Source organism: Pseudomonas sp. TH10 (genome assembly GCF_016651255.1).
Classification (GTDB): Bacteria; Pseudomonadota; Gammaproteobacteria; order Pseudomonadales; family Pseudomonadaceae; genus Aquipseudomonas.
On sequence record NZ_JAEKEG010000128.1, the window covers coordinates 1 to 47,602 of the forward strand.

34 protein-coding genes and 5 pseudogenes are annotated in these 47,602 nt (G+C 60.0%); 21 read left to right on the forward strand and 18 right to left on the reverse strand.

What is annotated here, in order from left to right; all coding sequences use genetic code 11:
- From JFT80_RS25650 to JFT80_RS18810, 5 genes and pseudogenes are all read right to left on the reverse strand, one after another.
- Nucleotides 1-708 (reverse strand): annotated as a pseudogene (locus tag JFT80_RS25650) (PrpF domain-containing protein); the annotation flags it as partial.
- A gap of 33 nt (nucleotides 709-741) precedes the next feature.
- The gene (gene acnD, locus JFT80_RS18795; protein WP_201148883.1) at nucleotides 742-3,336 is read right to left on the reverse strand and encodes a Fe/S-dependent 2-methylisocitrate dehydratase AcnD; all 2,595 of its coding nucleotides are present in this window, start codon (nucleotides 3,334-3,336) and stop codon (nucleotides 742-744) included.
- 208 nt (nucleotides 3,337-3,544) lie between these two features.
- Complete coding sequence (gene prpC, locus JFT80_RS18800) at nucleotides 3,545-4,672, reverse strand: 2-methylcitrate synthase (RefSeq protein ID WP_201148884.1); 1,128 nt, start codon at nucleotides 4,670-4,672, stop codon at nucleotides 3,545-3,547.
- Nucleotides 4,673-4,819: 147 nt separating this feature from the next.
- On the reverse strand, nucleotides 4,820-5,710 hold the full coding sequence (gene prpB, locus JFT80_RS18805) for a methylisocitrate lyase (protein ID WP_007916432.1): 891 nt from the start codon (nucleotides 5,708-5,710) through the stop codon (nucleotides 4,820-4,822).
- The gene (locus JFT80_RS18810; protein ID WP_201148907.1) at nucleotides 5,707-6,429 is read right to left on the reverse strand and encodes a GntR family transcriptional regulator; all 723 of its coding nucleotides are present in this window, start codon (nucleotides 6,427-6,429) and stop codon (nucleotides 5,707-5,709) included. The genes prpB and JFT80_RS18810 overlap by 4 nt, the downstream gene beginning before the upstream one ends.
- A gap of 301 nt (nucleotides 6,430-6,730) precedes the next feature.
- Between JFT80_RS18810 and JFT80_RS18815 the strand changes: the two genes are divergently transcribed.
- The 5 genes from JFT80_RS18815 (at nucleotide 6,731) to JFT80_RS18835 (ending at nucleotide 12,289) form a co-directional block, all read left to right on the forward strand.
- Nucleotides 6,731-7,267, forward strand: coding sequence for an ATP-dependent zinc protease (locus JFT80_RS18815; RefSeq protein ID WP_201148908.1), 537 nt, complete (start codon nucleotides 6,731-6,733; stop codon nucleotides 7,265-7,267).
- 5 nt (nucleotides 7,268-7,272) lie between these two features.
- Nucleotides 7,273-8,808: an inactive transglutaminase family protein gene (locus JFT80_RS18820; RefSeq protein WP_201148885.1), complete on the forward strand. Its 1,536-nt coding sequence runs from the start codon at nucleotides 7,273-7,275 to the stop codon at nucleotides 8,806-8,808.
- On the forward strand, nucleotides 8,808-9,794 hold the full coding sequence (locus tag JFT80_RS18825) for an alpha-L-glutamate ligase-like protein (protein WP_201148886.1): 987 nt from the start codon (nucleotides 8,808-8,810) through the stop codon (nucleotides 9,792-9,794). The genes JFT80_RS18820 and JFT80_RS18825 overlap by 1 nt, the downstream gene beginning before the upstream one ends.
- A 6-nt stretch (nucleotides 9,795-9,800) precedes the next feature.
- Nucleotides 9,801-11,138, forward strand: a complete 1,338-nt coding sequence (gene pabB, locus JFT80_RS18830; RefSeq protein ID WP_201148887.1) for an aminodeoxychorismate synthase component I — start codon at nucleotides 9,801-9,803, stop codon at nucleotides 11,136-11,138.
- A 233-nt stretch (nucleotides 11,139-11,371) separates the two neighbouring features.
- Nucleotides 11,372-12,289: a transposase gene (locus tag JFT80_RS18835; RefSeq protein WP_201148888.1), complete on the forward strand. Its 918-nt coding sequence runs from the start codon at nucleotides 11,372-11,374 to the stop codon at nucleotides 12,287-12,289.
- Nucleotides 12,290-12,368: 79 nt separating this feature from the next.
- On the opposite strand, the gene JFT80_RS18840 is transcribed toward JFT80_RS18835, so the two are convergent.
- From JFT80_RS18840 to JFT80_RS18890, 11 genes and pseudogenes are all read right to left on the reverse strand, one after another.
- Nucleotides 12,369-13,598: a multifunctional CCA addition/repair protein gene (locus JFT80_RS18840; RefSeq protein ID WP_201148889.1), complete on the reverse strand. Its 1,230-nt coding sequence runs from the start codon at nucleotides 13,596-13,598 to the stop codon at nucleotides 12,369-12,371.
- A 63-nt stretch (nucleotides 13,599-13,661) separates the two neighbouring features.
- The gene (locus JFT80_RS18845) at nucleotides 13,662-15,224 is read right to left on the reverse strand and encodes a SpoVR family protein (protein ID WP_201148890.1); all 1,563 of its coding nucleotides are present in this window, start codon (nucleotides 15,222-15,224) and stop codon (nucleotides 13,662-13,664) included.
- Nucleotides 15,221-16,492 carry a YeaH/YhbH family protein gene (locus JFT80_RS18850; RefSeq protein ID WP_008085192.1) on the reverse strand — a complete coding sequence of 424 codons (1,272 nt, stop codon included), beginning with the start codon at nucleotides 16,490-16,492 and terminating at the stop codon, nucleotides 15,221-15,223. Before JFT80_RS18850 ends, JFT80_RS18845 begins: the two co-directional genes overlap by 4 nt.
- A 142-nt stretch (nucleotides 16,493-16,634) precedes the next feature.
- Nucleotides 16,635-18,557 (reverse strand): PrkA family serine protein kinase, encoded by a 1,923-nt coding sequence (locus JFT80_RS18855; RefSeq protein WP_007910115.1) that lies wholly within the window; start codon nucleotides 18,555-18,557, stop codon nucleotides 16,635-16,637.
- 294 nt (nucleotides 18,558-18,851) lie between these two features.
- Nucleotides 18,852-19,180, reverse strand: a pseudogene (gene glpE / locus JFT80_RS18860) (thiosulfate sulfurtransferase GlpE).
- A gap of 33 nt (nucleotides 19,181-19,213) precedes the next feature.
- A complete protein-coding gene (locus tag JFT80_RS18865; protein WP_201148891.1) occupies nucleotides 19,214-20,098 on the reverse strand; it encodes a symmetrical bis(5'-nucleosyl)-tetraphosphatase in 885 nt (294 codons plus the stop codon).
- On the reverse strand, nucleotides 20,098-20,478 hold the full coding sequence (gene apaG / locus JFT80_RS18870) for a Co2+/Mg2+ efflux protein ApaG (protein WP_008085199.1): 381 nt from the start codon (nucleotides 20,476-20,478) through the stop codon (nucleotides 20,098-20,100). The genes JFT80_RS18865 and apaG overlap by 1 nt, the downstream gene beginning before the upstream one ends.
- Nucleotides 20,479-20,592: 114 nt before the next feature.
- Nucleotides 20,593-21,410: pseudogene (gene rsmA / locus JFT80_RS18875) on the reverse strand (16S rRNA (adenine(1518)-N(6)/adenine(1519)-N(6))-dimethyltransferase RsmA).
- Nucleotides 21,407-22,396 (reverse strand): 4-hydroxythreonine-4-phosphate dehydrogenase PdxA, encoded by a 990-nt coding sequence (gene pdxA, locus JFT80_RS18880; protein WP_201148892.1) that lies wholly within the window; start codon nucleotides 22,394-22,396, stop codon nucleotides 21,407-21,409. The pseudogene rsmA and the gene pdxA overlap by 4 nt, the downstream one beginning before the upstream one ends.
- Complete coding sequence (gene surA / locus JFT80_RS18885; RefSeq protein ID WP_201148893.1) at nucleotides 22,393-23,709, reverse strand: peptidylprolyl isomerase SurA; 1,317 nt, start codon at nucleotides 23,707-23,709, stop codon at nucleotides 22,393-22,395. The genes pdxA and surA overlap by 4 nt, the downstream gene beginning before the upstream one ends.
- Nucleotides 23,690-26,491 (reverse strand): LPS-assembly protein LptD, encoded by a 2,802-nt coding sequence (locus JFT80_RS18890; protein WP_201148894.1) that lies wholly within the window; start codon nucleotides 26,489-26,491, stop codon nucleotides 23,690-23,692. The genes surA and JFT80_RS18890 overlap by 20 nt, the downstream gene beginning before the upstream one ends.
- Nucleotides 26,492-26,621: 130 nt before the next feature.
- Between JFT80_RS18890 and JFT80_RS18895 the strand changes: the two are divergent.
- The 3 genes and pseudogenes from JFT80_RS18895 to JFT80_RS18905 all read left to right on the forward strand — a co-directional run bounded on the left by JFT80_RS18895 (nucleotide 26,622) and on the right by JFT80_RS18905 (nucleotide 29,077).
- Nucleotides 26,622-27,640 (forward strand): annotated as a pseudogene (locus JFT80_RS18895) (aminoglycoside phosphotransferase family protein).
- Nucleotides 27,637-28,308, forward strand: coding sequence for an N-acetylmuramate alpha-1-phosphate uridylyltransferase MurU (gene murU, locus JFT80_RS18900; RefSeq protein WP_201148895.1), 672 nt, complete (start codon nucleotides 27,637-27,639; stop codon nucleotides 28,306-28,308). Before JFT80_RS18895 ends, murU begins: the two are co-directional and overlap by 4 nt.
- 1 nt (nucleotide 28,309) lies before the next feature.
- Nucleotides 28,310-29,077, forward strand: coding sequence for a DnaJ domain-containing protein (locus JFT80_RS18905; protein WP_122841260.1), 768 nt, complete (start codon nucleotides 28,310-28,312; stop codon nucleotides 29,075-29,077).
- A 5-nt stretch (nucleotides 29,078-29,082) separates the two neighbouring features.
- Here the strand turns inward: JFT80_RS18905 and JFT80_RS18910 are convergent, their stop codons facing one another.
- On the reverse strand, nucleotides 29,083-30,069 hold the full coding sequence (locus JFT80_RS18910) for an alpha/beta hydrolase family protein (protein ID WP_201148896.1): 987 nt from the start codon (nucleotides 30,067-30,069) through the stop codon (nucleotides 29,083-29,085).
- A gap of 73 nt (nucleotides 30,070-30,142) precedes the next feature.
- On the opposite strand from JFT80_RS18910, the gene JFT80_RS18915 reads away from it, so the two are divergent.
- From JFT80_RS18915 to trpE, 10 genes are all read left to right on the forward strand, one after another.
- A complete protein-coding gene (locus JFT80_RS18915; RefSeq protein WP_201148897.1) occupies nucleotides 30,143-32,539 on the forward strand; it encodes a PAS domain S-box protein in 2,397 nt (798 codons plus the stop codon).
- A gap of 142 nt (nucleotides 32,540-32,681) precedes the next feature.
- Nucleotides 32,682-33,323 carry a response regulator transcription factor gene (locus JFT80_RS18920; protein ID WP_172680165.1) on the forward strand — a complete coding sequence of 214 codons (642 nt, stop codon included), beginning with the start codon at nucleotides 32,682-32,684 and terminating at the stop codon, nucleotides 33,321-33,323.
- Between the two features lie 257 nt (nucleotides 33,324-33,580).
- The gene (locus JFT80_RS18925) at nucleotides 33,581-34,705 is read left to right on the forward strand and encodes an ABC transporter ATP-binding protein (RefSeq protein ID WP_201148898.1); all 1,125 of its coding nucleotides are present in this window, start codon (nucleotides 33,581-33,583) and stop codon (nucleotides 34,703-34,705) included.
- A gap of 48 nt (nucleotides 34,706-34,753) precedes the next feature.
- Entirely contained in the window at nucleotides 34,754-35,797 is a 1,044-nt protein-coding gene (locus JFT80_RS18930) for an ABC transporter substrate-binding protein (RefSeq protein WP_201148899.1), read from the forward strand.
- Between the two features lie 169 nt (nucleotides 35,798-35,966).
- Nucleotides 35,967-37,214, forward strand: a complete 1,248-nt coding sequence (locus JFT80_RS18935) for an ABC transporter permease (protein WP_201148900.1) — start codon at nucleotides 35,967-35,969, stop codon at nucleotides 37,212-37,214.
- Nucleotides 37,215-37,226: 12 nt separating this feature from the next.
- Nucleotides 37,227-38,051, forward strand: a complete 825-nt coding sequence (locus JFT80_RS18940) for an ABC transporter permease (protein WP_095137404.1) — start codon at nucleotides 37,227-37,229, stop codon at nucleotides 38,049-38,051.
- A 203-nt stretch (nucleotides 38,052-38,254) separates the two neighbouring features.
- Complete coding sequence (locus JFT80_RS18945; RefSeq protein ID WP_201148901.1) at nucleotides 38,255-39,403, forward strand: iron-containing alcohol dehydrogenase; 1,149 nt, start codon at nucleotides 38,255-38,257, stop codon at nucleotides 39,401-39,403.
- 114 nt (nucleotides 39,404-39,517) lie between these two features.
- Entirely contained in the window at nucleotides 39,518-40,192 is a 675-nt protein-coding gene (rpe, locus tag JFT80_RS18950; RefSeq protein WP_201148902.1) for a ribulose-phosphate 3-epimerase, read from the forward strand.
- Nucleotides 40,189-41,007, forward strand: coding sequence for a phosphoglycolate phosphatase (locus JFT80_RS18955; protein ID WP_201148903.1), 819 nt, complete (start codon nucleotides 40,189-40,191; stop codon nucleotides 41,005-41,007). The genes rpe and JFT80_RS18955 overlap by 4 nt, the downstream gene beginning before the upstream one ends.
- A 70-nt stretch (nucleotides 41,008-41,077) precedes the next feature.
- On the forward strand, nucleotides 41,078-42,559 hold the full coding sequence (gene trpE / locus JFT80_RS18960) for an anthranilate synthase component I (protein ID WP_201148904.1): 1,482 nt from the start codon (nucleotides 41,078-41,080) through the stop codon (nucleotides 42,557-42,559).
- Nucleotides 42,560-42,633: 74 nt separating this feature from the next.
- On the opposite strand, the gene estP is transcribed toward trpE, so the two are convergent.
- The gene (gene estP / locus JFT80_RS18965) at nucleotides 42,634-44,541 is read right to left on the reverse strand and encodes an esterase EstP (RefSeq protein WP_201148905.1); all 1,908 of its coding nucleotides are present in this window, start codon (nucleotides 44,539-44,541) and stop codon (nucleotides 42,634-42,636) included.
- Between the two features lie 407 nt (nucleotides 44,542-44,948).
- Between estP and JFT80_RS18970 the strand changes: the two genes are divergently transcribed.
- The 3 genes and pseudogenes from JFT80_RS18970 to trpC all read left to right on the forward strand — a co-directional run bounded on the left by JFT80_RS18970 (nucleotide 44,949) and on the right by trpC (nucleotide 47,433).
- Complete coding sequence (locus tag JFT80_RS18970) at nucleotides 44,949-45,542, forward strand: aminodeoxychorismate/anthranilate synthase component II (RefSeq protein WP_201148906.1); 594 nt, start codon at nucleotides 44,949-44,951, stop codon at nucleotides 45,540-45,542.
- 9 nt (nucleotides 45,543-45,551) lie between these two features.
- Nucleotides 45,552-46,601, forward strand: a complete 1,050-nt coding sequence (trpD, locus tag JFT80_RS18975; RefSeq protein ID WP_007918805.1) for an anthranilate phosphoribosyltransferase — start codon at nucleotides 45,552-45,554, stop codon at nucleotides 46,599-46,601.
- Nucleotides 46,598-47,433: pseudogene (trpC, locus tag JFT80_RS18980) on the forward strand (indole-3-glycerol phosphate synthase TrpC). The gene trpD and the pseudogene trpC overlap by 4 nt, the downstream one beginning before the upstream one ends.
- Nucleotides 47,434-47,602: the final 169 nt, after the last annotated feature.

A 47,602-nucleotide genomic window follows, 5' to 3' on the forward strand; every position in this document is an offset into this window, starting at 1 on the left:
CGTTGACGAAGATAGTCGGGATGCCGGCATTGATCATGGTCGCCTTGAAGGTCCCCACGCCCGGCACTTCCAGGTCATCGACGAGGTTGCCGGTGGGGAACATCGAACCACCGCCCCCTCTTCTTCCGCAGCCGGGTCGAGAAATTCGACCTGGACTTCGGCCGCGGGAAAAGGTCACGCCATCGAGTTCAAAATCGCCGGTTTCCTGCACCTCGCCGTGGGTGATCGGCACGCGGGCGATGATGGTCTTGCCGATGTTGGCCTGCCACACGCGAACCACGGCCACGCCGTTGTGCGGGACACGGCTGGCGTCCACCAGGCCATTGCTGATGGCAAACGAACCGACCGCCGCCGACAGGTTGCCGCAGTTGCCGCTCCAGTCGACAAAGGCTTGTCGATAGACACCTGGCCGAACAGGTAATCGACGTCGTGATCAGCCTTGAGGCTTTTCGACAGGATCACGGTTTTGCTCGTGCTTGAAGTGGCGCCGCCCATGCCGTCGATCTGCTTGTCGTACGGGTCGGGACTGCCGATTACTCGCAGCAACAAGGCGTCGCGGATCGGGCCGGGAACCTGAGCTGCTTCGGGCAGATCCTTGAGGCTGAAAAACACGCCTTTGCTGGTGCCGCCACGCATATAGGTGGCGGGGATTTTGATCTGCGGTGCGAAATGAGTTGCGTGAGCCATGGTGCTCCTTAACGAAGGCATGGGACTTCAAGTCCCATGCCCACATCAGTTGATTTAAACGGCAACCGCCGACTCTTCAAGGAAGTCCTGAGCGAAGCGCTGCAACACGCCACCGGCCTCGTAGATCGATACTTCTTCAGCGGTATCGAGACGGCAAGTCACCGGCACGTCAACGCGCTCGCCATTCTTGCGATGGATCACCAGCGTCAGTTCGGCACGCGGCGTACGCTCGCCAATCACGTCGTAGGTTTCGCTGCCGTCGATGGCCAGGGTGTGGCGGTCGGTGCCCGCTTTGAACTCCAGCGGCAACACGCCCATGCCCACCAGGTTGGTGCGGTGAATACGCTCGAAACCTTCGGCGGCGATCGCTTCGACACCCGCCAATCGCACGCCTTTGGCCGCCCAGTCACGGGACGAACCCTGACCGTAATCGGCGCCGGCAATGATGATCAGCGGCTGCTTGCGTTCCATGTAGGTTTCGATGGCCTCCCACATGCGCATGACCTTGCCTTCCGGCTCGACCCGCGCCAGCGAACCCTGCTTGACCTTGCCGTTTTCCACGACCATTTCGTTGAACAGTTTCGGGTTGGCGAAGGTTGCGCGCTGCGCGGTCAAGTGGTCGCCACGGTGGGTGGCGTACGAGTTGAAGTCCTCTTCCGGCAGGCCCATTTTCGCCAGGTATTCGCCGGCGGCGCTGTCGAGCATGATCGCGTTGGAAGGCGACAGGTGATCGGTGGTGATGTTGTCCGGCAGCACTGCCAGCGGGCGCATGCCCTTCAGCGGACGCGCGCCGGCCAGTGCGCCTTCCCAGTACGGCGGACGGCGAATGTAGGTGCTCATCTCGCGCCAGTCGTACAGCGGCGTGACTTTCGGGCCGGTGTCTTCGTGGACGGCGAACATCGGAATGTAGACCTGACGGAACTGCTCAGGCTTGACCGAAGATTTCACCACAGCGTCGATTTCTTCGTCGCTCGGCCAGATGTCTTTCAGGCGAATTTCCTTGCCGTCGACCACGCCCAAGACATCCTTCTCGATGTCGAAACGGATGGTCCCGGCGATGGCGTAAGCGACTACCAGCGGCGGCGAAGCAAGGAACGCTTGCTTGGCGTATGGGTGAATGCGCCCGTCGAAGTTGCGGTTGCCCGAGAGCACCGCGGTGGCGTACAGATCGCGGTCGATGATCTCTTGCTGGATCAGCGGATCGAGCGCGCCGGACATGCCGTTACAGGTCGTGCAGGCGAAGGCGACGACGCCAAAACCGAGCTGCTCCAGCTCAGTGGTCAGCCCCGCTTCGTCGAGGTACAGCGCGACGGTTTTCGAACCCGGCGCCAGCGACGATTTGACCCACGGTTTGCGGGTCAGACCGAGCTTGTTGGCGTTGCGCGCGATCAGGCCGGCGGCGATCACGTTGCGCGGGTTGCTGGTGTTGGTGCAACTGGTGATGGCGGCGATGATCACTGCGCCGTCCGGCATTTGCCCAGGGACTTCTTCCCACTGACCGGAGATGCCTTTGGCCGCCAGATCCGAAGTCGCGACGCGAGCGTGCGGGTTGCTCGGGCCAGCCATGTTGCGCACCACCGAGGACAGGTCGAAGCTCAGACCGCGCTCGTATTGCGCACCTTTCAGGCTGTCCGCCCACAGGCCGGTCAGCTTGGCGTACTGCTCCACGAGCTGCACTTGCTGGTCTTCACGGCCGGTCAGTTTCAGGTAATCGATAGTCTGTTGATCGATGTAGAACATCGCTGCGGTGGCGCCGTATTCCGGGGCCATGTTGGAGATCGTCGCGCGGTCGCCGAGGGTCAGCGCCGCCGCGCCTTCGCCGAAGAACTCCAGCCACGCGCCAACGACTTTCTGTTTGCGCAGGTATTCGGTCAGCGCCAGCACCATGTCGGTGGCGGTGATGCCCGGTTGCAGCTTGCCCGTCAGTTCGACGCCGACGCTTTCCGGCAGACGCATCCACGACGCACGGCCGAGCATCACGCTTTCAGCTTCCAGACCACCGACGCCGATGGCAATCACGCCCAGCGCATCGACGTGCGGGGTGTGGCTGTCGGTGCCGACGCAAGTGTCGGGAAACGCCACGCCGTCGCGCACCTGGATCACCGGAGACATTTTCTCCAGGTTGATCTGGTGCATGATGCCGTTGCCTGGCGGGATCACATCAACGTTCTTGAAGGCCTTTTTGGTCCAGTTGATGAAGTGGAAACGGTCTTCGTTGCGCCGGTCTTCGATGGCGCGATTTTTCTCGAACGCTTGCGCATCGAAACCGCCCGCCTCGACGGCCAGCGAGTGGTCGACGATCAGCTGCGTCGGCACCACCGGGTTGACTTGCGCCGGGTCACCGCCCTGCAACGCAATGGCGTCGCGCAGGCCAGCGAGGTCGACCAGCGCGGTCTGGCCAAGGATGTCGTGGCAGACCACACGCGCCGGGAACCATGGGAAGTCGAGGTCGCGTTTGCGCTCGATCAATTGCTTGAGGGAAGCGGTGAGCGTGGCCGGATCGCAGCGACGCACGAGGTTTTCCGCCAGCACGCGAGAGGTGTACGGCAGGGTGGCGTAGCTGCCGGGCTGGATCGCCTCGACAGCCGCATGGGCGTCGAAATAATCCAGAGGACTGCCGGGCAGGGTTTTGCGGAATTCTGTGTTCATCGGGTCAGGACTCGGGTCACGGTAATTTCAAAGGGTGATGCCTGGCACTGACTTCGAAATTCACACTTAACCCTGTGGGAGCTGGCTTGCCAGCGATAGCGGTGGGTCAGTCAGCATCATTGTTGGATGTGACGCCGTCATCGCTGGCAAGCCAGCTCCCACAGGGGGTTTCGGTGAATTTCGTGATCAGTGTCCGGCACTCACCATTTCAGCGACGTTCGATTGGCACGAACTTGCGCTGTTCGACGCCGATGTACTCGGCGCTTGGGCGGATGATGCGGTTGTTGGCACGTTGTTCGAACACGTGCGCGGCCCAGCCGGTCAGGCGCGAGCAGACGAAGATCGGCGTGAACAGCTTGGTCGGGATGCCCATGAAGTGGTACGCCGAGGCATGGTAGAAGTCGGCGTTGGGGAACAGCTTCTTCTGCTCCCACATGGTCTTGTCGATGGCTTCGGAAACCGCGAACAACACCTTGTCGCCGACTTCATCAGCAAGCTTCTTCGCCCAGCCCTTGATCACCTCGTTGCGCGGATCGCTGTCCTTATAGATCGCGTGGCCGAAGCCCATGATCTTGTCCTTGCGCTCGAGCATGCCGAGGGTGCCTTTGATCGCCTCTTCCGGCGACGAGAAGCGTTCGATCATTTCCATCGCCGCTTCGTTGGCGCCGCCGTGCAATGGGCCGCGCAGTGAACCGATGGCTGCGGTGACGCAGGAATACAGATCGGACAGGGTCGAGGCGCAAACGCGGGCGGTGAACGTCGAGGCGTTGAATTCGTGCTCGGCGTACAGAATCAGCGAAACGTTCATCACTTTGACGTGCAGTTCGCTCGGCTTCTTGTCGTGCAGCAGGTGCAGGAAGTGGCCGCCGATGGTCGGCTCATCGCTCACGCAGTCGATGCGTTTGCCGTCGTGGCTGAAGCGGTACCAGTAGCACATGATCGCCGGGAAAGCGGCCAACAGGCGATCGGTCTTGTCATGCTGCTCGGAGAAGTCTTTCTCCGGCTCGAGGTTGCCAAGGAACGAGCAACCGGTGCGCATCACGTCCATCGGGTGGGCGTCGGCAGGGATGCGTTCCAGCACTTCTTTCAGCGCTTGCGGCAGGTCGCGCAACTTGCTCAGTTTGCCTTGGTAAGCGGCGAGTTGTGCCTGGGTCGGCAGCTCGCCGTACAGCAGCAGGTACGCCACTTCTTCAAATTGTGCGTCGGCTGCCAGTTCGCGAACGTCGTAGCCGCGATAGGTCAGCCCGGCACCGGCCTGGCCCACGGTGGACAGTGCGGTTTGCCCGGCAACCTGGCCACGGAGCCCGGCGCCACTGAGTACTTTTGCTTCGGCCATTGTGTTCTCCATTTTTCTTGAATTTGTAGGGGAATCTGCAATTTCTGGTGATGCTGAAAAGATCGCAGCCTCCGGCAGCTCCTACAGGACCGCGTTCGACGCCCCGGTAGGAGCTGTCGAGTGAAACGAGGCTGCGATCTTCATCGGTCATTTCTTGGCGGCAAACAACGCATCGAGCTTCTGCTCGAACGTGTGGTAATCGATGCGATCGTAAAGCTCCATGCGAGTCTGCATGGTGTCGATGACGTTCTGTTGCGTGCCGTCGCGGCGGATCGCGGTGTAAACGTTTTCGGCAGCCTTGTTCATCGCGCGAAACGCCGACAGAGGGTAGAGCACCAGCGACACGTCGGCGCCGGCCAGTTGCTCGGTGGTGTACAGCGGCGTCGAGCCGAACTCGGTGATGTTGGCCAGGATCGGCGCTTTCACGCGGTTGGCGAACAGCTTGTACATTTCCAGCTCGGTAATGGCTTCCGGGAAGATCATGTCGGCGCCAGCCTCGATGCACGCCGCCGCGCGATCCAGTGCCGATTCCAGACCTTCCACCGCCAGCGCATCGGTACGCGCCATGATCACGAAACTGTCATCGGTGCGCGCATCGACCGCAGCCTTGATGCGGTCGACCATTTCCTGCTGGCTGACGATTTCTTTATTAGGACGGTGGCCGCAGCGCTTGGCGCCCACCTGATCTTCAATGTGAATCGCCGCCGCGCCGAACTTGATCATCGACTTGACCGTGCGCGCCACATTGAACGCCGACGAACCGAACCCGGTATCCACGTCCACCAGCAGCGGCAGGTCGCAAACGTCAGTGATGCGCCGTACGTCGGTCAGCACGTCATCCAGACCGGTGATGCCCAGATCCGGCACGCCGAGCGAACCGGCGGCCACACCGCCACCGGACAGGTAAATCGCCTTGAAACCGGCGCGCTTGGCCAGCAGCGCGTGGTTGGCGTTGATCGCGCCAACTACCTGCAATGGATGCTCGCTGGCGACCGCATCGCGGAAACGCTGGCCTGGAGTGCTGTGCTTGGAACTCATGACTCACCTCGTTCAGTGGCTGTCTTATTGTGGGCGCCGTCCTGGTAATGACGGGCGATGTTGCGTTTCGAGGCGCCGATGTGACGGCGCATCAACAATTCCGCGAGCTCGCCGTCACGGTCAGCAATGGCATCGAGAATCCGGTGGTGTTCGGCAAAGGCCTGGCGCGGGCGGTTTGGCGTGGTGGAAAACTGGATGCGGTACATGCGCACCAGTTGGTACAACTCGCCGCAGAGCATCTGGGTCAGGGTGCGGTTGCCGCTGCCCTGGATGATCCGGTAATGGAAATCGAAGTCGCCTTCCTGCTGGTAATAACCGATGCCGGCCTGGAACGCCTCATCGCGCTCATGGGTTTCGAGCACCCGGCGCAGTTCGTCGATTTCTTCCAGGGTCATGCGCTCGGCCGCCAGGCGGCAGGCCATGCCCTCGAGGGACTCGCGAATTTCGTAGAGTTCCAGCAGTTCGGCGTGATTGAGCGATACCACACGCGCCCCGACATGCGGTACGCGCACCAACAGGCGCTGGCCTTCCAGGCGATGGATGGCCTCGCGCAGCGGCCCGCGGCTAATACCATAGGTGCGCGCCAGCTCCGGCTCGGAGATCTTGCTGCCCGGAGCGATCTCGCCTTTGACAATGGCCGCCTGAATGCGTCGGAAGACGTTTTCCGAGAGCGTCTCGGAATCGTCGCCGTTGATGACCGGGGGATCGAGTTGATCCAGCATGATTGTCGACACCTTGAAAGCTGATACCGGGAAAACTAGCGAAAACGGTACGTACAGTCAAAGGAAATATGGATATTGTCGACAATCGTCTAATAAGCCTATGAAACCTACCGGCTCGGCATTAGAGGGTATAGCCCCCTGCCAGCGCTGGCGCCATAAACCCACCGTGCTAGAATGCCGCCCGCATTTGCTGGCCATTTGTACGGCTTGTCATAAAAAGCTGATAGGCACACGAAGGGCCTTGCGCAAGTTTTGCCAGGGACCTGAACCGACAACGGAACGCTGCGCACCAGGATTTATGAGACTCAAGCCTTTTCCCACATTCTTTGCTCTGTTTTGCCTGCCCGGCCTTGCCGCCGCGGGGGAAAAAACTGTGTACGGCCTCAACGAGTACGCCTCGCTTGACGGCATCAATCTCGAAGTTGCGGCCAAACTCGACACCGGCGCGAAAACCGCCTCGCTGAGTGCCCGCGACATCAAACGCTTTAAACGCAACGGCGAGTCCTGGGTACGTTTCTACCTGGCGATCGATGCTGCGCATTCGCACCCGATCGAACGGCCGTTGGCGCGGGTCAGCAAGATCAAGCGCCGCGCCGGCGACTACGACCCGGAAGAAGGCAAGAAGTACACCGCTCGTCCGGTGATCGAGCTGGATATCTGCATGGGTTCGGCTTTACGCAGCATCGAAGTGAACCTAACCGACCGCAGCGCTTTCCAATTCCCGCTCCTGATCGGCTCCGAAGCACTCAAACGCTTCGACGCGCTGGTCGATCCAAGTCTTAAATACGCTGCTGGCAAACCCGCCTGCGCCACCGACGCACATACCGCAGAGTAATTCCAATGCGCGCTCTTACACTCCATCTGAGAATCCTGATCACCATTCTGGTGCTGCTGGGCGTTTCGGTTACGGCCTATCAGATTTTCGTGCTCGGCATCCCGGTGACCGAAGACGCCACCGACGACTTGTGGAACATCGACGCCAAGGTCGAGTTCGTCGCCAGCACCAAGGATCCGGTAAAGATCCAGATGTTCGTGCCGCCATTGAGCCGCGATTACGTCAGCCTCAACGAAAGCTTCATCTCTAACAACTACGGCGTGGCGGTCAACCGTGTCGACGGCAACCGCAAGGTCACCTGGTCTGCGCGACGGGCCAAGGGCAACCAGACGCTGTACTACCGCCTGGTGCTGACCAAGCGCTACACCGGCGAGAAGGCCAAGATCAAGGGCCCCACCTTCCGCGACAGCATCGTGGTCGAAGGTCCGGAGAAAATCGCCGCCGAAGCCCTGCTCGCGCCCATCCGCCAGCATTCGGCCGACGTCGAGACCTTTATTGGCGAGGCCATCAAGCGGGTCAACAACCTCAACGACGACAACGTGAAGCTGCTGCTGGGCGGTGATCCGTCCACCGTGCACAAGGCGCGGATCGTCGAGCTGCTGCTGTCGATCGCCCACGTGCCGATCGAGAAAGTCCACACCATCCGCCTGGTGGCCGACCAGCCGCAAGTGCCCGAACTGTGGCTGCGCAGCTTCAACGGCACCGACTGGCTGTACTTCAACCCGGAAACCGGCGAGCAGGGCCTGCCGACCGACCGCCTGCTGTGGTGGACCGGCGATGAAAACCTGATCACCGTCGATGGTGGCAAGAAAGCCAATGTGACCTTCAGCCTGAACAACAGCGAAATGAACGCCATTCGCCTGGCCAAGCTGACGGATGAAAACACCGACGCCAACTTCCTCGAATATTCGCTGTATGGCCTGCCCCTGCAGACCCAGCAGACCTTCATGATCATGGTGATGATCCCGATCGGCGTGCTGGTGATCCTGATCCTGCGCAACCTGATCGGCCTCCAGACCCTCGGGACCTTTACCCCGGTACTGATCGCCCTCGCCTTCCGTGAAACACAACTTGGCTTCGGTATTCTGCTGTTTACCGTGATCACGGCGCTGGGTCTGTCATTACGCTCCTATCTGGAACACTTGAAGCTGCAAATGCTGCCGCGACTGTCGGTGGTGCTGACCTTCGTTGTGGTGCTGATCGCAGCGATCAGCCTGTTCAGCCATAAACTCGGCCTGGAACGTGGCTTGTCGGTCGCGCTGTTCCCGATGGTGATTCTGACCATGACCATCGAACGCCTGTCGATCACCTGGGAAGAACGCGGCGCCAGCCATGCGATGAAAGTCGCGATCGGCACGCTGTTCGCCGCCTCGCTGGCGCACTTGATCATGACCGTGCCTGAGCTGGTCTACTTCGTGTTCACCTTCCCGGCGATCCTGCTGATCCTGGTCGGCTTCATGCTGGCAATGGGTCGCTATCGCGGTTATCGCCTGACTGAACTGGTGCGTTTCAAGGCTTTCCTGAAGAAGGCTGACGCCTGATGTTCGGTTTCTGGAAGACCTGGAAGGCTCTGGAGGCGCGGGGCATCATGGGTATCAATCGGCGTAACGCCGACTATGTGCTCAAGTACAACAAGCGCAGCCTGTACCCGATTGTCGATGACAAGATCATCACCAAGGAGCGCGCCATCGAGGCCGGCATTCATGTGCCGGAGCTGTATGGCGTGATCTCCACCGAGAAGGAAATCGACAAGCTCGGCGAGATCATCGGCGGGCGCAGCGACTTCGTGATCAAACCGGCCCAGGGCGCCGGCGGTGACGGCATCATCGTCGTCGCCGACCGTTTCGAAGGCCGCTATCGCACGGTGTCGGGCAAGATCATTGACCACGAAGAGCTTGAGCATCACATCTCGAGCATCCTCACCGGCCTGTATTCCCTGGGCGGTCATCGCGACCGCGCGCTGATCGAATACCGAGTGATCCCGGACCATATCTTCAAAAGCATCAGCTACGAAGGCGTGCCGGACATCCGCATCATCGTGCTGATGGGCTACCCGGTGATGGCCATGCTGCGCCTGCCCACTCGCCAGTCCGGCGGCAAGGCCAACCTGCACCAGGGCGCCATCGGCGTAGGTGTCGACCTTGCCACCGGCCTGACGCTGCGCGGCACCTGGCTGAACAACATCATCACCAAGCACCCGGACACCACCAACGCGGTGGACGGCGTGCAACTGCCCTACTGGGACGGTTTCATGAAACTCGCCGCCGGTTGCTATGAGCTGTGCGGGCTGGGCTACATTGGCGTGGACATGGTGCTCGACCAGGAAAAAGGCCCGTTGATTCTCGAGCTCAATGCCCGGCCCGGCCTGAACATCCAGATTGCCAACGATTGCGGGCTGACACTGCGCACCCATGCCGTCGAGGCGCGACTGGAAGATTTGAAGGCCCGCGGTGTGACCGAGACGGTTGAGGAACGCGTGGCGTTCGTGCAGGAAATGTTCGGGCATATTCCACCGGTTGAAGGCTGACCGTCCATGCTGACCTGCTCGGTACACCCGCTGCCCTATCGCGCCAATCCTGCCGACTATTTCGCGATCATTCGCCATGCCCCGGGCGCCGTGCTGCTCGACAGCGGCCGTCCGACCGCCGACCGAGGTCGCCATGACCTGCTCAGCGCCTGGCCGCTGGAGCAATTGGCGGTGCGGCCTGACGAAAGTGGCAGCGATTTCCTGCAACGCCTGCGGGACAACCTGACGCGCCTGGGTGAAGCCTCGCTACCGCTCGACCTGCCTTTCGCCGGCGGGCTGATCGGCTACCTGAGCTATGACTTCGGCCGCCACCTTGAGCACCTGCCGAGCGTGGCCAGGGACGATCTGCACCTGCCGGACGCTCGCTTCGGGCTGTATGCCTGGGCCCTGATCAGCGACCACCAACTGGCCACCAGCCAACTGGTATTTCACCCGACGCTGGCCGATAGCGAACGCCAGCGCCTGATCGAACTGTTCAGTGGAACGACCAGCGATGAAATCGAGCCGTTCCGGCTGACTGCGCCGATGAGACCCGACCTGAGCGCCGACGAGTATCGCCAGGCGCTGGAGCGTATCCAGCAGTACATCCAGGCCGGCGATTGCTACCAGGTCAACTTCGCCCAGCGTTTCCGCGCCGAGTGCCAGGGCGATCCCTGGGCGGCCTATTGCGCCCTGCGAGCGGCCTGCCCGACGCCTTTTTCCGGTTTCCAGAGCCTGCCTGATGGCGGTGCGGTGCTGAGCCTTTCACCCGAGCGTTTCGTCAAAGTCAGCCAAGGCCTGGTCGAAACCCGCCCGATCAAAGGCACGCGGCCCCGTGGCCAGACCGCAGCTGAAGACGCAGCCAACGCCGCTGAACTGCTGGCCAGCCCCAAGGATCGCGCCGAGAACCTGATGATCGTCGACCTGCTGCGCAACGACCTCGGCCGCACCTGCCGCATCGGTTCGGTGCGGGTGCCGGAGCTGTTCAGCCTGGAAAGCTACCCCAACGTGCACCATCTGGTGAGCAGCGTCACCGGTGAACTGGCCGCCGACCGCGACGCCCTGGACCTGATTGCCGGCAGCTTCCCCGGAGGCTCGATTACCGGCGCACCGAAAATCCGCGCGATGCAGATCATTGACGAACTGGAACCGACGCGACGGGGCCTGTATTGCGGCTCGCTGTTGTATCTGGACGTGCGCGGCGAGATGGACAGCTCCATCGCCATTCGCAGTTTGCTGGTCAAGGACGGGCAGGTGTGTTGCTGGGGCGGCGGCGGGATCGTCGCGGACTCGCAGTGGCAGGCCGAGTATGCGGAGTCGATCACCAAGGTGAAGGTGCTGCTCGATACCCTGCAGAACCTCTAGAAGCATCGCGGGCAAGCCCGCTTGTGTCTAGCTTTGGGGATAAGCTCTAGGGTGAGGAGGGGTGGACGGCAAGCTGTGAGTCCGCGGTGCTAAAAGCACGTGTGGGAGCCAAGCTGCCATCCACCTTTCCACTCTGGCCCACAAGCCCGAACAGTTGGACGAGCAGCCACTCGAAGTCACAAGCGTGGGCAAAGCCAGAGCACTCTCACTCCTGAGTGTAAGAGGGTTTTGCCATGATTTCCTGGATCGGCATCGATATCTCCAAATCAAACCTGGTTGTATGGGTTCAACCTCAGGGTGAAGGTTTTGACCTTCCCAATACGTCAGAAGGCTTTGTTGAGCTAATTGAGCGCTTGAGCCGGTACGAGGTTGGTCGGGTCCTGCTAGAGGCTACCGGTGGTTATGAGAGCAAGGTCATGGCAGCGCTGCAAGGCGCGAACTTCAAAGTGCTCAGAATCAATCCCCGCCGGGCCAGAGCCTTCGCCGTGGCCATGGGCAAGAATGCCAAGACCGACCCCATCGACGCGGCCGTGCTGGCGGACTTCGCTGAAGTGCTGCATGCATCCTGCGACAAGATCATTTCGCCTGAGCGTGAAGCGCTGCGCGAGCTAATCCAGTTGCGCGAGCAGTTTGTTCAGCATCGAGACGACAACAAGCGCCGGCTTCAGCAAGTTCAGCTACCCGCTGTTACCGAGGCGATCAGAGGTCTTGTTCACTACCTGCAAGTGCAGATCAAGCAGCTCGATAAAACCATCCATCAGAGCATGCATGAGCTGGACGCCGAAAAAGCCGAGCGACTCATTTCCGTTAAAGGCATCGGTACGGTTGCCACAGCCAGCTTGCTGGTTTATCTGCCCGAATTGGGCGAGCTTGATCGTCGTGAAGTTGCGGCCTTGGCGGGAATTGCGCCGTACAACGACGACAGCGGCAATCACAGCGGAAAACGTCAAATCTATGGAGGCAGAGCCCGCGTCAGACGTGCGCTTTACATGTCTTGCTGGGTCGTGATCCGTCATCAGCCAGACTTCAAGGCACGCTATGACGCACTGCGGGAGCGAGGCAAGAGCGCGAAAGTCGCGCTCATCGCCTGCATGCGGATCCTACTGATCAGGCTGAATGCCATGTTGCGAGATGGCACTGAATGGCGGTGACGAATGGCAGGGGAAGACAGTTGCTCCCACAGGTACGCTGCAATTCCTGTGGGAGCGGGCTTGCCCGCGATGGCGTCAATCAGATCGACGCAGTCTCTTTGTACGCTTTCAAGGCCTTGAGCCGTTCACGCTTCAACGCTTCGCCCAGCTCAGGCCCCTTGAATCCTTTCTCCAGCAACGGCTGCACCGCGACTTCCCGCGCAGCCTTCGCCGCACCGCGCAAATAATCCGCTTGTGGGTAACTCCTTTGCTCCAGTCCTTTGCGGCCCCGGGCATCCATCTCGCACGCAACGATAAACTCTTCAAACCGTTGCGGCCGGCGATACACATCAAAGCTCTGTAACAACTCCAGTAGCGTCGAAGCCTTCAGCTCCAGCGCCCGGTGCCCGTGGGTGTGGTATTTGCCAACCAGCAACGCCAATTCCTGGCAATCCTTCGGCGCCTTGAAGCGTTCATTGACCGCTTTGATCAGTTTCAGCCCTGTGTGCTCGTGAGCGATGTGCCGTGGCCATTCCTCGGTTGGGGTGAGGCCTTTGCCTAGATCGTGCAGCAGGCAGGCCCAGCGTACGGTGAGCGGTTGTTTGTGCAGAGCCGATTGCTCCAGCACGCTCAAGGTGTGAATCCCGGTGTCGATTTCCGGATGATGGACTTCCGGTTGCGGCACGCCGAAAAGCGCATCGACTTCTGGCATCAGTACTTTCAGTGCGCCACAGTCGCGAAGCACCTGAATGAACACCTGTGGCTGATCTTCCATCAGTGCTCGGGAGATTTCCTTCCAGCTACGCTCGGCCGTCAGCGCTTGCAGTTCGCCGGATTCGCTGAGCTGGCGCATCAGTTCCAGGGTCTGCGGCGCAACGGTGAAACCGAGATCGGCATAGCGGGCAGCAAAGCGGGCAACACGCAGTACACGGAGCGGATCTTCGGCGAACGCCGGAGAAACGTGACGCAGGATTCGATCTTCAAGATCGCGCTGACCGTGGTAGGGATCAGTCAAATTCTGCTGATCGTCCTCGGCCATGGCGTTGATCGTCAGGTCGCGACGGATCAAGTCTTCTTCAAGCGTCACTTCGGGGCTGGCGTGAAAAGTGAAGCCGCCATAACCGCGACCACTTTTGCGCTCGGTACGGGCAAGGGCATATTCCTCACCACTTTTTGGATGAAGAAAAACCGGAAAATCCGCGCCCACCGGACGATAGCCCAGGGCGAGCATGTCTTCCGTGGTAGCACCAACGACTACCCAATCGATATCGGTGACCGGTTTGCCCAGCAAGCGATCACGCACCGCACCGCCAACCTTGTAAATCTGCATAAAAAACCTCCGTTAGCCCGACAGGATAACCCTTGCGTCGGACTTTCGGAGGCCAGAACCGGATCAAAGATGAATGACGGCCAGGTCGAGCCGACCGTAATCCCCTTCGCTGTGTTCGCTGCGTGGCGGAACGTGATGGGTTTTCATGATCTGGTCGCCCTGCAGGGTTTCCAGATGGATGTCGAAGCCCCACAAGCGATGCAGGTGTTTGAGCACTTCGTCGGTAGAGTCACCCAGCGGTTTGCGATCGTGTTGCTGGTGGCGCAGGGTCAGCGAACGGTCACCACGACGATCGATGCTGTAAATCTGCACGTTCGGCTCACGATTGCCGAGGTTGTACTGCGCGGCGAGGGTTTCGCGGATGATTCGGTAGCCGGTTTCGTCATGGATCGCCGGTACCAGCAAATCGTCCTTCTGATCGTCATCAAGGATGCTGAACAGCTTCAGATCGCGGATGACCTTGGGTGACAGGTATTGCAGGATAAAGCTCTCGTCCTTGAAGCTGCTCATGGCGAACTTGATGGTCGACAGCCAGTCGGTACCGGCGATATCCGGGAACCAGTGGCGATCTTCCTCTGTAGGCTCCTCGCACATGCGTCGAATGTCACGGTACATGGCAAAGCCCAGGGCGTAAGGATTGATGCCACTGTAGTACGGGCTGTCGAAGCCCGGCTGGAACACCACGCTGGTGTGCGACGTGAGGAATTCCATCATGAAGCCGTCGGTGACCAGGCCTTCGTCGTACAGGTCGTTCATCAGCGTGTAGTGCCAGAACGTCGCCCAACCTTCGTTCATCACCTGAGTCTGGCGTTGTGGATAAAAGTACTGGGCGATCTTGCGTACGATCCGCACGATTTCGCGCTGCCACGGTTCCAGCAACGGCGCGTGTTTCTCGATGAAGTAGAGGATGTTTTCCTGCGGCTCGGCCGGGAAACGTGCGTTGTCCTTGTCGCTGTATTTGTCTGCGCCTTTGGGGATGGTGCGCCACAGATCGTTGATCTGCTTCTGCAGGTGTTCTTCACGATCTTTCTGCCGCCGCCGTTCCTCCTCGGCGGAAATCGGATACGGGCGTTTATAGCGGTCGACACCGTAATTCATCAGCGCATGGCAGGAGTCGAGCAGGTCTTCCACCGCATCGATGCCGTGGCGCTCTTCGCACTGCATGATGTACTGCTTGGCGAACACCAGGTAGTCGATGATCGAGCTGGCGTCAGTCCAGGTGCGAAACAGGTAATTACCCTTGAAGAAGCTGTTGTGGCCATAGCACGCGTGCGCGACTACCAGCGCCTGCATGCAGATGGTGTTTTCTTCCATGAGGTAAGCGATGCACGGATCGGAGTTGATCACGATCTCGTACGCCAGGCCCATTTGCCCGCGGCTGTAGGATTTTTCGGTGCTGAGGAAGTGTTTGCCGTAAGACCAATGGTGGTAACCCAGCGGCATGCCCACCGAGGCATAGGCGTCCATCATTTGTTCAGCGGTGATCACTTCGATCTGATTGGGGTAGGTGTCCAGTGCATAGCCGGCCGCGATGCGGGCGATTTCGCGGTCGTAAGTCTGGATCAGCTCGAACGTCCATTCGGAGCCGGTTGAAATGGGTTGGCGCTTCTGCTCTTTGGCGGTCATGTCACTAACCTGCGCTGGAAGAGTTCACGGAAGACCGGATAGATATCCCCGGCCGAGACCAGTTGCTGCTGGGCAAATGTGTCAGAGAAGGCATCGGCAATGCGTTCGTATTCGTACCACAAGGCCTGATGTTCACGCGGGGTGATCTCCACGTAAGTGTAGTACTGCACAAACGGCATGATCTGATTGATCAGGATATCGCGGCAGATCGGCGAATCATCGTTCCAGTTGTCACCGTCGGAAGCCTGCGCCGCGTAGATGTTCCACTCGTTGCTCGGATAACGCTCGGCCATGATCTCCTGCATCAGTTTCAATGCACTGGAAACAATCGTGCCGCCGGTTTCCCGTGAATAGAAAAACTCCTCCTCGTCAACTTCCCGGGCGCTGGTGTGGTGGCGGATGAACACCACGTCGATCTTGTCGTAGTTTCGCTTGAGGAACAGATACAGCAGGATGAAAAAGCGTTTGGCGATGTCCTTGGTCGCCTGTGTCATCGAGCCAGAAACGTCCATCAGGCAGAACATGACGGCTTTCGAGCTAGGGTTCGGCTGTTTGATAAGCAGGTTGTATTTCAAGTCGAAGGTGTCGAGGAACGGAACGCGGTGAATGCGCGCGCTGAGTTTTTCGATTTCAGCCTCGAGTTCCTGAATATCGCCGAAGTTGTCCGGCTCTTCGCGTTTCAGGCGCTCAAGTTCTTCCTTGGCCTCGCGCAGTTTCGCCCGGCTGCTGCCAGACAACGCAATGCGCCGCGCGTGCGCTGAACGCAAGGTGCGGATGATGTTGATTCGTGACGGGTTGCCCTCGTTGCTGATCCCCGCGCGCACGGTTTTGAAGGTGTCGGTGCCGCTCAGGTTGCGTTTGACCAGGTTCGGCAGTTCGAGGTCTTCGAACATGAATTCGAGGAATTCTTCCTGAGTGATCTGGAAGACAAACTCGTCCATGCCTTCGCCAGAGTTGCCGGCCTTGCCCGGACCTCGGCCGCCGCCACCGCCCGGTGGACGAGCGATGTGTTCACCGGCGGTGAACTCCTTGTTGCCGGGATGCACGACGGTCTGTTTACCACCACGACCGTGGTGAAGCACTGGTTCGTCGATGTCGCGACCGGGGATGCTGATCTGCTCGCCGTGCTCCATATCGGTAATGGAGCGCCGGCTGACCGCCTCTTCGACGGCCTTTTTGATGTGGTCACGGTAACGCCGCAGGAAGCGCTGACGGTTCACCGTGCTCTTGTTCTTGCCATTCAGACGTCGGTCGATCACATAGCTCATAGACCCCTCCGGGGAGCTTCAAGTCATAAGCTTCAAGCTGCAAGACAGAAGCTTCAGAAACAAGCGGCGCGCGACATATGGCCACAAATACGCAAACACCGCGTATCTGTGGAGGGTTCGTCGTTTGCCGCCTGCAGCTCCCTTACTGGGACTTTCTCACCCGTAGGTACCATTCGGAAAGTAGCCGTACCTGTTTGTCGGTGTAGCCGCGTTCGACCATTCGAGTGACGAAGTCGTTGTGTTTCTGTTGATCCTCCTTGCTGGCCTTGGCGTTGAAGCTGATAACCGGCAGCAGATCCTCGGTGTTCGAGAACATTTTCTTCTCGATGACCACGCGCAGTTTTTCGTAGCTGAGCCAGGTCGGGTTCTTGCCATTGTTGTTGGCCCGGGCGCGTAGCACGAAGTTGACGATTTCGTTGCGGAAATCCTTCGGATTGCTGATGCCGGCCGGTTTTTCGATTTTCTCCAGTTCTTCGTTCAAAGCAACGCGGTTGAGGATCTCGCCGGTTTCCGGGTCGCGATATTCCTGATCCTGAATCCAGAAGTCGGCGTAGAGAACGTAGCGGTCGAAAATGTTCTGGCCGTACTCGCTGTAGGACTCGAGATAAGCGGTCTGGATCTCCTTGCCGATAAACTCGATATAACGCGGTGCCAGGTACTCTTTCAGGTAGCGCAGGTAGCGTTCGCGGGTTTCGGCCTGGAATTGTTCCTGTTCGATCTGCTGTTCCAGCACATAGAGCAGGTGCACCGGGTTGGCGGCGATTTCATGCGGATCGAAGTTGAAGACCTTGGACAGAATCTTGAAGGCGAAGCGGGTCGACAGGCCGTTCATGCCCTCGTCGACGCCTGCCGAGTCGCGGTATTCCTGAATCGACTTGGCCTTCGGATCGGTGTCCTTGAGGTTTTCGCCGTCGTAGACGCGCATCTTCGAATAGATGTTCGAGTTTTCCGGCTCTTTGAGACGCGACAGTACGGTGAACTGCGCCAGCATCTTCAGGGTGTCCGGCGCGCAATGCGCCTTGGCCAGCGAACTGTTGAACAGCAGTTTGTCGTAGATCTTCACTTCGTCGCTGACGCGCAGGCAATACGGCACTTTGACGATGTAGATCCGGTCGATGAACGCTTCATTGTTCTTGTTGTTGCGGAAGGTGTGCCATTCCGATTCGTTGGAGTGGGCAAGCAGGATCCCGGTAAACGGAATCGCGCCGAGACCTTCGGTGCTGTTGTAGTTGCCTTCCTGGGTCGCAGTCAGCAATGGGTGCAGCACCTTGATCGGTGCCTTGAACATTTCGACGAATTCCATCAGGCCCTGGTTGGCCCGGCACAACGCACCGGAGTAGCTATAAGCGTCGGCGTCGTTCTGTGGGTATTCCTCGAGTTTGCGGATGTCGACCTTACCGACCAACGCAGAGATGTCCTGATTGTTCTCGTCACCCGGTTCGGTTTTAGCCACGGCGATCTGATTGAGGATCGACGGGTACAGTTTGACCACGCGGAACTGACTGATGTCGCCGCCGAATTCGGCCAGGCGTTTGGTCGCCCATGGCGACATGATGGTGTTCAGGTAGCGCCGTGGAATGCCGAAGTCTTCCTCGAGGATCGCGCCATCTTCGGTGGCGTTGAACAGACCCAAAGGCGATTCGAATACCGGCGAACCCTTGATTGCGTAAAAGGGCACTTTCTCGATCAGCTGTTTCAGCTTTTCGGCCAGGGACGATTTACCGCCGCCGACGGGGCCGAGCAGATAAAGGATTTGTTTCTTCTCTTCCAGGCCTTGGGCGGCGTGGCGGAAATACGAAACGATCTGGTCGATGCATTCTTCCATCCCGTGGAAGTCTTCAAAGGCCGGATAGCGGCGGATTACCTTGTTGGAGAAGATGCGCGACAGTCTCGAGTTGGTCGAGGTGTCGAGCAGTTCGGGCTCACCGATGGCCAGCAATAGACGCTCGGCGGCGGAAACGTAAGCGCTCCGGTCTTTCTTGCACAGCTCCAGGTACTCTTGCAGCGAGAGTTCTTCCTGGCGTGTGGACTCGAAGCGTTGTTGGAAGTGGCTAAAGATACTCATGACGTCACCTCGCTCGATACGTGGAGCCGACGCCGGATCACTCAGTCGATGCTGGCAGCAACCGAACAGGCGGTCGCTGTTTACCCCCAGAACTCTTTCAGAGCTGACGACTCCGAAAGCTACTCCCGATGACCCGCGCGCCGGTGTACCGGCTCTCCCCTGTTTTGGATGGCCTGGGCTTAAGGATAGTTGGGAATTCAGGAGGTAAAGGCGAGATACGTAATTAGTTGTGGCAGACCGTTCGTCTGCCCAGCGCAGGCCCGCGGCAGCCGGGGCCTGCACGTGACAAAAAAATTATTCGGCGGTGCCTTGGGCGGTTTCCGCAGGATAAGTCGTACGCCACAACTCGAAGCCGCCGTCCATGCTGTAGACGTCGGAAAAGCCCTGGCTGATCAGGTAGGCCGCTGCGCCCTGGCTGGAATTGCCGTGGTAACACACAACGACCGTCGGTGCATCGAGGTCGGCGCCCTGGATGAAAGCGTGCAGGGAGTGATTATCCAGGTGCCTGGAACCTGCGATGTGCAGCGCGGCAAAAGTAGCGGGGTCGCGGACGTCGACCACTACAGCGCCTTGTTCGCGCAGGGCTTGTGCCTGCTCTGGGGGATACGTTTGAATTCGCTCATGGCGGGCTCCTGTGGCTCGGCTGAAAGCGCAGCCTAGCGCTGAATGCTGACTGACGATGATGCGGTGAGTGTGGGAGTGATGGGCGCAGCGGCGACATGGCCGTGCGCGTCGCATTTGCACGACAGGCGTTCACCGCTGTCGACGTTCATCAGGGTCAGGCTGCCGCCCCAGACACAACCGGTGTCCAGCGCCGAGATGCCTGGCTCCAGAACTTTGCCCTCCAGCGCTGCCCAGTGGCCGAAGATGATCTTCAAACCTTTGGTCTTGCGTTCTTTGTGCTGGAACCAGGGCTTGTAACCCGGTGGCGCGGTATCGAGGCCTTCCTTGCTTTTGAGATCGAGCTTGCCTTCGGCGGTGCAGAAACGCATGCGCGTGAAATAGTTGGTGATGACCCGCAGGCGCGTCACGCCTTTGAGGTCGTTGTCCCACTTCGCCGGCTCGTTGCCGTACATGCCGTCGAGAAAGGCCGGAAACAGATTGTCGTCACGCAGGGCGGTCTCGACTTCGTCAGCGCACTTCAAGGCACGACGCAGCGACCATTGCGGTGGAATGCCGGCGTGAACCATGGCGACATCGCGCTGTTCGTCGTAGTGCATGAGTTTTTGCTGGCGTACCCACTCAAGCAGTTCGGCGCAATCCGGCGCTTCGAGAATTTCGCGCAAGGTGTCGGATTTCTTCAGGCGTTCGATGTTTTTTGCCGCAGCCAGCAGATGCAGGTCATGGTTGCCCAGTACGCAGACCAGCGATTGGCGCATGCCATATAGAAAGCGCAGGGTTTCCAGCGACTGCGGCCCACGGTTGACCAGATCGCCGACCAGCCACAGCCGATCCAGCGTCGGGTCAAACGCGACTTGCTTGAGCAGGCATTTGAGCGGCTCAAGACAGCCTTGCAGGTCGCCGACGGCGTACGTTGCCATCAGTGCAAGGCCCCGGGCACCGCCAGGCGGAAAGGTTTGATGATGGCGTCGAAATGTTTGCCGTCAGTGGCGACCATTTCATAGGTGCCCTGCATGGTGCCGACCTTGGTGGTCATCACCGTGCCGCTGCTGTAAGTGTGGCTCTGGCCGGCATCGATCAACGGCTGCTGGCCAACCACGCCTGCGCCACGAACCTCCTCGACATGGCCATCGCCATCGGTGATCACCCAATGCCGCGACATCAGCCGAGCGGGCTGCTCGCCGTTGTTCTGCACGGTAATGGTGTAGGCGAAGGCAAAGCGGTCGTGCTCGGGTTGCGATTGGTCTGCCAGATAGTGGGTAACGACGCTGACATCGACCTGGTAACGGGAATCGGACATGCAAGAGGCCTTAAAAACAAAGCGGGACGCGGGGCGTAGCTGAGGGAGTCAGTCTAGGCCAAGTACCGGGTAGTAAACCAGACTGGCGTCCTACCCGATAGCGCTCATCGCTGGTCAGTCGGCAGCAGGCGCCTGGGGTACCTGCTCGCTGAGCTTGTCGGCCAGGCGCACGAAGGCGGCCAGGTCGAGTTGCTCCGGACGCAGGCTGCCATCCACGCCGGCGGCTTCGATTTCGTCATTGCTCAGCAGCAGCTTGAGGGTGTTGCGCAGGGTTTTACGCCGCTGGTTGAAGGCTTCGCGGACGACGCGCTCCAGCAACTTGTGATCCTTGGCCGGATGCGGCAGCACGGCGTGCGGCACCAGACGAACGATCGCCGAGTCGACTTTCGGCGGCGGGTTGAACGCGCCCGGACCGACGTTGAACAGGTGCTCTACGCGGCAATGGTACTGAACCATGATCGACAGACGGCCCCAGTCTCCGCCCCCGGGCCTGCCGCCATGCGCTCGACCACTTCTTTCTGCAGCATGAAGTGCATGTCGCGAATGATGCCGGCGTTGTTCAGCAGATGAAAAATCAGCGGCGTGGAGATGTTGTACGGCAGGTTACCGACCACACGCAGGCTGTTCGGCGCGGCATTGAGCGTGTTGAAGTCGAACTTCAGCGCATCGCCCTGGTGCAGGTTGAAGTTGCTCTTGCCGGCAAACTGCTGGTTGAGGATCGGAATCAAGTCCTTGTCCAGCTCAACCACATCGAGCTGAGCGCCGGAGTTGAGCAGGCCTGCAGTCAGCGCACCCTGGCCCGGACCGATTTCCAGCAGGCGGTCTTCGGCTTTGGCATGGATGGAACGCAGGATGCGGTCGATAACGCCGGCATCGTGCAGGAAGTTCTGGCCAAAGCGTTTGCGCGCCTTGTGTTGGTATTGCTCGGTCATAAACGGGTCTCGGCCATCTGGTAGGCGGTTTCCAGGGCGACTTGCAGGCTGCCGGTGTCGATCTTGCCACTGCCGGCCAGATCCAGGGCAGTGCCATGGTCGACCGATGTGCGGATGATCGGCAGGCCAAGTGTCACGTTGACGGCAGCGCCGAAGCCTTTGTACTTGAGCACAGGCAAGCCCTGGTCGTGGTACATCGCCAGCACTGCGTCGCAGTGCTCCAGATATTTTGGGGTAAACAGAGTGTCAGCAGGCAGCGGGCCACGAAGGTCCATGCCCTCGCCGCGCAGGCGCTCTAATGTTGGTTCAATGATGTCGATTTCTTCATGGCCCAGGTGTCCGCCTTCACCGGCGTGCGGGTTGAGCCCGCAGACCAGGATACGTGGCTGGGCGATGCCGAATTTGTTTTGCAGTTCGCTGTGCAGAATCCGCGTGACTCGTTCCAGGCGCTCCGGCGTGATCGCATCGGCGATGTCACGCAGGGGCAGGTGGGTGGTGACCAGCGCCACGCGCAAACCGCGAGTGGCAAGCATCATCACCACTTGCGCAGTATGGGTAAGGTCCGCCAGAAACTCCGTGTGCCCGGAAAACGCGATGCCTGACTCGTTGATCACGCCCTTATGGACGGGGGCTGTGATCATCCCGGCGAAGTCGCCGTTCAAGCAGCCGTTACCGGCGCGGGTCAGGGTTTCGAGGACGAACGCCGCATTGGCCTTGTCCAGTTGCCCGGCAACCACGGGGGCACTGAGCGGAGTGTCCCAGACATACAGGCTGCCTGCGGGTGCCGGAGCGTCTGGCCAGTGATCCGGGCCGACGTCCAGCAAGTTGACGGCCAGCCCCAGCTGCGCGGCCCGCTCAAGGAGCAGGTCGCGGCTGGTGATGGCAATCAGGGGATGTGGCTGGGCTTGCGAGGCGAGCAGCAGGCACAGGTCGGGACCGATGCCGGCTGGTTCGCCGGGTGTCAGCGCGAAACGCTTGGGTTTCACTGCGCTGCCTGGTCTGCACCAGGGAGTTTGATCTCTACGTACGCTTCGTCACGGATCTGACGCAGCCAGGTTTGCAGCTCTTCGTCGTATTTGCGGTTACGCAGTACGGTCATGGCTTGCTGCTCGCGGGCTTGTTCGGTGCTGTCGGTGGCGCGACGGCCAAGGACTTCCAGAACGTGCCAGCCGTATTGAGTCTGGAATGGCTTGGACAGCTGACCTTGTGGGGTCTTGGCCATCACTTCGCGGAATTCCGGAACCAGTGCGTTCGGGTCGATCCAGTTCAGGTCGCCACCGTTAAGCGCAGAGCCAGGGTCTTCGGAGTAGCTTTTCGCCAGAGTGGCGAAATCTTCACCCGCCAAAATGCGCTCGTACAGCGATTGAACCAAGGCTTTGGTCTTGGCTTCGTCGCGGATCGGGCTTGGCTTGACCAGAATGTGGCGTACATGCACTTCGTCGCGTGTCTGGCTCTCGCCGCCGCGTTTGGCCAGCAGCTTCAGGATGATGAAACCGCCAGGTGTGCGCGCAGGCTGAGTCACGTCGCCGACGGCCATGCTGCTCAACTCGCGGTCAAACGGAGGTGGCAGTTGCGCAGCTTTACGCCAGCCCATGTCGCCGCCTTCCAGTGCTGTTTCGCTGGCGGATTTGGCGATGGCCAATTGACCAAAGTCAGCGCCTTGCTTGAGCTGCTGGTAGACCGAGTCTGCCTGCTTGGCAGCATTCTGAATCGCTTCAGAGTTAGCACTTTCCGGGGTTGGAATGAGGATGTTGGCCAGGTGCAGCTCCTCGGACAGTTGCATTTTGCCCAGGTCGGACGCGAGGAAATTTTTCACTTCCTGCTCGGACACCTGGATGCGTTCCGCCACGCGGCGCTGACGTACACGACTGATGACCATTTCGCGACGGATCTGGTCACGGGCGTCGTCGTAGGACAGACCGTCGTGAGCCAGAGCGGCGCGGAATTGATCCACGGTCATGTTATTGCGCTGGGCAATGGTACCGACAGCCTGGTTCAGTTCTTCATCGGTGATGCGGATGCCGGAGCGTTCGCCGATCTGCAGTTGCAGGTTTTCGACGATCAGGCGCTCAAGCACCTGTTGATCCAGCACGCCCGGAGGCGGCAAGCCGCCGCCACGCTTGGCGATGGTCTGCTGAACTTCGTGGACACGCTGGTCCAGTTGGCTCTGCATGACCACGTCGTTGTCGACGATCGCTACCACTTTATCGATGGACTGTACGGCGGCGTTGGCCGCAGTACCCAGGAACAGCGCGCCCAGCATCAGCGGGCGCAGACAATCAGAAAGCTTGGTCTTCACGTTGACGATAACCTTGGATGCCTTTGTCGAGGAAGCTCTCTACCTTGGCGCCAGTGAGGCCGCCGAGTCCCTTCAGAACAATTTGGAGGAAGACGCCGTGGTCGCCTTTTTCGTTTTCCGGGGCGTTCTGACTGAATTCGTCATAGCTGACCCAGTAACGGTTGATCAGGCGCAGTTTCCAGCAGCAGTTGTCGTATTCGAAACCACCGAAGGCTTCCAGGGTACGGTTGCGGTTGTAGTCATACTGCCAGCGACTGATAGCGTTCCATTGCGGCACGATCGGCCAGATAACCGAGAAGTCGTGCTGCTGGATCTTGTAGTAGTCCTTCACGTAGCCAGGCTGCCCCGGGGTGCCGTAGTCACCGCCACCCACAGCCCACTTGCCAGTGGTCTGGTCGTAGCGAATCTGGTCATTGCGATAGCGATAACCTACGTTGACCACCTTGTTCGGGTTGTCTTCAGGCTGGTAGTGGAACATCGCGCTACCCGAGCGAGGGCTGCGGCTGTCCGGGTCCCAGTTGTAATCGGCAGTGGTGCGCCAGTCACGGTTCCAGCGGTATTCATATTCCAGAGCGTAAGGCGAAACATTGGATTTCGCGTCATCACGGGTCTTGGCATCGATACCCGGCAACTGGACTTCACGGTCCTTGAAGTAGAGCGCCTGGCCAACGCTGATGCGTTGACGCTCAAAGCCGTTCTCTTCGATCCAGCGACTGGTGATGCCCAGGGACAGTTTGTTCTCGTCGCCGACCCGGTCGGAACCGGAGAAGCGGTTGTCACGGAACAGGGACGAGTAATTGAAGGTGTACTCGCTGGTGTCGAACACTGGAATATCAGCCTGATCCTTTTCCGGAACATACAGATAGAACAGGCGCGGCTCGAGCGTCTGGTTGTAGTTTTTACCGAACCAGCTGGTTTTCCGGTCGAAGTACAGACCGCTGTCGATACTGGCGATTGGCACACCACGATTCTGGTTGCTGCTGAACGTGCCGTTAAGCCGGTCACCCTCGGCGCCCTGAGCGGCAATGTCGGATTTACCCTTGCCATCAAGATCCAGGTCGTACTGGGTGTATTGATACTTCAGCGACGGCTTGACGAAGCCATAGCTGGCCTCCATCGGCAGGCTGACGACCGGCGCCAGGTTCAGACGGGTACCGTTCGCACGCGCGAGGCCAAATACGTTCTGATCCAGGCGAGGGCCTGTATCGATTCCGTCTTCGTCAAAGAAGTTGCCGTTCTTGAGGTCTCGATCAAACCGAACGACTTCGGTGTTGTACGAGAAATCCAGCCCGGACGGGTGATAGGGCAGTGTTCCGTCGAAAGTCACCTGAGGCAGGCGGTCGTACGGCGTGATGTTGGACACGGTTGCCAACTGATACGACTGAGCGTTCACACGGGCGGTGTAGCTGTCGCCACGATAGCTGACAGACCCCTGCTGATTCACATAATCAGAACTTTTCACACCAATCTGATCGGTTTGCAGATCCTGGAAGTAATACGGATCGCTAATCTTGGTGTAATCAACCTGGGTGAACACACGGGAGTCGAGACCGCCCTTGTGCTGCCAGTTGTACATGTAGCGATTTTTTTCGTAGTCGGTCTGCTTGCTGCGATCGGTATCTTCGTCGTTCAGATACGCCGCGCCGAACTGACCTTCGCTCGACTTGGTCAGATAACGGAACTCGCCTTCCACCAACATGCCGCGCTTGCTCATGTAACGCGGGTACAACGTGGCGTCGTAGTTAGGCGCCAGGTTGAAGTAGTACGGCGTGACCAGCATGAAGCCGGTATCGCTGCCGGTGCCGATGGTCGGCGGCAGGAAACCGGATTGACGACGGTCGTCGATCGGGAAGTAGATGTACGGCGTGTACAGGATCGGAATGTCCTTGACCCGCAGTGTCACGTTGGTCGCGGTACCGAAACCGGTGGCCGGGTTCAAGGTGATGTTGTTGCCCTTGAGCTGCCAGGCGTTGCTGTTCGGTTCGCACGTGGTGTACGTGCCGTCCTTCAAGCGGATGATCGCGTTCTCGGCACGCTTGGCGTACAGCGCGTTACCGCGGATACGCGATTTGTGCATCACGTATTCGGCGTTGTCGACCTTGGCTTCACCAGTGTCGAGTTGCACATCGGCGTGGTCGCCGACGATCAGCGCGCCGTTGTCACGGATACGCACATCGCCATTGAGTTCGGCGCGGCTCTCGGCCTGATACAAGCTCGCCTCGTCGGACTCGACCTGCATGCTGCCCTGACGCAGGACAACATCACCGGCCAGGGTGCCAACTTGATCATCGGTGTTATAGCGCGAGGCTTTTGCGCCGATAAAGGTCGGAGCATCGCTTTTATTCGTCTTGTCATTCATGCCAGGACGAATCGGTTCGATATAGGCACCAGAGCAGTACGGACCCGTTTCAGCCAGTTGGGCGGCGGTGAGCTTCTCGCGCGGAACCCAGTCGAGGTGACTGAAGTCTTCGCTGCGGGATTTCAGGCCGCGGCCCTTGGCTTCGGTGACCAGTGCCGTTTTGGCGCCGGTGTCGTCGCTCGTACCGCTGTCGGCAGGCGTCTCGCCGCTTGCACTCACCGCGCTGCCGTCATGGACGGGGCGAGGTGGCAAAGCTGCAGCGGATGACTTGGGCGCACAGGCCCAACCACCCGAAGCCGAGACGGAGCAGTCATACTGCTCGGCGGCGACAACGAATTGACTGGCCAGAGGTTGCATAGCCAGCAGACTGCCGGTTACCAACAACGGAAATTTTTTACGAAACGCGGGGGATTTCAATGCCATCTTATTAGTCCGGGCTTCCTGCGTGCCATCTGCCCGCGGTGTGGGCCGCACGCCTCTCGATGGTCTGAAAAAGATGCTGGATAATAAAGCATGACCCGCTTGACGGCTAGCGCCGTCGGAGACCCTTGCAATGCCTGACCAAGATGTACGCTTGCAACACCTGAAAGTTTGGCTCGATGAGCAGTTGGCAAACCTGTTTGCAGATCAGGGCTGGGGCGCCGTGCCCCCGGCCACGTTGACCGCGGCCAGCAGCGACGCGAGTTTCCGCCGTTACTTCCGTTGGGAAGGCGAGGGGCGCAGCTTCGTCGTGATGGATGCGCCACCCCCCCAGGAAAACTGCAAACCGTTCGTGGATATCGCCTTTTTGCTGGCGAAATCCGGAATAAATGTGCCAAAAATTTATGCCGAAGACCTCGAACGCGGATTTCTTTTGCTCAATGACCTGGGCAACAAGACCTACCTGGACGTGATCGACAGCGAAAATGCCGACGATTTGTTCAAGGATGCCTTGCAAGCCTTGCTGGCCTTTCAGCAACTGCCAATGGTGGCGCCGCTGCCAAGTTATGACGCGGCCTTGCTGCGCCGTGAGCTGGAATTGTTCCCCGAGTGGTACGTGAAGCGCGAGTTGGGCGTTGGTTTCGATTCGACTCAACAGCACTGTGGCAGCAGGCCAGCGACCTGTTGATCGAAAGTGCGCTGGCGCAGCCAAAAGTCCTGGTGCATCGCGACTATATGCCGCGCAACCTGATGCTCAGCGAGCCTAACCCTGGCGTGCTGGATTTTCAGGATGCGGTCTACGGCCCGGTGACCTACGACGTGACGTGCCTGTTCAAGGACGCGTTCCTCAGTTGGCCTGAAGATCGCGTGCGCGGCTGGCTGGAAAATTACTGGCAGCAGGCCGGTGCCCTGGGCATTGCGGTGCAGGCGGATTTCGAAGACTTCCTGCGCGCCAGCGACCTGATGGGCGTGCAACGTCACTTGAAAGTCATCGGTATCTTCGCGCGTATCTGCCATCGCGACGGCAAGCCGCGTTATCTGGCCGACGTGCCGCGCTTCTTCGCTTATATAGATGCTGTGGTCGCTCGCCGGCCGGAACTGGCGGATCTGGGTGCATTGCTTGATAGCTTGCGTGCCGGAGTTCAAGCATGAAGGCGATGATTCTCGCGGCAGGCAAGGGCGAACGGATGCGCCCGCTGACGCTGACCACTCCCAAACCGCTGGTGCGTGCCGGCGGCATACCGTTGATCGAATATCATCTCAAGGCGCTGGCGATTGCCGGTTTTACCGAGATTGTGATCAACCATGCCTGGCTCGGCCAGCAGATCGAGAATTACCTGGGTGACGGATCGCAATACGGCGTGCGGATTCACTACTCGCCCGAAGGCGAACCGCTGGAAACCGGCGGTGGCATTTTCCGTGCACTGCCGTTGCTCGGTGACGATGCGTTTCTGGTGGTCAACGGCGATATCTGGACCGATTACGACTTCAGCGTGTTGAATCGCCCCATCGAAGGCCTGGCGCACCTGGTACTGGCGGACAACCCCGCGCATCACCCGGCCGGGGATTTCAGCCTGCGCGACGGGCTGGTGCGCGATGGGCAAGCAGATGATGCGACTCTGACCTACAGCGGGATTGCGGTGCTGCACCCGCAGTTGTTCAAAAATTGCTCAGCGGGTGCGTTCAAGCTGGCGCCGTTGCTGCGCGCGGCCATGACGCAGGGGCAGGTGACTGGTGAACGCCTCAATGGACTCTGGGTGGATGTCGGCACCCACGAGCGCCTGGCAGAAGTGGAAACCCTGATAGAAGCGAGTCGCTGAGATGCTGTGGCCAGGGACTCTGATTGGAGCCGGGGCGGGCTTTGCCATCGCCAGCATTCCGGGGGCCATGCTCGGCGCGCTATTGGGGCAGGCGCTGGACCGGCGTCTACAGCTGCAGAGCTGGGGACACTTGCGGGAAAAGCTCGGCGGCCGGCCAGTCCTGCGCAACGATGAACTGCTGTTCATCCTGCTCGGGCGGTTGGCCAAATGCGATGGACAGGTGGTGGCAGGTCACATTCAGCAGGCCCGAGAGGAGATGCGATCGCTGGAAATGACCGAGTCCGCGCAACGCCGGGCGATTGTCGCATTCAATCGCGGCAAATCAGGACATGACCGGCTGCGCGGATACCTGCAACGCCTGAGCGCCCAACCTTTCGCTGCCGAAGGCGTGTTGCGCGCCTGTTGGCGCATGATCTGGGCGGATGGGCGTGCCGGTCGCAGTGAGCTGGAGCTGATTGCCCAGTGGGGTCGTTGGCTGGGCTGGACACCACAGCAGGTGCAGGCCCTGGCGAGCGAATATGAACCGCAGAAACGACCTGCGATCAGCAGCGCGCTGACCTATCAGGACGCGATGCGGCTGCTGGGGGTGTCGGCTACCAGTGAGCCGGCGCAGATCAAGCGCGCCTACCGTCGCCTGCTGAGTCGGCATCATCCGGACAAGATCGCCGGCAGTGGGGCCACCACGTCGCAGGTGCGCGAGGCGACGGACAAAACCCGTGAGTTGCATAACGCCTACACGGTGATCCGTCAGCGTCGGGATTTTCGCTAGCGATCTCAATCCGCCGGCTGAGGGCTCAACCAACCCCGCACCCGGCGGACCAGCTGCTCTTGTTGATCCTTGGCATTTCCTGGCAAGGCTTTCAACGAAACCTGGCTGAACGCTGCCGTCTTCAGCCGCTTGCTCGCGTGCAATCGCTTGAGCGCTTCATCGCGGTCGAGCGGCTTGTCCATGTAGAAAATGTCTGCGGTGGGCAGTTTGAGCGTCGAGGTCAGCTCGACCAGCTCGGGCTTGGTGGATGCCGGCGTCTTGACCGCGACCATGACCAGCTTCTCGACCTGCGGCGGCTGCTTCTCGCTCAGGTATCGGGCTGCCCAGTAGCCGCCGGTACCATGTCCCAGCACGACGATGCTGCGAGCGCTTTGCCCTTCGGCGTAGGCCACTGCCGCGTCTATTCGCGCGAAAATCCGTTCGGCATCGACCCTTCGCTGTTCGTCGACGCTTTCGACCACAGCCTTGTCTGCCACATCGGCCTCGCCGCCGGCGGCCTGTTCGATGGGCGTGGAAGTGGTCGAATCCTTGGTCCCTGTGTCAGGGGCCTTGATCGCCGGGGGCACTTCGAGGACGCGAGGGGCAATGGCGTCGCTTTGCAGGTCCGGCAAGGTGATACTCAGGCTGCTCCAGCCGGCATCCGGTAATTTACGACGCAATGGGCCGATCGCTTGCGGTGAGTCAGCTGTCTCGCCGACGCCCGGGACGATAATCACCGCACCTTTGGGCTCTGCAGTATTCGCCGGCTTCCACAGCGCCAGGAAGGTCTCGCTGCCCGCTTGCAGCTGTTGCTGTTCCTGCGCGGGCAAGGTGCGTTCGAGTGCGGCCGCGTCTTCCTGACTACGCTCAAGCAGCGGTTGGCGTTGTGTTGGCGCAGATGCAGCAGGGGAATCAGCAGCAGGGGCCGGGTCGGCCGCCTTGACGGAAAACGCGCAAGGCAGGATCAGCGACAGGCACAATGCTGGCAGTGCCAGGCGGTAGACAATGGGCATCGGATATTCCAGGCCAGAAGTGATTCCGGCAGCCTAATGGGTTAGTCAGTATTTGTCAGTGTGTGGGGCTTTAATGATGGTTGTGCGCTGCCTGTTAATGATTGCCTGTCTGTGCTTTTCCCTGGCGGGTTGGGCGGCCTCCGCGCCCCCCGAGCATCTTGCGCAACTGTCGCCGGCGCAGCGCCAGTGGTTGGCCAGTCATGGCGAATTGCGCGTCGGGGTGGTGCTGCAAACGCCTTATGCCCAATACGATCGGCGCTTGCAGCGGCTGTCCGGGGTCAATGTCGAGCTGATGAAGTGGGTGGCCAAATCCCTCAAGGTCGAATTGAGCTGGCGCAATTTCCCCGACCTGGCGCAACTGGAGGCAGCGGCCCGAGAAGACGAAATCGACATTGCCCCTGGACTGACGCAAACGCCGGGAGGTCTGCGGCTATGGCAGTTTTCCGACCCTTATATGCGGGTGCCCCAGCTGGTGGTCAGTGATCAGAAGAGCGCTGGCGTGGTAGAGCTGGAAAAACTCGATAGCCAGACCCGGGTGGCGGTGCGCATGCCTGGTGCGACCGCTGACTACCTGCGCGGCAATTACCCGCATCTGAATTTGCAGGGCGTGCCGATCGAGCGCCAGGCCTTGCAACTGCTGCTCAGCCAGCAGGCCAGCTACGCAGTAGTCGATGAGGCGCAGCTCGGTCGATTGTCCGCCGAACCGGAGTTTGCCGGATTGGTGGTGGTGGGTGACATTGGCTTGCCGCAGTTGCTGCGGGTTGCGACTCGCCGTGACTGGCCTGAGCTGGCAGGCATCGTCGAGGCGGCGTTGCGGGCGATTCCGGCCAAGGACCTCGAGCAGTTGCACAACCAGTGGCTGCAGCCCAAATACCCTCGGCTGGCCGAGTCGCCAGGCTTCTGGCAAAACCTGTGTCTGTTGTTTGCGGTGCTGATGTTCAGCAGCATGGCCATCGTCTTCTGGCAACGGCGCCAACAGCACAGCCTGGAGCAGCGGCTGGTCGCGGCACGTGAAGACATTGCCTTGCGTGCAGCCAGCGAAGAAGCGCTGCGGCTCACGCAGTTTTCCATCGATCAAAGTACGGTCGGCATCCTGTGGGTGAATTGGGACAGCCATGTGCGCTATGCCAACCGCGCAGCCGAGACCATGCTGGGTTATGCCGCCGGCGGAATCATTGACCGGCCATTGATCGATTTCGAACCCGGCCTGCACATGGATCGCTGGCTGAACCTGTGGAAGCGAGCCCGTGCCAGCGAGGAGGGGCCGCAAAGTTTCGAAACCAACTGCGTGCGTGCGGACGGCAGTATCTTGCCAACGGACGTGTCGTTGAGCTTCCTGCGATTTCGCGAAGGCGAGTACCTGGTGGTTTACCTCAACGACGTCACTGAACGTCGCCGTGCCCTGGCCGCACTGCAGGAAAGTGAAGCGCGGCTGCAGGGGATTGCCGCCAACGTCCCGGGATTGGTGTTCCGTCTGGAGCGGGCGCCGGTCAGCGGGCAGATCGACTTTGCCTACATCAGCGAGGGCAGCGAAAGTCTGGTCGGTTATGCCCCCGCGGCTATCGCTCATCGCGACATGGGTCTGCGCAGTCTGGTGCACCCGGACGACAAGGCGAGTTATCACCGCACCCAGGATCAGGCGCTGGACACCGACAGCGACTGGTCGTGGCAGGGGCGAATTCTCACCCGGCAGGGCGAACAGCGTTGGGCCGAGATCAAGGCAATCACCCGGCAACTGGACGATGGCGCTTATGTGTGGGACGGCATCGTCTGGGACATCTCCGAGAGCAAGCGCATCGAGCTGGAACTGGCCGCCTCCCGTGAACAACTGCGCGAATTGTCGGCGCACCTTGAAAGTGTCCGCGAAGAAGAGAAGGCACGGATTGCCCGCGAGGTTCACGATGAATTGGGTCAGATGCTCACAGTGTTGAAACTGGAGACATCGATGTGCGAGCTGGCCTACGCGCAACTCGATCCTGGTTTGAACGAACGGTTGAACAGCATGAAGCGGCTGATCGCCCAGTTGTTTCAGCTGGTGCGTGATGTCGCGACGGCGCTGCGTCCGCCGATTCTCGATGCCGGGATTGCTTCGGCGATTGAATGGCAGGCACGGCGGTTCGAGGCGCGTACGCAGATCCCGTGTCTGGTGCAGGTGCCGGATAATCTGCCGCCGTTGAGCGATGCCAAGGCCATCGGGCTGTTCCGGATTCTGCAGGAGGCGCTGACCAACGTCATGCGTCATGCCCAGGCGCATACTGTCGAACTGACGCTGGTGCGCGAGGGCAACGCGTTGCTCATGACAGTCAGCGATGATGGCGCAGGATTTGTCGCCTCAACCGGTCGGCCTACTTCCTTTGGCGTGGTGGGCATGCGCGAACGAGTGTTGATCATGGGCGGCGAGTTGTCGCTTGAGAGCGAGCCGGGTGAGGGTACGACGCTGATGGTGCGAGTGCCGCTGGATGGGGCCTGAAGGTTTGGGTTGTCAGCGATGAGGCCTTCGCGAGCAAGTCCGCTACCACGGTAGTCGCAGTGTAATGGGGGGCTGTGTCCCGACCGGTCTCCCTGTGGGAGCGGGCTTGCCCGCGAATGATCCTGGATCTGAAACAAGAAGAATGGAGAAGAACGTGATCCGTGTACTGGTAGCCGAAGACCACACCATTGTCCGCGAGGGCATCAAGCAACTGATCGGCCTGGCCAAGGATCTACAAGTGGTGGGCGAGGCGAGCAATGGTGAACAACTGCTCGAAACCCTGCGCCACGTGCCGTGCGAAGTGGTCCTGCTGGACATCTCCATGCCCGGCGTCAACGGTCTGGAAGCCATCCCGCGCATCCGTGCGCTGAACAATCCGCCGGCGATTCTGGTGTTGTCGATGCACGATGAGGCGCAGATGGCCGCTCGCGCGTTGAAGGTCGGCGCCGCCGGGTATGCGACCAAGGACAGCGATCCGGCGTTGTTACTCACGGCCATTCGCAAAGTCGCGGCGGGCGGGCGCTACATCGATCCGGATCTGGCTGATCGCATGGTTTTCGAAGTCGGCCTGACCGATGCGCGGCCGCTGCACTCGCTGTTGTCCGAGCGCGAGTTCTCGGTCTTCGAGCGCCTGGCGCAGGGCGCCAACGTCAACGACATCGCCCAGCAACTGGCCCTGAGCAGCAAAACCATCAGTACCCACAAAGCGCGACTGATGCAAAAGCTCAACATCACCTCCCTGGCCGAGCTGGTCAAATACGCGATGGAACACAAACTTCTCTAGTTGCGCTGAGACCCGTACGGGGATATGTGGCGACATATCTATCTGCGACATTCCTTCAAGCCGCTTTTACCTGTGCTTCAAGCCTGTAGCTGGCAAGGTGCCGGTGCATTTGCCCAAACGCGTCATCCTTGTAGGGCAATCCCTACACCCAGCCTTCCATCCGGCTGAGGCGATTCTCTCCTGCGCCCCGATTTGCGCGCCTGTCGCCAGCCACTAGGCTTAACCCACAAGCAGTCATCAACAACAAAGGTGTGGGTATGAGCCAGGTCGAATCAAACGCAGGGGCCAGTGATGTGCTGGTCAGCTTTCGTGGAGTGCAGAAGAGCTACGACGGCGAGAACCTGATCGTCAAAGACCTCAACCTGGACATTCGCAAAGGCGAATTCCTCACCCTGCTCGGGCCGTCCGGTTCCGGCAAGACGACCAGCCTGATGATGCTCGCCGGTTTCGAAACGCCAACGGCTGGTGAAATCCTCCTCGCCGGGCGCTCGATCAACAACGTGCCACCGCACAAGCGTGACATTGGCATGGTGTTCCAGAACTACGCGCTGTTCCCGCACATGACCGTGGCGGAAAACCTCGCGTTCCCGCTAAGCGTACGTGGCCTGAACAAAAGCGACGTCAGCGACAAAGTGAAAAAAGTCCTCAGCATGGTGCAGCTCGACGCCTTCGCCTCGCGCTATCCGGCGCAATTGTCCGGCGGCCAGCAGCAACGTGTCGCGCTGGCCCGGGCGCTGGTGTTCGAACCGCAACTGGTGCTGATGGACGAGCCGCTCGGCGCCCTCGACAAACAGCTGCGTGAACACATGCAGATGGAAATCAAACATCTGCACCAGCGTCTCGGCGTGACCGTGGTCTACGTGACCCACGACCAGGGCGAAGCACTGACCATGTCCGACCGCGTTGCTGTATTCCATCAGGGCGAGATCCAGCAAATCGCGCCACCGCGCTCGCTCTACGAAGAGCCGAAAAACACCTTCGTTGCCAACTTCATTGGCGAGAACAACCGCCTCAACGGTCGCCTGCTCAGCCAGAGCGGCGAGCGCTGCGTGGTCGAATTGGGCCGTGGCGAGAAGGTCGAGGCGCTGGCGGTCAACGTTGGCCAGACTGGCGAACCGGTGACGCTGTCGATCCGTCCGGAACGCGTCAGCCTCAACGGTTCGAGCGATCAATGCGTCAACCGCTTCTCAGGGAGGGTGGCGGAATTCATCTATCTGGGCGACCACGTCCGGGTGCGCCTGGAAGTCTGCGGCAAGACCGACTTCTTCGTGAAACAACCGATTGCCGAGCTCGATCCAGCGCTCGCCGTCGGTGACGTGGTACCGCTTGGCTGGCAGGTCGAGCACGTTCGTGCGCTCGATCCACTTCTAGAGGCGCATTAATCGCCCCGGCAATACCAACACCAACCCTGCACGTGGAGAGAACAATAAATGTTGAGATCCCTGAAGTTCACCGCCCTGACCCTGGGCCTGATGGGTGCGGCCAGCGCAATGGCCGCTGGCCCGGATTTGACCGTGGTGTCGTTTGGCGGGGCGAACAAGGCGGCGCAAGTCAAAGCCTTCTATGCACCGTGGGAAGCGGCAGGCAACGGCAAGATCGTCGCCGGCGAATACAACGGCGAAATGGCCAAGGTCAAAGCCATGGTCGACACCAAGAGCGTGTCGTGGGATCTGGTCGAAGTTGAATCGCCAGAGCTGTCCCGTGGCTGCGACGAAGACATGTTCGAGCAACTCGATCCAGCGTTGTTCGGCAAGACTGAAGACTACGTCAAAGGCGCGATTCAGCCTTGCGGCGTTGGTTTCTTCGTTTGGTCGACCGTACTGGCTTACAACGCCGACAAGCTGAAAACCGCGCCGACCAGTTGGGCAGATTTCTGGGACACCAAGAAATTCCCGGGCAAGCGTGGCCTGCGCAAAGGCGCCAAGTACACCCTCGAATTCGCCTTGATGGCCGACGGCGTTGCGCCGAAAGACGTCTACAAAGTGTTGGCCGGCAAGGACGGTCAGGACCGCGCGTTCAAGAAACTCGACGAGCTGAAACCAAGCATTCAGTGGTGGGAAGCGGGCGCACAACCGCCGCAGTACCTCGCCTCGGGTGACGTGGTGATGAGCTCCGCCTACAACGGTCGCATCGCCGCCGTGCAGAAAGAATCCAACCTGAAAGTGGTGTGGAACGGTGGCATCTACGACTTCGACGCGTGGGCAATCCCGAAAGGTCTGGACGCCAAGCGTGCCGAAGCGGCGAAGAAGTTCATCGCCTACTCGGTGCAGCCGCAACAGCAGAAGACCTACTCGGAAAACATCGCCTACGGCCCGGCCAACACCCAGGCCGTACCGTTGCTGGCCAAGGATGTCCTGAAGGACATGCCGACCACCCCGGAAAACATCGCCAACCAGGTGCAGATCGACGTCAGCTTCTGGGCTGACAACGGTGAGCAACTGGAGCAGCGTTTCAATTCCTGGGCGGCCAAGTAGGAGCTGCCGAAGGCTGCGATCTTTTGATCTTGATCTCCAGCGATCTCAAGGCCGCCAAAAGATCGCAGGCTGCGCCAGCTCCTACAGGGGGCGGCGTGTTTCATGAATGTTGATGTAATGCGGCATTACTTCGGTGATGCCGCCCATCCAAAGATTTGCGGAGTACGTCATGGCCATCGCCGTTCCCCTGAACGAGGGCGCCAGCCCCACTTTGAAGCAGAAGCTCAAGCGCGCCGAGCGGGTCAACCGCTGGAAGGCGCAGGCGTTGATTGCGCCGCTGGTGCTGTTTCTGTTGCTGGTGTTCCTGGTGCCGATTGTGGCGCTGCTCTACAAAAGCGTCGGCAACCCCGAAGTGGTCGGCGGCATGCCGCGCACCGTGGCGGCCATCGCCAGCTGGGACGGCCGCGGCCTGCCCGCTGAACCCGTCTATAAGGCTGCCGGCGAAGACCTCGCCGAAGCGCGCAAAAACCAGACCTTGGGCGATTTGTCCAAACGCCTGAACATGGAATTGGCGGGCTACCGCAGCCTGTTGACCAAGACTGCGCGTGCCTTGCCGTTCGCCACGGAACCAGCCTCTTATAAAGAAGCGCTGGAAAGCCTCGACGAGCGTTGGGGCGACCCGGCCTATTGGCAAGCCGTGCGCCGCAATACCAGCAACATCACGCCTTATTACCTGCTGGCGGCCGTCGATCACCGCATCGACGACCTCGGCGAAGTCGCCCCGGCCACTCCCGACCAGGCGATCTACCTCGACATCTTCGCCCGTACTTTCTGGATGGGTCTGGTCATCACGGCGATCTGCCTGGTGCTGGCGTATCCACTGGCTTACCTGCTGGCCAACCTGCCTTCACGGCAAAGCAACCTGTTGATGATTCTGGTGCTGTTGCCTTTCTGGACCTCGATTCTGGTGCGAGTCGCAGCATGGATCGTGTTGCTGCAATCGGGCGGCCTGATCAATAGCGGGCTGATGGCCATGGGCATCATCGACAAGCCGCTGGAACTGGTATTCAACCGAACCGGCGTCTACATCTCGATGGTGCACATCCTGCTGCCGTTCATGATCCTGCCGATCTACAGCGTGATGAAAGGCATCTCGCCTACCTATATGCGTGCGGCGATTTCCCTGGGCTGCCATCCGTTCGCCAGTTTCTGGCGGGTGTACTTCCCGCAGACCTATGCCGGTGTAGGTGCCGGTTGCCTGTTGGTGTTCATCCTCGCCATCGGTTACTACATCACGCCCGCGTTGTTGGGTAGCCCGAACGACCAGATGGTCAGCTACTTCGTCGCCTTCTACACCAATACCAGTATCAACTGGGGCATGGCGACCGCACTGGGTGGGCTGCTGCTGTTGGCGACCGTCGTGCTTTATCTGATTTACAGCTGGCTGGTGGGCGCCAGTCGCCTGCGCCTGAGCTAAGGGGAATTTGAGATGCTGAGTCCTTACATGTCGCCCATCGAACGGGTGTGGTTCTACAGCTTGCGGATCCTCTGCGGCTTGATTCTGTTGTTCCTGATTCTGCCGGTGCTGGTGATCGTGCCTCTGTCGTTCAACTCGGGCAGTTTCCTGGTCTACCCGCTGCAAGGTTTTTCGCTGCAGTGGTACCACGACTTCTTCGCTTCGGCGGAGTGGATGAGGGCGCTGAAGAACAGCATCATCGTCGCCCCGGCCGCTACCGTGCTGGCGATGGTCTTCGGCACGCTGGCAGCGATTGGTCTGACCCGCGGCGACTTCCCCGGAAAGTCGCTGGTGATGGCGCTGGTGATCTCGCCGATGGTGGTGCCGGTGGTGATCATTGGTGTGGCGAGTTATCTGTTCTTCGCCCCGTTGGGGTTGGGCAACAGTTTCTTCTCGTTGATCGTCGTGCATGCGGTGTTGGGCGTGCCGTTTGTGATCATCACGGTGTCGGCGACGTTGCAGGGGTTCAACCACAATCTGGTGCGTGCTGCGGCGAGTCTCGGAGCATCGCCGTTGACAGCGTTCCGCCGGGTGACCTTGCCGCTGATTGCGCCGGGGGTGATTTCCGGGGCGCTGTTTGCGTTTGCGACGTCGTTCGATGAAGTGGTAGTGACGCTGTTTCTCGCCGGCCCCGAACAGGCGACCTTGCCACGGCAGATGTTCAGCGGGATTCGCGAAAACCTCAGCCCGACGATTGCCGCAGCTGCGACGCTGTTGATCGCCTTCTCGGTGATCCTGCTGCTGACCCTGGAATGGCTGCGCGGGCGCAGCGAAAAACTGCGGACCGCACAGGTCTGACACGATCCGTCCTGTAGGAGCTGCCGAAGGCTGCGATCTTTTGATCTTAAAAAGCAAGATCAAGAGATCGCAGCCTTCGGCAGCTCCTACAGAGGGTTTGTGCGGGATTGAGTGTTCCAGGTCATTCACACCCTGAATACAAGACAACCTCCAATCCCCAGCTACTATTGTTGCCCAGCTCCTACCTATAAGAGGCTGCGCACATGAGTCTTTCCTCTTTCAAAATCGCCCACAAACTGATCACCGGTGCAGGTGCCATCGAGCAGCTGGCCGCTGAGCTCACCCGGCTGGACATCGACCACCCCCTGATCGTCACCGACGCTGCGCTGGTTAAATCCGGCACAGTCGAGCTCGCGCTGGCGCAATTGGGCGGTCGCACTTATGAGATCTTTGACCGGGTGTTGCCGGATCCGGAAATCGCCATCGTTGAAGATTGCATGCAGGTCTATCGCGAAGGCGGGCACGACGGGCTCATCGGCCTGGGTGGTGGCAGTGCGATCGACATCGCCAAGAGTGTCGCAGCCTATGCCGGTTATCACGGTGCGCTTGAGGATTTGTTCGGTGTCGACCAGGTGCCCCGCAAAGGCCCGCCGTTGATCGCCATCCCCACGACTGCCGGTACCGGCTCGGAAGTGACCAATGTGGCGATCCTGTCCGACAAGGTCGCACAGCTCAAAAAAGGAATTGTCAGCGACTATCTATTGCCGGATGTCGCGCTGGTCAGCCCGCAGATGACCCTGACTTGCCCACGCAGTGTCACCGCCGCCAGTGGCGTTGACGCGCTGGTGCACGCCATCGAATCCTATTTGTCGGTGAACGCCTCGCCGATCACCGATTCCCTGGCCATCGGCGCGATCAAATTGATTGCCAAGGCGTTGCCCAAGGCCTATGCCAACGGCGCCAACCTGCAAGCGCGCGAAGACATGGCCACCGCGAGCCTGATGGCCGGCATGGCGTTCGGTAACGCCGGGGTCGGTGCGGTGCATGCGCTGGCGTATCCGCTGGGCGGGCGTTTCAATATTGCCCATGGCGTCAGCAACGCCTTGCTGCTGCCGTATGTCATGACCTGGAACAAAATGGCCTGCGTCGAACGCATGCAGGATATTGCCGAAGCCATGGGCGTGATGACCGCTCATCTGAGCGCTGCCGAGGCAGCAGACAAAGCCGTGCAGGCGATGACTGACCTGTGTGCGGCAGTGGAAATTCCCGTCGGGCTGCGCAGTTTCGGTGTACCGGAAGAAGCGATCCCGGCCATGGCTGTGGAAGCGGCGGGCATCGAGCGTTTGATGCGCAACAACCCACGCAAACTCAGCGCTGTGGACATCGAGAAGATCTATCGCGCGGCTTACTGAGTCGCCGCCAGTCATCGGTCATGGCCCAACCCAATCATCGCAGTCACGGTGCGCGCGCGGAAACTTGAGGTATACAATGCGCGCCATCGTGATTTAGCTCAGAAAAGGTGCGTCATGCAGCCCTTCGTAATTGCTCCGTCGATTCTCTCCGCCGACTTCGCCCGCCTCGGCGAAGAAGTAGACAATGTCCTCGCCGCAGGCGCCGACTTCGTTCACTTCGACGTCATGGACAACCACTACGTGCCCAACCTGACCATCGGCCCGATGGTGTGCGCGGCGTTGCGCAAGTACGGCGTCACCGCGCCAATCGACGCACACCTGATGGTCAGCCCGGTGGATCGCATTGTCGGCGACTTCATCGAGGCCGGCGCCACCTATATCACCTTCCACCCGGAAGCCACGCTGCACGTCGATCGCTCGCTGCAACTGATCCGCGAGGGCGGTTGCAAGTCCGGTCTGGTGTTCAACCCGGCGACCCCGCTGGACGTGCTCAAGTACGTAATCGACAAGGTCGACATGGTCCTGCTGATGAGCGTCAACCCGGGCTTCGGCGGGCAAAAGTTCATTCCCGGCACTCTCGATAAACTGCGCGAAGCGCGGGCGATCATCGATGCCTCGGGCCGCGACATCCGTCTGGAAATCGACGGCGGCGTCAACGTCAACAACATCCGTGAAATCGCTGCGGCTGGCGCCGACACCTTTGTCGCCGGCTCGGCGATCTTTAACGCACCGAACTATCAGGAAGTCATCGACAAGATGCGTGCCGAACTGGCTCTGGCCCGTCCATGAGCGGTTTTGAGCAGCTGTTCCCGGGCAAACTGCCAAGGTTGGTGATGTTCGATCTGGATGGCACGCTGATCGACTCGGTTCCTGACCTGGCAGCGGCGGTGGACAACATGCTGCTCTCCCTCGGCCGCAAGCCAGCGGGCATCGAGTCGGTGCGCGAGTGGGTTGGCAATGGCGCCCCCGTATTGGTGCGCCGGGCATTGGCCGGTGGTATCGATCATTCGGCGGTGGATGACGTCGAGGCCGAACATGCGCTCGAAGTGTTTATGGAAGCCTACGGCGCCAGCCATGCGTTGACCGTGGTCTATCCCGGCGTGCGCGACACCCTCAAGTGGCTGCAAAAGCAAGGCGTGGCCATGGCGCTGATCACCAACAAGCCGGAGCGCTTTGTCGCGCCACTGCTGGATCAGATGAAAATCGGCCGTTACTTCAAGTGGATCATCGGCGGCGATACTTTGCCGCAGAAGAAGCCTGACCCGGCCGCGCTGTTCTTCGTGATGAAAATGGCCAACATTCCGGCCTCGCAATCGTTGTTCGTCGGTGACTCGCGCAGCGATGTGCTGGCGGCGAAAGCGGCGGGGGTCAAATGTGTCGCGCTCAGCTATGGCTACAACCATGGCCGGCCGATTGCCGAGGAGTCGCCGGCGCTGGTGATCGACGATCTGCGCAAGCTAATTCCCGGTTGCCTCGGTACGGCCGCTGAGATAACGTTGCCCGACGCTTCTCAATCTCCTTCTGGAAACGCCATCGTGGTGGTCACTCGCAAACTCTGGATGAAAGTCATCAAGGCCCTGGCCCGCTGGCGTTGGCGCGCCTGACTTGTTCCTGGCCGGCCTGCCGGCGCGTTTGCATACCTGACTGATTACACCTCACACCACGAGGCACCTCATGATCCGCGAAGAATTCCTGCGCTTGGCCGCCGACGGCTACAACCGCATTCCGATGGCCTGCGAAACCCTGGCCGACTTCGACACGCCGCTGTCGATCTATCTGAAACTGGCCGACCAGCCGAACTCCTACTTGCTCGAATCGGTGCAGGGCGGGGAAAAGTGGGGCCGTTATTCGATCATCGGCCTGCCGTGCCGCACTGTGTTGCGGGTGCATGATCACCACGTCAGCGTGACCCACGACGGAGTCGAAATCGAAACCCACGAGACGCAAGACCCGCTGGCCTTCGTCGAAGAATTCAAGGCGCGCTACAACGTGCCTACCATTGCTGGTTTGCCACGCTTCAATGGCGGCCTGGTGGGTTACTTCGGTTATGACTGCGTGCGTTATGTCGAGAAACGCCTGGGCAAGTGTCCGAACCCGGACCCGCTGGGCGTGCCGGATATCCTGCTGATGGTCTCGGATGCGGTGGTGGTTTTCGACAACCTGGCCGGCAAGATGCACGCCATTGTCCTGGCTGATCCAGCGCAGGAAGGTGCATTCGAGCAGGGACAGGCACGCCTGCAGGAGTTGCTGGAGCAACTGCGCCAGCCAATCACTCCGCGCCGTGGCCTGGACTTCAGCAAGCAGCAAGCGGCGGACCCGGTGTTCCGCTCCAGCTTCACCCAGGACGATTACGAAAAAGCCGTCGACACCATCAAGGAATACATCCTCGCTGGTGATTGCATGCAGGTCGTACCTTCCCAGCGCATGTCGATCGACTTCAAGGCGGCACCGATTGATCTGTACCGGGCGCTGCGCTGCTTCAACCCGACGCCCTACATGTACTTCTTCAACTTCGGCGATTTCCATGTCGTCGGCAGTTCGCCGGAAGTGCTGGTGCGAGTCGAGGACAACCTGATCACCGTGCGCCCGATTGCCGGCACACGCCCACGTGGCGCGACTGAAGAGGCGGATCTGGCGCTGGAAGAAGACCTGCTGTCGGACGACAAAGAGATCGCCGAGCACTTGATGCTGATCGATCTGGGCCGTAACGATACTGGCCGCGTTTCGGAAATCGGCTCGGTGAAACTCACCGAGAAAATGGTCATCGAGCGTTATTCGAACGTGATGCATATCGTTTCCAACGTCACCGGGCAATTGAAAGCCGGGCTGACCGCGATGGACGCGCTGCGGGCAATTCTGCCGGCGGGCACCTTGTCCGGCGCGCCGAAGATTCGTGCGATGGAAATCATCGACGAGCTGGAACCGGTCAAACGCGGAGTCTACGGTGGAGCGGTGGGTTATTTTGCCTGGAACGGTAATATGGACACCGCCATCGCGATCCGCACGGCGGTGATCAAGGATGGCGAGCTGCACGTGCAGGCCGGTGGCGGGATCGTTGCCGACTCGGTGCCGGCACTGGAATGGGAAGAAACGTTGAACAAGCGACGCGCCATGTTCCGCGCGGTGGCGCTGGCCGAGCAAACCCCGGACGCATGAGTTGACACAAAGGGGGCACCCCCAAAAAAGCGGCGCCTGAAAGGGCGCCGCTTTTTTGCCTGTCGACCGGCGGATCAGAAATCCAGCGCCACACCCAGGTTTACGCCTTGTTGGGTAAAGTCGTCATCCTTGCGAATGATGTAGCTCGCGCGCAGTGCGAGGTCTCTGGTGAGGTTGTGACTTACCCCCAGATTCACCCGGTTCAAATGACTCTGCGGGGTATAGCCTTGCAGGGTGAAATCATTGGCCGGCAAGCTGTTGAGGGCGATGTTGATTTTCTGCACATCGTCCTCGTACTCGCGCTCGTAGGCATACTCACCAAACACCCGGGTTTGCGAGGTGATCTGGTACTTGCCCTGCAGGCCAACGCCCAGGCGTTTCGAGTTACGGGTCTGGTCATCAAAACTCAACGCGGTTGCGCGATTGCTATTCTCCGAGTAACCGTCGACTTCCACCTTGGCGTAATCGGCACTGACAAACGGTGACAGGTGCCACTCGCTGCCTGGTTGGGCAATGTCGTAGCCAATGCGCGTGCTGAATGCCCACATATGCCCGTCAGTATCGCCTTTCTCGGCACCTTCGCCGGCGCCCAGGTCGAACTTGCGCTTGAGGTTGTCGTAGTCCAGCTTTGCGCCTGTCAGCGCAGCATCCGCCCACCAGCGGTTCTGCTGGAACTGCGCGAACGCCGTACCCATGTAGGAATTGAGTTTGTAGTCCGAGTCGGCGTCGCCGGCTTCAAGTTTCTGGTGATAGAGACCGGCCGCTACGCCGACGCGCCACGCTTCATTGAGGCGATAGCTGCCGCCGATGTTCAGGTTGTAACCATTGCCGTCGGCGCTTGCCGCACTGTGCTGGTCGTCGAAGTCCTGATGCTGGCCACCGCCGGCGACAATCGCCCGCCATTGGCCGACGCCTTGCCAGTTCTCCCAGTCAGCCAGCCATTGGTTACGCAGTTCGTCCTGATGCGCACGCAAAGTGCCCTGGGCCATTTCCGGCAACAGGGTCAATTCCCATGGGGCGGCGAGCAGTGAGTAGGCGTAGTCGGCAATCAGGCGCTGGCCGGCTTCGGTCGGGTGCACCGCATCGTTGTAGATCAGCTTGGTCGGATCTGGCGTTGCGCTGTTGATGCCGTACCTGGCGTTCTCGGTGCAACTGTTGCCGCTGAAGCAAGTGGCCGTCAGGTTCTGATCGGTAGCAAGACCGAAACGTCCCGGATCCGCAAAGCTCTCCTGCAGCAGCAGGGGGATGTTCAGCGGGATGATTTCGGCGTTGATGCCCTGCAGGCGCTGCACCAGCTGCAGGTTGAACTGATTGCTGAGCTGGGTGGCGGCCGTTTGCAGGCCGGTGCCATTGATGGCCGGCGTCAGGCCGATGTCCGGCAGCAACCAGACCATCACGTATTTCGCGCCGGCGGTCTGCAGCACTTGCACACTGTCGGCCAGGCGGTCTGCGGCGGCGTTCGCCTGGGCGGGGTTGAGGATGCGCCCCTGAAGGAAGTCGTTACCACCTCCCGAGAGGTAGTACAGCGCATTTGGGTCAGCCTGGAAATTGTTCGACGGCAGATAACCGACCCGGGTGCGCTCCCCTGTAGCGGACTGGGTGGTGATCGAGTCAAGGATCTGGTCGGTGCGGTAGCCGCCGACCGCCCAGTTGTTACCATCCGCCAAACCCTGGTTGGCCCGCACGGCCGACGTCGACGCTGCGGTTTCGTCGGCAGAGAACCCGAGTCGGCCACCCAGCAATTGGGTAGAGTTGAGCGAGCGCGACTCGCCGCTGCCATCCTGATAAACCGGCCCCGTCCGGTTGGTGTAGCGCTGGGTCGCACCTGCCGGCCCGCCTGAATCGGTAAAGGTCCCGGCATCGTTGAGGCTGTCGCCGAACACGACAAAATTGGAGTATGGGTTGGGAGCGGCGATCGCTTGGGTGCAGGCCAGTGCGAGCAAGCAGCCGGCCAGCGGTACAAACAACGTCTGTTTGATCATGAGCAAGTCCGTTTATTTATTGTTGTAGGTGAACGAAACGACAGTACCAAAAACTTGCGGCCTAGTGCCATCGGTCGCGAACCCTCCTGTAGATTTCTCCCCCGCAGGCCCCGCCATATTGCACGCCTCGCCCAGCTAAGTTACTGTGCCGGAACGTATGAACGAGACCTTCCCCGTGTTGATCACCAGCAAACTTCTGGATCAAGTCATCAAGGCACACGCCCGCTGGCGTTGGCGCGCCTGAATCTTTTCTGCCGGCCCCGCCGGATCTGTATCGCTTTGCCTTCCTTGCCCGTTTGAAATGCCGCTGTGCCGGCGCTGTTCCTGCGTCCGACATCGTGCAGCGCCCTGCGGGCAAGTCACCTGAAGGCTGTCTTCAAGTCAGAATTCAAGAGGTTCGAAACGCCATGTTGCTGATGATCGACAACTACGACTCTTTTACTTACAACGTTGTGCAATACCTCGGCGAGCTGGGTGCCGAAGTCAAAGTCGTGCGCAACGACGAATTGACCGTCGCCGAGATCGAAGCGCTCAAGCCTGAGCGTATCGTGGTGTCCCCAGGCCCTTGCACACCGACCGAAGCCGGCATCTCCATCGAAGCCATCAAACACTTCGCCGGCAAACTGCCGATCCTCGGCGTCTGCCTCGGCCACCAGTCCATCGGCCAGGCTTTTGGTGGTGATGTCGTGCGCGCCCGCCAAGTCATGCACGGTAAGACTAGCCCGGTATTCCACGAGGACAAGGGCGTTTTCGAAGGTCTGAATCATCCGCTGACAGTCACCCGCTACCACTCGCTGATCGTCAAGCACGATACTTTGCCCGATTGCCTGGAGCTGACCGCGTGGACGCAACACGATGACGGTTCGGTCGACGAAATCATGGGCCTGCGTCACAAGACCCTGAACATTGAGGGCGTACAGTTCCACCCCGAGTCGATTCTGACCGAGCAGGGTCATGAACTGTTTGCCAACTTCCTCAAACAAACCGGCGGCACGCGCTAAGGACTTCCCATGAATATCAAGACAGCCCTGAGCCGTATCGTCGATCACCTCGATCTCAGCACCGATGAAATGCGCGACGTGATGCGCGAAATCATGACCGGCCAATGCACCGACGCGCAGATTGGCGCGTTCATGATGGCCATGCGCATGAAAAGCGAGAGCATCGACGAAATCGTCGGCGCTGTATCGGTGATGCGCGAGCTGGCCGATCAAGTCGAACTCAAGACCCTCGACGGCGTGGTCGATGTCGTGGGTACCGGTGGTGACGGTGCGAATATCTTCAACGTATCGACAGCGTCCTCGTTCGTTGTCGCGGCAGCCGGTTGCACCGTGGCCAAACACGGTAACCGTGCAGTTTCGGGCAAGAGCGGCAGCGCCGACTTGCTGGAAGCCGCGGGTATCTATCTGAACCTGACGCCTGTTCAGGTCGCCCGTTGCATCGACAACGTCGGCATCGGTTTCATGTTTGCCCAGACCCACCACAAAGCCATGAAGTACGCTGCCGGCCCGCGCCGCGATCTCGGTCTGCGTACGCTGTTCAACATGCTCGGCCCGCTTACGAATCCGGCCGGTGTGAAACATCAGGTAGTGGGCGTTTTCACTCAGGCGCTGTGCCGGCCATTAGCCGAAGTACTGCAACGTCTGGGTAGCAAGCACGTGCTGGTGGTGCATTCGAAAGATGGTCTTGACGAGTTCAGTCTCGCCGCGCCGACGTTCGTTGCCGAGCTGAAGAACAACGAAATCACTGAGTATTGGGTCGAGCCAGAAGATCTGGGCATGAAGAGCCAGAGCCTGCACGGTCTCTCGGTCGAAGGACCGGAAGCTTCGCTGGCGCTCATCCGCGATGCTTTGGGCAAGCGCAAGACCGAAAACGGCCAGAAAGCCGCCGAAATGATTGTGCTCAACGCCGGCGCGGCGCTGTACGCCGCCGACGTCGCCAGCAGTTTGAAACAGGGTGTCGAGCTTGCGCACGACGCTCTGCACACCGGCCTCGCTCGGGAGAAACTCGAGGAGCTGGGTGCCTTTACCGCGGTATTCAGAGTGGAGAATGAAGGATGAGTGTACCGACGGTTCTGGAAAACATTCTGGCCCGCAAAGTCCAGGAGGTCGCCGAGCGTAGCGCCCGCGTCAGCCTGAGCGAGCTGGAAAGTCTGGCCAAGGCGGCCGATGCCCCCGTGGTTTTGCCAACGCATTGATCGCCCAGGCCAAGTCGAAGCAGCCTGCCGTCATCGCTGAAATCAAGAAGGCCTCACCCAGCAAAGGTGTGATCCGCGAGAACTTCGTACCTGCCGATATCGCCAGAAGCTACGAAAAGGGCGGCGCCACCTGCCTGTCGGTACTCACTGATATCGATTACTTCCAGGGTGCCGATGCTTATCTGCAGCAGGCGCGAGCGGCGTGCAAACTGCCGGTAATCCGCAAGGACTTCATGATCGACCCTTATCAGATCATTGAAGCTCGCGCGCTGGGCGCCGACTGCGTGTTGCTGATCGTCTCCGCACTGGATGACGTGAAAATGGCCGAACTGGCTGCCGTGGCCAAAGGCGTTGGCCTGGATGTGCTGGTAGAAGTACATGACGGCGATGAGCTCGAGCGCGCGTTGAAAACCCTCGACACGCCGTTGGTCGGGGTCAACAACCGCAATCTGCATACCTTCGAAGTCAGCCTGGAAACCACCCTCGACCTGCTGCCGCGCATTCCGCGCGATCGTCTGGTGATCACCGAGAGCGGCATCCTCAACCGCGCCGACGTCGAGCTGATGGAAATCAGCGACGTCTACGCGTTCCTTGTGGGCGAAGCGTTCATGCGCGCCGAAAGCCCGGGGACTGAACTGCAGCGACTGTTCTTCCCGGAGCGTGGTGTTCCAATCAGCGGTTCGACCCTCGACTGAGTGCATTTTCGTAGGCAACCCAATCCCTGTGGGAGCGGGGTTGCCCGCGAAGAGGCCATCAAGAACCCCACAGACGTCATGTCTTGCTGAGTCATCCATGCCCCAGCCAATCTCTCATTCTGTAGAAGCCGGCTTGCTCGCCGAACAGGACCTGCTGGCGCAGATCTGC

Coding starts and splice junctions, on each gene's coding strand:
- JFT80_RS18845 (WP_201148890.1), bottom strand. CDS start 15,224: ATGACCGCCAAAGAGCAGAAGCGCCAACCCATTTCAACCGGCTCCGAA.
- JFT80_RS18955 (WP_201148903.1), top strand. CDS start 40,189: ATGAGCGGTTTTGAGCAGCTGTTCCCGGGCAAACTGCCAAGGTTGGTG.
- prpC (WP_201148884.1), bottom strand. CDS start 4,672: ATGGCCGAAGCAAAAGTACTCAGTGGCGCCGGGCTCCGTGGCCAGGTT.
- JFT80_RS18935 (WP_201148900.1), top strand. CDS start 35,967: ATGGCCATCGCCGTTCCCCTGAACGAGGGCGCCAGCCCCACTTTGAAG.
- JFT80_RS18920 (WP_172680165.1), top strand. CDS start 32,682: ATGGAGAAGAACGTGATCCGTGTACTGGTAGCCGAAGACCACACCATT.
- JFT80_RS18940 (WP_095137404.1), top strand. CDS start 37,227: ATGCTGAGTCCTTACATGTCGCCCATCGAACGGGTGTGGTTCTACAGC.
- apaG (WP_008085199.1), bottom strand. CDS start 20,478: ATGTCCGATTCCCGTTACCAGGTCGATGTCAGCGTCGTTACCCACTAT.
- JFT80_RS18850 (WP_008085192.1), bottom strand. CDS start 16,492: ATGAGCTATGTGATCGACCGACGTCTGAATGGCAAGAACAAGAGCACG.
- JFT80_RS18835 (WP_201148888.1), top strand. CDS start 11,372: ATGATTTCCTGGATCGGCATCGATATCTCCAAATCAAACCTGGTTGTA.
- JFT80_RS18925 (WP_201148898.1), top strand. CDS start 33,581: ATGAGCCAGGTCGAATCAAACGCAGGGGCCAGTGATGTGCTGGTCAGC.
- JFT80_RS18915 (WP_201148897.1), top strand. CDS start 30,143: ATGATGGTTGTGCGCTGCCTGTTAATGATTGCCTGTCTGTGCTTTTCC.
- JFT80_RS18855 (WP_007910115.1), bottom strand. CDS start 18,557: ATGAGTATCTTTAGCCACTTCCAACAACGCTTCGAGTCCACACGCCAG.
- JFT80_RS18865 (WP_201148891.1), bottom strand. CDS start 20,098: ATGGCAACGTACGCCGTCGGCGACCTGCAAGGCTGTCTTGAGCCGCTC.
- rpe (WP_201148902.1), top strand. CDS start 39,518: ATGCAGCCCTTCGTAATTGCTCCGTCGATTCTCTCCGCCGACTTCGCC.
- trpE (WP_201148904.1), top strand. CDS start 41,078: ATGATCCGCGAAGAATTCCTGCGCTTGGCCGCCGACGGCTACAACCGC.
- JFT80_RS18905 (WP_122841260.1), top strand. CDS start 28,310: ATGCTGTGGCCAGGGACTCTGATTGGAGCCGGGGCGGGCTTTGCCATC.
- JFT80_RS18970 (WP_201148906.1), top strand. CDS start 44,949: ATGTTGCTGATGATCGACAACTACGACTCTTTTACTTACAACGTTGTG.
- acnD (WP_201148883.1), bottom strand. CDS start 3,336: ATGAACACAGAATTCCGCAAAACCCTGCCCGGCAGTCCTCTGGATTAT.
- JFT80_RS18820 (WP_201148885.1), top strand. CDS start 7,273: ATGCGCGCTCTTACACTCCATCTGAGAATCCTGATCACCATTCTGGTG.
- JFT80_RS18945 (WP_201148901.1), top strand. CDS start 38,255: ATGAGTCTTTCCTCTTTCAAAATCGCCCACAAACTGATCACCGGTGCA.
- JFT80_RS18815 (WP_201148908.1), top strand. CDS start 6,731: ATGAGACTCAAGCCTTTTCCCACATTCTTTGCTCTGTTTTGCCTGCCC.
- JFT80_RS18930 (WP_201148899.1), top strand. CDS start 34,754: ATGTTGAGATCCCTGAAGTTCACCGCCCTGACCCTGGGCCTGATGGGT.
- JFT80_RS18840 (WP_201148889.1), bottom strand. CDS start 13,598: ATGCAGATTTACAAGGTTGGCGGTGCGGTGCGTGATCGCTTGCTGGGC.
- prpB (WP_007916432.1), bottom strand. CDS start 5,710: ATGAGTTCCAAGCACAGCACTCCAGGCCAGCGTTTCCGCGATGCGGTC.
- trpD (WP_007918805.1), top strand. CDS start 45,552: ATGAATATCAAGACAGCCCTGAGCCGTATCGTCGATCACCTCGATCTC.
- estP (WP_201148905.1), bottom strand. CDS start 44,541: ATGATCAAACAGACGTTGTTTGTACCGCTGGCCGGCTGCTTGCTCGCA.
- pabB (WP_201148887.1), top strand. CDS start 9,801: ATGCTGACCTGCTCGGTACACCCGCTGCCCTATCGCGCCAATCCTGCC.
- murU (WP_201148895.1), top strand. CDS start 27,637: ATGAAGGCGATGATTCTCGCGGCAGGCAAGGGCGAACGGATGCGCCCG.
- JFT80_RS18890 (WP_201148894.1), bottom strand. CDS start 26,491: ATGGCATTGAAATCCCCCGCGTTTCGTAAAAAATTTCCGTTGTTGGTA.
- JFT80_RS18825 (WP_201148886.1), top strand. CDS start 8,808: ATGTTCGGTTTCTGGAAGACCTGGAAGGCTCTGGAGGCGCGGGGCATC.
- JFT80_RS18910 (WP_201148896.1), bottom strand. CDS start 30,069: ATGCCCATTGTCTACCGCCTGGCACTGCCAGCATTGTGCCTGTCGCTG.